This is a genomic window from Actinoplanes sandaracinus (assembly GCF_030009775.1).
In the GTDB taxonomy this organism is placed as follows: Bacteria; Actinomycetota; Actinomycetes; order Mycobacteriales; family Micromonosporaceae; genus Actinoplanes; species Actinoplanes sandaracinus.
Map to the genome: position 1 here is coordinate 113210 of NZ_JASCTH010000007.1, position 55376 is coordinate 168585.

Below are 55376 nucleotides of genomic sequence, written 5' to 3' on the forward strand. Positions count from 1 at the left end.
AGCTGTTGTACGTTGAACCACGACAGCCATAGTGGTTCTGTTCTCATCCTGTCGCCCTCGTCCCGTCGCCCTCTTCTCCTCACCCTCGTCCCGTCGCCAGGAGGCCTCCATGCGAAAGCTCGTCTACTACGTCGCCAGCACCCTCGACGGCTACATCGCCGCGCCGGACGGCTCGTGGGACTTCTTCCTCATGCCCGCCGACCTCACCGCGCTCATGAACGCGCGCTATCCGGAGACGGTGCCCACCCACATCCGCGGGATGTTCGGCGTCGACGGCCCCAACCAGGAGTTCGACACCGTCCTGATGGGGCGCAACACCTACGAGCCCGCCCTCAAAGAGGGTTTCACCAGCCCTTACTCCCATCTGACCCAGATCGTCTTCTCGCGCACGATCACCACCTCGCCCGACCCGGCCGTGCGGGTCGTCGCGGAGGATCCACGCGACTTCGTCGACAAGCTCAAACAGCAGCCCGGCAAGGACATCTGGCTCGCCGGCGGCGGCAGCCTCGCCGGGCACCTCATGCCGGCCGTCGACGAGTTGGTCATCAAACTCAACCCGACGATCGCCGGTGACGGCATCAAGCTCGCCGCGACCGGGTTCGACCCGCACCGGTTCACCCTGATCGAGGCCACCCCGCTGGAAAGCGGCGTCGTCGTGCTGCGCTACCGCGCGGCCCGATCATCGTCCCGGGGTTAGCGGACCGGCGGGCAGGGCATACGGAAGACGACCATCGCGAGAACCGAGCGCGAAGTCCGCAGTGGAAAGGCTTTCTCATGACCATGTACGACACCAGCACCGATGCCCGCACCAGCACGATGGGCGCTGACATCGACGCCACCCGTGACCGGCTGCTCGACACCGACGGCCCGGCGTCCGGCTCGCGGGTCCGGCAGGCTCTCAGTGCCGCACCGGTCAAGGCCCGCCAGGCCGGCCAGGCCGTCCGCAACCGCCCCCGCACGACGGCGGTGACCACCCTGCTGCTCGTCGTCACCGCGGTCGCCGGCACGGTGGGCGCCCGCAAGATCACTGAGGCCCGGCGACCGCGCAGCCGGTGGCAGGCGCTGCTGCGCCGCTGATCCGTGACCGGGCTGCCGCCGGCGTTCCGACGTGTCGGGACGCCGGCGGCAGCTCCGGCTCCATACCGGCGGGACGCCGGTGCCAGCCCCCGTTCCATGCCGGCCGCGATGCCGACGGGCGCTCCGCCTCCATGTCGGCCAGACCGCCGACACCAGCCCCCGCCCATTGCCGGCCGGACCGCCGACGGGGGCTCCCACTCATTGCCGGCCAGACCGCCCACGGCGGCTCCCCGCTCAGTACCAGCCAAACCGCCGACGGCGGCTCCGGCTCAGTGCCAGTCGCTGATCGGGACGTCGCGGGGCGAGGGGGCGCCCTCACCGGTCTCCACCAGCGACTTCAAGCTCAGCAGGTAGGAAGCCCACTTGGTGCTGCAGTGGTGCATGAACTCCACCGGCGCCGCCCAGCCCTGATGCCGGAACAGCACGATCGTGTAATCGCCGTCCTGCCGCAGGTTCCAGTCGACCGTGGTGCCGATCCATTCCTCCGGCCCGTCGACGACCCGCCACGACACCCGCTCCCGCGGCCGTAGCTCGACGACCTCCATGTCGAAACCGCCCGGCAGGAAGCGGAACTCCAGAACACCACCCTCGGCGGCGCTGCCCTTCGTATCCTCGGTCCACCAGCCGGCGAGGCCTTCGATCGTCGTCAGCGCGTCGTACACCTTCTCCGGCTGCGGGGTCTTGACGCCCACGCGGTGCAGGATGTCCACCATCTCGTCCTCCTGATTTGGTCGATCTCGTCGTCATTCCTGCCGATTGCGCTGGATCGCCTCGGCGATCCGCTTGATCCGCTGCAGCCGGGCGTCCCACGCCGCGCCGACCGACGACAGCTGGGCCACGGCTCGCGCGAGCTGGGCGTCGTCGACCCGGTACAACTTCTCCCGGCCGGCCGTGGTCGCCCGGACCAGGCCGGCGCGGTCGAGGACACCGAGGTGCTTGGCCACCCCTTGCCGGGTGACCGACATCTGCTGGCTCAGCGTGGTCGCCGTGCCGTGGCCGTCGACCAGCAGCAGGTCGAGCATCCGGCGCCGGGTCGGGTCGCCGATCGCGGACCACAGATCATCGTCGACCGGGTCGGCCACCGGGACGCTCACGGCCGCACCGCGAGCTTCGCGGCGTACGACACCAGCCGCGGAAGGTAGAAGTCCCAGCCACTGACGTGGTCCCGGTACTGCTCCTCCAGGACGGCGACCTCCCAGCCCATCTCGCGGAAGCCGGTCTCGGTCATCTTCAGCAGCGTGCCGGCGCCGGACGGCGCCAGATCGAAGGTCACCAGCAACGAGTTGCCCTCGGCCGCCGTCTCGCCGGCCGGGTGCGTCCACCGGAACGAGAACATCACCGGCGGCCGCGTCTCGACGACGGTGAGCGCCACCACCGTTCCGCCGGCATCGCGGTCACCGAAGACGATCTCCCCGGACGAACCCGGCTCCGTGCCGTAGCGAGCGTCGTCCGGCCACCACTGCTTGAGGTGCTCGGGGCTGCTCACCACCTCGAACACGACCTCGGGCGACGCCTCGACGTAGATCTCCCGCTCGATCGAACCTGTCTCCATGACAACCTCCCGCAACCTTTGGTTGCGCATCACGGTAGCCCTGGCGCGGGTCATGCGCAACCATTAGTTGCGTTTCAGGCGTCGCCAACCTGCCGGCGCCCATCAGCCGCGCCGACAGGCGGGCGACCGAACCTAGCGGCCGGACGCGGCGGGCTCAGAGATGATCGTGAGGTCCCGGATCACCTGGCGACCGCGGCGAGCGGCGAGCGGCGAGCGGCGAGCGGCGACAAAACTGTGCGCACGCCGGTGAATCCCGCCGGCCACCGGGGCCCGCCGCGTGCCGCGCTGTCACGACCCCGGAACACGAGGGCACGGCGATGACGGCCGATGTCGGCATCGTGTGACCGCCGCTCACGGCTGGTGGAAGACGACCTCCGGATGGTCGGCGGCCGGCCCGTCCAGCAGCGGCTGGGCGACACCGCGCAGGTGCAGGTCGAAGAACGCGTTCACGTAGTCACGGACGATCCGCGCGGTCCGGTCGCCGGGCAGCGGCGAGCCGTTGTCCGGCAGCCCCGCCTGCTCGGAGAGCACCGAGGTGTCGCTGAAATCGAGATGCCCGGTGCCGGTGACGGTGAACCAGCGCTTCCAGCCGTCGAGCCGTGCCCAGTCCCGGTCCCAGGTGGTGTCCCTGGGGTTCACGCCCGGACTGTGGCCGGGCGCGCCGAACAGCATGAACGGCCGCCCGGCCAGCCCGTCGGCGGGCAGCGGCGCGAACTGGGTGCCGTCCATGTTGATCCCGGCCCGGACCCGCCGGTCGGCCGCCATCGTCGCCGCCGCCGCATTGCCGCCGATCGAGTGCCCCGCCATGCCGATCCGGCGGCGGTCGATCAGGCCGGCGTGCCGCCAGGCCGGGCGGACCCCGGTCAGCCGGTCGAGCAGGAACGACACATCCGCCGCCCGGCCCTCGGCGACCCGCGCGAGGTCGTCGTTCTCCTGCTGCTCGAACACGTCGCAGGCGGTGCAGGCGATCAGCCGCCCACCCGGGAACGCGGTCCCGGCCGACTCGTGGGCGTGGTCCACCAGGGCGACGACATATCCTCGGCTGGCGAGTTCCTCGGCCAGGTGGGTGAGGGTGTGTCGGTGCAGGGTGAAGCCGGGCGAGAGCACCACCAGCGGGTAACGGCCCCGGCGCGGCTGCGCCGACCTGCGGGCGGCCGTGCGAGTCGCACTGAGCTCCTCCGGCTCGACGAGGCCGGACACCTTGCGGTCCTCGACGAACCGGCGTGCCTCGTCCACGGTCAGGTAGGTCGCCGCCGGCCCGGGGCGGGCCGCCGCCGGGTAGTACATCGACACCATCAGCTCACGTGGGCTCGCCGGCACCCACGGGTCCCGCCGGCTCCGGTCGACCAGATGCAGCACCTCTCGCCCCACGGCGTGGGCCCCCGACGGGACCGGCAACACGAACCGCGACGCGGCCGTCTCATAGCCGGCGGCGACCGTCGCGGCGGCCGGTGAGACCGACAGAGCCGGCGGTACGAAGGCGGTGGCCGCCACCACGAACGCAGCGGCGGCCTTCTTGGCGATATCCATCCGTGTCGTCATGCGTCCAGCCAACCGCACCGGCCCGCCCAGCACAGTCACCCACCGTGGACATCCGGGGGTAGACCCAGCACTACCTCCGCCGGCGTCGCGCAGAAGAAGTCCCGTCGTGCGCTCAGGTCCGGCCGGACGGGTCACCGAAGCCGGGACCGCGCGGACCGTCACGCCGCCCTCAACCGCGTCGGTGACCGGAGAGGAGACGATGTCCGCTCGCCATGAATTCCTCGCTTCCCTTCGTCAGGCGGAATCGAGGGTGGCGGCGAGCCAGCGGAGTTGGTCTCGGGTGTGGAAGGCCTCCCCGCCCTCATGGCCGTTGTACGGATAGACCCGCATGGTCCGAGACGGCGGGGCGGAGCGGCCGTTGGCCGAGCCGTACTGGTCATAGGCGGCGAAGCCGGTGTCCGGCGGGCACACGGTGTCGCGCAGACCGATACCGAAGTGGACGGGCGCGACGGCCCGGCGGGCGAAGGTGACGGCGTCCACATACGCCAGGGTGTTCCAGACCGCGGGGGCGGCGTCGCGGTGGACGGCCAGGTAGGCGGCGATGAGGTTGTACGGTTCGGTGCCGGCCAGGTCGACGGCGCGCTGGATCTGGCAGAGGAACGGCGCCGAGGTGAGCACCGCGGCCACGTCGGGGACCAGACCGGCGACGGCGAGGGCCAGCCCGCCGCCCTGGCTGTTGCCGGCCACGGCGACGCGATGCGGGTCGACGCCGGGCAGGGCTCTCAGCGCGTGGACGGCCCGGGCCGCGTCGGTGATGAGCCGGCGGTAGTAGTAGTCGTACGGCGAGAGGATGCCCCGGGCGAGCAGGCCCGCCGCGGTGCCCTGCGGGTCGGGGGTGTCGCCGCCGGAACCGTACTGGTCGCCCTGGGCCCGATTGTCCATCAGCAGATGGGCGTATCCGGCGGCCGGCCAGGTGAGCCGTTCGTGCGGCAACCCGCGCCCACGGCCGTAACCGGCGTATTCCACGACGGCGGGCAGTGGGCCGCGCTGACCGGCGGGCCGGGTGTACCAGGCGCGGATCGGGTCGCCGTCGAATCCGGCGAACGTGACGTCCCAGCAGTCGAACAGGGGAAGGCCGTTCGGCTCGGGATGGACGTCCAGGATGGGCGGGCCGTCGGCCGCGGCGAGGGTCGCCTTCCAGAAGGCGTCGAAGTCGTCGGGTTCGGGTTGTGTCTGAATAGCGTGCCCCCAGAGGAGCCGAAAAATGACGTGCCGATGTCGGTAGTTGCGACCCCGGTGCCAGCAACCATACTTTCCTCCCATCGACGAAGTCCACTGTTGACATGCCTTCCGTACCGGGCTTACGTTCGCCGCCAGACATCTCGTTACATCGATGAAATCTCCGAAAGTTTCGGCGGGAGGTGACATGAGAAAGCCAGCGGACGGCGACCTGAAAACGCCTGTGGCCGGCGGCCTGAGCGAGGCGCCGCGCGGTGACCTGAGAGAACCCGCGGCCGGGGACAGGACGGGCACGGTGGGCGGCGGCGCGAGACGAGCGCCGGGTCGCACCTGGAGGCAGGCGCTGCGCCGGGATTGGCAGTTGTACTCGCTGGCCGTACTCCCGCTGATGTTCTTCCTGGTCTTTCGCTATCTGCCGATGCTGGGCAACGTCATCGCGTTCCGCCGGTACGAGCCGGGCGGTGACCTGTTCGGCGAGCGGTGGGTCGGGCTGCGCTATTTCGAGATGTTCCTGGCCGACCCCACGTTCTGGCAGGTGTTCACCAACACCGTGGTGCTCGGCGGGCTCACTCTGCTGTTCTGCTTCCCGTTGCCGATCGTGCTGGCCCTGCTGCTCAACGAGGTGCGCACCCGGTGGCTCAAGGGCCTGGTGCAGACCGTGTCGTACCTGCCGCACTTCCTGTCGATCGTGGTCGTCGCCGGCCTGGTGCTGCAGACGGTGTCGGTGGACGGGGTGATCAATCAGGGGTTGCGGGCGGCCGGGGAGGATCCGGTCGCGTTCATCCAGGAGGCCGGCTGGTTCCGCACCATCTACGTCTCGTCGGAGGTGTGGCAGACCGTCGGCTGGGGCACGATCCTCTACCTCGCGGCGCTGACCACGATCGACCACGACCTGTACGACCAGGCGAAGGTGGACGGCGCGAACCGGTGGCGGCAGACGTGGCACGTGACGCTGCCCGGGATCCGGCCGACGATGATCACGCTGCTGATCCTCAACATCGGCACGTTCCTGGCGGTCGGTTTCGAGAAGGTGCTGCTGCTCTACAACCCGCTGACCTTCACGACGGCGGACGTCGTCTCCACCTATCTGTACCGGGTCGGCATCGTCTCCGGCAGCTTCAGTTACGCCACCGCGATCGGCCTGTTCGAGGCGCTGATCGGGCTGGCGCTGGTGCTGGGCGCGAACACGCTGTCGCGGCGGACCACCGGGACGAGCCTGTGGTGACCGTGACCCGGGGGTACCGGGCGTTCCAGGCGGTCAACGCGGTGGCGCTGGCCGGCGTGGTGCTCGTGACGTTGTTCCCGTTCGTCAACATCGTGGCCCGCTCGTTCAGCGGCGAGCAGGAGATCCGGGCGGGTCAGGTCACGTTCTGGCCGAAAGGGTTCAACCTCACCACGTACGAGCGGGTGATGTCCGACGCTCTGTTCTGGACGAACTATCGCAACACCGTCGTCTACACGGTGGTGGCCACGGCCATCGCGCTGGTGCTGACGACCTGTTACGCGTACGTGCTGTCGAAGAAGAACCTGAAGGGCCGCGGCCTGCTGGTCGGGATCGCGGTGTTCACCATGTTCTTCAACGGCGGGCTGATCCCCAACTATGTGCTGGTCAGCACGCTCGGCCTGCGCAACTCGCTGTGGGCGATCGTGCTGCCGAACGCGATCAGCGTGTTCAACCTGCTGGTGATGAAGGCGTTCTTCGAGAGCCTGCCGTCCGAGCTGGAGGAGGCCGCGGCGGTCGACGGCTCGGGCACCTACGGCACGCTGCTGCGGATCGTGCTGCCGCTCTCGAAGGCGGTACTCGCGACGATGCTGCTGTTCTACGCGGTGTCGTTCTGGAATTCGTGGTTCGCCGGGTTCCTCTACATGGACCGGCAGGAGTTGTTCCCGGTCACCGTCTATCTGCGCAATCTGATCGCCGGCGCCACCGCCGGCACCGACAACACCGCGAGCAGTGAGGCCGCGCTGCAGATCGCCGCGAGCATCCAGGCCGTCACGATCGTGCTGACCATGCTGCCGATCATGCTCGTCTATCCGTTCATCCAGAGGTTCTTCGTCTCCGGCGTCACGCTCGGAGCCGTCAAAGGCTAGGAGCCCTCCCATGATCCCACTGACCAGACGTCATCTCCTGACCGCTGCCGGCGCCGCGGCTGTCGCCGGTCTGGCCGGCTGCGGCGACGACGAGCCGGACGCGAAGGAGGGCCTCGACGGCAAACGGGCCGGAGCCATGGACGCGTTCAAGGTCGGTGACCAGTTCAAGGCCACCGAGCCGCTCACGTTCTCGATCATGATGCTCAGCAACCAGACCTATCCGTACAAGGCGGATTGGCCGTTCCTCACCGAGTTGACCAGGCGGACCAACGTGTCGCTGGAGGCGACCGCCGTCCCGGGCAGCGACTACAACCAGAAGCGCAGCGTGATGGTGAGCGCCGGGAACGCCCCGTTCATCATCCCGAAGACCTACCACCCGGACGAGGAGGCGTTCATCGCCGGCGGGGCGATCCTGCCGGTGAGCGACTACGTCGACCTGATGCCGAACTACTCCGACAAGCTCGCCCGCTGGAACCTGCAGCCCAACGTGGACGGGTTCAAGGCCGAGAACGGCAAGTACTACCTGCTGCCCGGCCTGCACGAGAACGTCTGGCAGGACTACTCGCTCGCGGTGCGCACCGACATCATGGACAAACTCGGCCTCACCGCCCCGCAGACATGGGACGACCTGGCGAACGTGCTGCGCGAGATGAAGAAGGCGTACCCGGACCGCTATCCGCTGTCCGACCGGTGGAGCACTCCGCCGCAGCCCGGCGGCAACAACCTGATCAATCTGGTCGGCACCGCGTACGGCGCGCGCGCCGGCTGGGGCTGGACCCCGGCCGTCTGGGACGCCGCCGCCGGCAGGTTCGTCTACTCCGGAGCGATGGATCAGTACCGGCAGATGCTGGAGTACCTGAACAAGCTGGTCACCGAGGGCCTGGTCGACCCGGAGAGCTTCACCCAGACCGACGACAACGCCCGGCAGAAGTTCGCCGCCGGCAAGTCGTTCGTGATGAGCTGCAACGCCCAGACCCTGGTGAACGAGGCCCGCAAGGACATCGCGAAGATCCCCGGCGCGACGGTGGCCAAGATGATCCTGCCGACCGGGCCGATGGGCGCGACACTGCCCGGTTACAACCGCCTGGAGAACGGCATCATGATCTCCAAGAAGGCCGCCGAGAGCAAGAACTTCGTGGCCATGATGCAGTTCATCGACTGGGTCTGGTACTCCGACGCCGGCCAGTTGTTCAGCAAGTGGGGCATCGAGGGACAGACCTACAGCGGCAGCATCGAGGACGGCACCTTCAAGCTCGACCCGGGCGTCAAATGGGCCGGCCTGAACCCGGACGCGCCCAAGGGCCTGCAGGTCGACTACGGGTACTCCAACGGCGTCTTCTCCTACGGCGGCAGCACCAAGCTGCTCAGCACGCAGTTCTCCGACGAGGAGAAGGCCTTCCAGGCCGAGATGAACAAACGCAAGGCCCAGCCGGTCCCCCCGCCCGCCCCGTTGTCGGCCGAGGAACGCGAACAGGTCACGCTTTGGGACTCGGCGCTCAAGGACCACGTCTTCCAGAACACGCTGCGGTTCATCCTCGGCCAGCGGCCGCTGGGCGAATGGGACGCCTACGTCAAAGAACTGGAGGGCAAGAACTCCACGAAATACCTGGACATCGTCAACAAGGCGTACGAGCGCTACAAGAAGGCGCACGGCTGATGCGGTTCTCCGACGCCTGGCGCGCCTGTGTCGGCACCGGCCGGATGGACCTGGCGCTGCGCCGCGACTATCAGGATTCGCTGGCCCTGATCCAGCGCGAGATCGGTTTCCGGCATATCCGCGGGCACGGCCTGTTCAGCGACGGCATGGGCATCCACCGCCCGTTCCGGCACCTGGAGCAGGAGCACGTGCGGTATTCCTTCACCTATCTGGATCAGGTCGTCGACGCCTATCTCGAACTGGGGATCCGGCCCTTTCTGGAGCTGGGGTTCATGCCGTCCGGGCTCGCCTCCGGTGACCAGACGGTCTTCTGGTGGCGCGGCAACGTCACGCCCCCGCGCTCCTGGAGAGCGTGGGCCGATCTGGTGCGGGCGACCGTCACCCACCTGGTCGACCGGTACGGGCTCGACGAGGTCCGCGGCTGGCCGATCGAGGTGTGGAACGAGCCGAACCTGACCCAGTTCTGGCAGGGCGCGGACGCCGACGCCTACTACCGGCTCTACCAGGTGAGCGCCGAGGCGATCAAGGAGGTGGACGCGCAGTTGCGGGTCGGCGGCCCGGCCATCTCCCCCGGCGCGGACGAGTGGCTGGAGAGGTTCGCCGACTTCGTGATCGGTCACGACGTGCCGATCGACTTCGTGAGCCGGCACGCCTACACCTCGGGCCCCGCCCGGCACGTGCCGTTCGGCAGCCGTCAGAGGCTGGCCCCGGCGTCGCGCCTGCTCGACCAGTTCGCCCTGCCCCGCAAACAACTGGCCGGCACCCCGCTCGCGGATCTGCCGGTGCACATCACCGAGTTCAACTCCTCCTACTGTCCCGACAACCCGATCCACGACACCGCGTTCCAGGCCGCCTATCTGGCGCCCGTGGTCGCCGCCGGCGGCGACCCCGCCGACTCCTTCTCGTACTGGACCTTCAGCGACGTGTTCGAGGAGGCGGACGTCCCCACCGAACTGTTCCACGGCGGCTTCGGCCTCCTCACCCACCGCCAGATCAAGAAACCGGCCTTCCATCTGTACGCCTTCGTCGCGCGCATGGGCGACCGGTTCCTCTCCCGCGGCCCCGATCACCTGATCACCACCGACGCGGACGGCCGGGTGACCGTGCTCGCCTGGGCGCCGGTCGACCACACCGGCGCCGGCCGGTCCCCGCGCACGCACAACCTGCGGTTCTCGGTGCCGGTCGACGCGCCGGCGGCGTTCCTGCTGCGCTCGACCGTCGACGAGGAGCACGGCAACGCCTTCGCGGCCTGGCAGGAGATGGGCCGTCCCCCGTCCCCGCTCCCCCGCCAGTTCGACACGCTGCGGGAGGCCGCCGAACCGGCTCGCAGCCATCGCCGCCTGCCGGTGCGTGACGGCCGCGTCGACATGGAGATCGCCCTCGCCCGGCACGAGGTGACCCTGCTGGAGATCACCCCGGTGACCGGCTCGGCGCCGCCGTGGTGGGACGACGACGACCTGCTGGACGGACCGTCGTGAGCGCCGTCCAGGAGCGTTTCGGGACGGGCCTGCTCGCGCAGGCGGCGGCGCTCGCCTATCACCTGATCGTCGTCGAGTCGCTGCTGCTGGTCACCGCCGGGCCGGGACTGGCCGTCCTGGTGCTGCTCGACCGGGACCCGTCCAACCTGCCGCTGGCCGCGTTGTGCGCGCTGCCCGCCGGGCCGGCGCTGTCGGCGGCCCTCTACACGCTGCACCACCGGCGGCTCGACCTGACCGACCTGCGGCCGGCGAGCGTGTTCCTGCACGGCTACCGGCTCAACGCCCGCGGCGCGTTGCCGGTCTGGGCGATCTGGCTGACCGTTCTCACGCTGAACCTGGCTCACCTCGGCGCGACCGGTCTGGCCGGGCCGGTCCTGCTGATGGGCGTCACGCTGTGGATGCTGAACGCGCTCGTGATCACTTCGCTGTTCGAGTTCCGCACCCGTGATGTGGTGCGCCTGGCGGCGTACACCCTGGTCCGGACGCCTCCGGTGACCCTCGCCAACGTCTGCCTCGTCATCGTCGTCCTCGCCGGGATCCTGATCTTCTCGGAGGCCGTGCTGGCGCTGGCCGGCTCGGTGCTGGCGCTGGTGCTGCTCGCCAACAGCCGGAAGCTGATCGCCGTGATCCGGAGGGACTTCACCCGGTGACGATCCCCTACGGCGGCGACTACAACCCGGAGCAGTGGCCGGCCGAGGTGTGGGACACCGACCACCGGCTGTTCGACGCCGCACACATCGACACGCTCACCGTCGGAGTGTTCACCTGGGCACTGACGCAGCCGGCGCCGGACGTCTACGACTTCTCGACCCTGGACCGGATCGTGAGCAGGGCCGCCGCCGCGGGCAGGCGGATCTGCCTGGCCACCGGGACCGGCGCGCACCCTCCCTGGCTGGCGAAGGCGTACCCGTCGGTGACCCGCACCGACTTCGAAGGACGCAAGCACCGGTACGGCCAGCGGCACAACTCCTGTCCCAGCTCACCGGAGTTCCGGCGGCTCTCGGCCGAGACGGCCCGCCGGATCGCGCGGCGCTACGCCGGCCATCCCGCGATCATCGCGTGGCACGTCGGCAACGAATATGGCGGCGCCTGCTACTGCTCATACTGTGCGGCGGGTTTCCGGGGCTGGCTGCGCACCCGCTACTCCACTCTGGACGGCCTGAACGCGGCCTGGTACACCACTTTCTGGTCGCACACGTTCACCGACTGGGACGAGATCGAGCCGCCGTCGGCGCTCACCGAACACTGGCGCGGACCCGACCACACCGCCTTCCAGGGCATCACCCTGGACTATCTGCGGTTCATGTCGGACGCGATGCTCGCCAACTTCTCCGACGAGAAGGCGGCGATCCGCGAGTCCGACCCGGACACCCCGGTGACCACCAACTTCATGGGCCTGTACCGGCCGGTCGACTACCACCGGTGGGCGCCGCACCTCGACTTCGTCTCCTGGGACAACTACCCGCCCGACGACCGGTCCGCGGCCCGGATGGCGCTCGCCCACGACCTGATGCGCGGTCTCAAGGACGGGCAACCGTTCTGGCTGATGGAACAGACCCCGAGCGTGACCGCGTGCCGCGACGTCAACCCGCTCAAGCGGCCCGGCGTGATGCGACTGTGGAGCTGGCAGGCGGTGGCACACGGCGCCGACGCGGTCCTGTTCTTCCAGATGCGGGCCGGGCGCGGGGCCAGCGAGAAATACCACGGCGCCGTGATCGGTCACGCCGGCCGCGCCGACACCCGGGTGTTCCGCGAGGTCGCCGCGCTGGGCGCCGAACTCCGGCGGATCGGTCCGGCCACCCTGGGCGGCCGGACCCCGGCACGGGTGGCGCTGCTGTTCGACTGGGACAGCTGGTGGGCGCTGGAGATCTCGGACGGCCCGTCCCGGCTGGTCCGCTACCTCGACGTGGTGCAGGCCTATCACCGGGCGCTGTGGGACGCGGGCGCCGGCCTCGACGTGGTCCCGGTGACCGCCGACCTGACCGGCTACGACGTGGTGGTGGCGCCCGTCCTGCACATGGTCAAGGGCGACCTGGCGGCGCGGCTGTCCGAGGTCGCCGCACGCGGTGGTTCGGTGGTGACGACGTTCCTGTCCGGACGGGTCGACGAGAACGACAACGCGTTCCTCACCGACGTGCCGGGGCCGCTCGGCCCGCTGATGGGCGTGCGCGTCGACGAGTGGGACGCCCGGGAGAGCGACCACGTGAACCCGGTGGCGATCGGCCCGGCGGCGGTCGCGGCGCGCCTGCTGTTCGAGTTGGTCATCCCCCAGGGCGCCGAGGTCGTCGGGAGATACCGGAGCGACTTCTACGCGGGTACGGCGGCGGTCACCCGCAACACCTACGGCGACCTGCTCTCCGGCGACCGCGTCACCCGCGGTCAGGTGGTGACGCTGGACGCCCACGACGTCATGGTGATCGTCACCGATCGATGAGAGCCGCCGGGGCACGCCCCCTCAGTGGATGCGGCGGCCGTGCGCGTCGGGGACTCCGGACTTCCGGTGAAAGTACGTGTTGATCTGGTCGCGCCACTCCCCGGCGCTGCGCACCTGTTCGTCGAGGCGGTCGGCGACCCGGGCGTACAGCGCGGGATCGACCAGGCCCTCGGCCCGCCGCCACCGCTGCCGCATGGCCGTCACCCGTTCCGCGCCGGCGAAGTGGGTGTCGTAGATGTGCTGGATCACCGTGACGCCGCTGTGCAGGACATGGCCGTACGGCACATGGTGGAAGAAGAGCAGCAGCTCGTCGGGGCAGGTGGCGACCGACTCGTAGCGATCGTGCGGGTACTGGCCGGCGAACCCGGTCCCGGTGGTCCGGGTGCGGTCCACGCCGACCCCGTCACGGTCGGCGAAGTGGTAGGTGCCCCACGGCGTGTACTCGTAGCCGTCGACGTCGGGCCCGTAGTGGTGGCCGGGCCGGACCATGAAGCCGACCCCGAGCGGGGCGGTGTACTGCTCGTACGTCCGCCAGGACTCGTCCATCAGGTCGTGCAGGATGCTCCGCAGCGGGCCGGGAGCGGACGGGAAGGTCAGGTCGATCCACTCGTCGAGGAGCGCCACCGGGCCCCGGTGCGGATCCCAGGCGAGACGGCCGGCGGCGTACAGGTTGGCCTGGGCGAGCGGGTGGCCGGTCCAGAACTCGTCGGAGCCCACGTTGGAGACCGCGGCCAGGGCGCCCACCTGGCCGGCGACCTCGGCCAGCACGCCGGACCACATCGGCGCCAGGTAGCAGACGTGCTTCTGCTGGCCGGTGTACTCCTGGGTGACCTGCAGCTCGACCGCCAGCCGGGTGGCGGGCATCGCCGACAGCACCGGGGACACCGGCTCCCGCGTCTGGAAGTCCATCGGGCCGTGCTTGACCTGCACGATCACGTTGTCGTGGAACCGGCCGTCGAGCGGGGCGAAATGGTCGTGGGCCGCCCGCGCCCGGTCGGTGGACCGGTCACGCCAGTCCTGCCGGTGGTCGTAGACGAACGCCCGCCAGCGGACCACCGCGTCGTGCGGCGCGAGTGCCGCGGCGAGCATGTTCGCCCCGTCGTCGTGGCCGCGCCCGTAGGTGAACGGGCCGGGCTGCCCTTCCGAGTCGGCCTTGACCAGGTAGCCGCCGAAGTCGGGGATCGCCTCGAACACTCGCTCTGTCGTCTGCGCCCACCACTGCCGGACCGTGTCTTCGAGCGGGTCGGCGGTCGGCAGGTCACCGAGGATCACCGGGGCGGCGAAGTTGACCGAGAGATGGACGCGTACGCCATACGCCCGCATGATTCCGGCGATGGCCGCGACCTCGTCGAGTCGGCTGGTCAGCAGGCGGGTCTCGGAGAGGTGGACGTTGACGTTGTTGACCGTGATCGCGTTGATGCCGCAGGCGGCGAGCAGCCGGGCGTAGGACCGCACCCGGGTGAGGTCGTCGTGCGGCCGCCCCTGGTGCCAGAAGATCGAGCCGCCGGAGTAGCCGCGTTCGACCTGGCCCATCACCGGGTGCACGTCGACGTTGTCCCAGTGGTCGAGCACGCGCAGGAGCAGCGCCGGGTCGTGGCGTTCGTCGGCGAGGCCCGGATCGAAGGCGGACTCGCCGCGGCGGGCGATCTCGAACAGGCCGTACAGCATTCCGGCCGCCCCGTCGGCCAGCACCGTCGTGCTCTCCGCGCGCCGGCCCAGCACGAATCCCTCCGTGGGTGAGGCGGCCGGTCCCTCCGTGGGTGAGGCGGCCGAGGCGGAGCCGGCGCCCGGGCACCGGCCCGCCGTGCTGAGCACGAGATCGAGATGGGCGGGCACCTCGGCCGACAGCCCCGAACGATATGCCGCCCCGCCGAACCGGTCACAGGCCCGTGTCACCTCGTCCCACACGGTCTCGACGATCGGCCCGGCCCCCGCGACCAGGACCCGCCTGGCGCCGAGCGCCCGGAAGGCCTCGGACGGCAGCCATGCCGCATGGATCCCCACTGATGAATGCTCGGTCACGGCGGCTCCGGCGGGTCAGGGGTCGGCGCCGGCCGGAAGTCGCACGTGGAGCGGCCGCCGCGTCGATCGGTTGCCGGATCACCATACGATCCGGAGGCCGCACCGTCGACCGGACGGCCGGCGCGCGGAGGAGCCGGGACAGCGGTGGCAGCGGTCCGGGAATCCTTTGTCAAGAGAATCCCTCTCGCATTGGCCGGCGGCTCGCCAGGCAATCAACGAGGGCACTAAAATATGTCGAGACAGCGACAAATCAGCGATTATGAATGTTGCCGCGATGCGGCCCGGCGCCAACCCGATTCGATCTCACGTTCACGATAGCCGTCAACACAGAATGATAGGCTGGCGAGCAGAACTGGGGACATTATCGGCTTAAGGCTATGAGGAGCCCGCCACGGGTCCGGATGCGTCACAATCCGTTACCCCGGCCTGGCCCGGGCGATGTATGCTCTCGGTTGTTTCCACCTCTTGGCAATGGTTCTCGGCGAGGGGGCGCAAGTGGATAACTAGAGCTCGGCGCAAAGATGGACAGGGCTCGACGCACTGACGGCGGCACCCGGAGTCGACCCGGGTGCCGCCGTCGTGTGAAGCCGGCCCTCTTGGCAAAGTTATCCGGCGATGTTTGCATTAGAACTGATTTCGACAGCCCTTGCATCGTCCAATCGGACCCCGCGCGAGCCCCGTCGGCCACGCCATCCTTCCGAACGGGCGACCTGCGGCGAAAGAGTCCGGGCATGGCCACACCACTCGAACGCTTCCCGCAGATCCATCCTCACGTTCAGTGAGCACCTGTATCGCCGCTCGAGCACGGAGACTCATGCTGGTCCGACCTTCGGCTGCCAGCCTAGTTCTCCACGTGCACCTCCCGCGAAACGACGACGCCGCCAAGCATATCAAGATCAGGATAGCTTTCCCGCCGGTTCCGGACAGTCCTAGCGGGGATAATTAGCGCCGTCCCAGACCACCTGATACCGAGCCCCGATCTTGGGCCTCTTCATCTCGTAGACTGCCTCGCCGGTATTGGAATCAATGGGCACCGGCCATTCATCCGCGATCTCCCATTCGGTGCCGCCGCCGCGGGACCGGATGAATTCGATGGCCCGGGCCTCGGCGGGCCGCATGGCCTGCGGAAAGATGACGCGCAGCTTCAAGGAGCCGATCGGCTCGACAATAATCTTGGCCAGCATGGGCTCGAACGTCCGGCCCACGTCATTCAATTCCTGGAATATCTCTATCTCGGTCTTGGCACCCTTCCGCAGCGGCCTGTCGAAGACGACATAATATTCTCGCCAGGAACGGTCCCGGGAGATCTCCGTCATCAGCGTGTGCCCCGGGCTGCGCACCGCCGGCCGAGTGATGTCACCGACTCCTGTCCAGCGGTACCGGTTCTTGAACATCTCCACGTTGTGCTTGTTGGCCCGGATCGTGATCCGGACGGTCTGCCGATGCCTCAATATGTCGGCCGGATCGAATTCGTACAGGTATTCCGCGCTCTCCCAGGAGTATTCAGCGGTCTTGCTCATCCGCCGCTGCATGGTGAGAGTGCCGACGAGAAGGCCCGCGCCGAAAGCGACCAGACCGAGCGCGATGGACGATACGGACGAGGGTACGGATTCATTGGACCCGGCATATTTCGCGCCCACATAGATGGCCCCCGCCACCACCATCGCGAGCCAACCCAGATTACGGACAATCCCCACCCACGTACCGACGCTCTTGATGCCGCCGAAGAACTTCATCGCTGGCATCGCTCCCCCTGCGAAAATGCTCGACGAATACCCGGATCTCATGTTCGCGACGCATACCTGAAAGCAGCGATACAAACAATCCGAACAGTACCCGGAAGCACGGGAGGCCGCTGTCACGCGATAGGAGGAGCCACTTCCACGACCAGAGCCGGCAAACCCATTCGGCCGGACAGGGAGTGCACCAATTCCCGGATGTAGGGATGGGCGATCTCGATCAACCCGACAGCGCCGAACGCTTTCAGTTCACTCTCCGTCAACGGTGGATCGTCGGGCACTCGCACCACCGCGTTGAGCACGATCTTCAGGCTCAGGAACGTCTCTTGAGTGCCGTCCCGGCCCTCCAGCTCGTAAGAGCACGCGTAGACCATATGCCCGGGTATCGACGACATCTCGCGGGTGAGGTCGAGCAGCACCACCCGAAGGGGTGGTTTGACCACCGGCAGGAGCAACTCGGCGTCCAGTTTGCGCAGCCGCAGGTCGACCAGCGAGGCACGGCGGATCACGCGTTCTGAGCGTTGACGCAGGTCGGTCCGCGCCCTCACGCCGCCGCTACTAGCTCGTCCAGCGCTTTGACGAAACAATCGTCGCCGGGTGGGCTCACCCGCACGTCGTTGTCACGAGGACGGAGCCGCACGGGCACGCCGGCCCCGGCGACCACGTCAGCGCCGCCCACGAATCCCCAGGCGGACGCGTCGCCCCTCAGCACCTTCGTCCGGGAGTTCGCCTTGTAGGGAAGCGTCCGCTCCTCCCAGGAGGTGAAGTGCCGGGTCGCCCCCTCGCGCAGGATCAGTTCGAGGCTGCAGCCGAGCACCCTCGAGTACCGCTGGAGCGTGGACAGCCTGGCGTCGGTGACACCGTTCTCCAGCTCGGAGACGGCCGACTGTGTCGTCGACATCCGTCTGGCGGCTTCCCCCTGGGTCAAGCCCCTCCGGCGGCGCATTCGCACCAGAGCCTGGACCAGCCCGTCGCGAGCCCGGACATCGTAGTCCGCCGCGACTCCCTGCGGGGTGGACAGCAGCCGGGCCAGGAGGCCGGCACGGGTGCCGACGGCCGGTGGAGTGTCGTGCGACGGCATCAGAACTCCCATGTCTCGAGGTTCCGCGTCCACCCGGTGACGGCAGGCGTCACGGCGGGACCGAGCCCGCCCTGCGCGCCGCACCAGCCGTCGGCGACCGTCGCCCGGATCATTGCGCCTTCTGTTTCCGCCACAGACTCCACCTCCGCTCGGCCACCTCCACGGCTTCCTCCGGTAATGCCCCGGAACCCCCGATGACGAACGAGAGAACCACCAGGAATCTCCCATCGACGCCGTAGACCAACCAAAATCTATTATCGCCTAGCTCAAACCAAAAGGTCCTAAGTCGGACATTTAGCGCCTTGTCGTGTCGTACGTCGCGGCGGCCGGACTCCCGGTGCTCCAGCTCGAGCTGAACCTTGGCGCAGGCCTCCGGCCCCGTCGCCTCGACCTCGGCCATGGCATCGACACGTCGGCCGTCCGAGCCGGTCCCCGCAAGGAACCACCAGACCCGGGCCGCCTTCCGCCTGTTCGGTCCCGCATTCGCCGCAGCCGCGGTAGCACCTCTCCCCCCACAGTTGCGGCCAACCGGGCGCATTCTGCGTACGAGCGATGAACGCGCTGGCGCCGAGAATGGCTCGACCACACCTCCCGCCAACGGACAATGTGTGCGATTAAGTCCATAGGGATCGATCGAACGGCAGGGAATGCGGACACTCCACGACGCATCGTCGTCACCGCGTCACGCAGAGGCGGACCGTGCCGCATCGCGAGGCCGACCGAGATATCGATGTCCGTAATAGTGCAAGCTCTTGATTCGCGCATCCTTCGCCGCTTAGCTGTCTGGCGGGGAAGCACGCCGCCGGAAGGACACACATGTCCACGACCTCCTTCACACCGCGAGAGATCGACGCCCTGCGGGAGAAGTACCGGGCGGAGCGGGACCGGCGGATCCGCCCGGACGGCGGCGGCCAGTACCGGAAGGTGACCGGCGAGTTCGGCTACTACGCCACGGACCCGTACACCGAGCGGACCGAGCGGGAACCGGTGCGCGACCGCGTCGAGGCGGTCGTCGTGGGCGGCGGCTTCGGCGGGCTGCTCACCGCCGCCCGGCTGCGCCAGGCCGGCGTCGAGGATCTGCGGATGATCGACGAGGCCGGTGACTTCGGCGGCACGTGGTACTGGAACCGCTACCCCGGCATCCACTGCGACATCGAAGCCACGGTCTACATGCCGCTGCTGGAGGAGGTCGGGTACGTCCCGCGGTGGCGGTACGCCCCGGGCGAGGAGATCCGGCGGCACGCGGTCGCCGTCGCGACGACGTTCGACCTCTACCGCGGCGCTCTGTTCCACACCAGGGTCACCGATCTGACCTGGGACGACGACACCTGCGAGTGGACCGTGCGCACCGACCGCGGCGACGAGACGAGGTCCCGTTACGTCGTGCTCTCCTCGGGCCTGCTGACGCAGGCGAAACTGCCGGGCATCCCCGGCATCGAGGAGTTCCGCGGCCACACCTTCCACACCAGCCGGTGGGACTACGGCTACACCGGCGGCGACCAGACCGGCGGCCTGCACGGGCTCGCCGACAAGCGGGTGGCCGTCATCGGCACCGGCGCCACCGCCATCCAGGCCGTGCCCCACCTCGGCCGCGACGCCCGGCGCCTGTACGTCTTCCAGCGCACCCCGTCGTCGGTCGACGTCCGCGACAACCGGCCCACCGACCCGGCCTGGGCGGCGGCGCTGAGACCGGGCTGGCAGCGCGAGCGGATGGACAACTTCCTGACCGTCGTCACCGGCGGCCACGCCGAGCGTGACCTGATCGACGACGCCTGGACCGGCACCGCCCGGTTGCAGCGCGCCTTCCTGGGCGGCGTCCGCGACGAACTCACCGACGACGAGCTGGAGCTGGCGGACTTCGCCAAGATGAACCAGATCCGCGCCCGGGTCGACCGGGTGGTGGACGACCCGGCCACCGCGGAGCTGCTCAAGCCCTGGTACCGGTACATGTGCAAGCGGCCCACGTTCAGCGACGAGTACCTGCAGACCTTCAACCGGCCCAACGTCACCCTGGTCGACACCGCCGACCACGGCGGCGTCACCCGGATGACCCCGGCCGGCGTCGTCGTCGGCGACACCGAGTACCCGGTGGACTGCGTCATCTTCGCCACCGGCTTCGAGGTCGGCATCTCCGGCGTCCTCTCCGGCAGCCTCCAGGTCTACGGGCGCGGTGGCCGCCACCTGTTCGCACACTGGGCCGACGGGTTCCGCACCCTGCACGGCTTCTACAGCCACGGCTTCCCCAACTTCTTCAACCTCGGGCCGGTGCACAACGCCAACGCCGTCAACTTCGTGCACATCCTCCAGGAACAGGCCAACCACATCGGGGCCGTGGTCGCCGAGGCGAACAAACGCGGCGCCCGCCGGATCGAGCCGACCCTCGAAGCCGAGGACGCCTGGTCCGCCACCATCGACCGGACCGCGAAGAACAGCTTCCGGTTCCAGGCCGACTGCACCCCGGGTTACTACAACAACGAGGGCAATCCGATGCGGGCCGGTCTCTCCTTCGGCCCCGGCCCGATCGCCTTCCACGACCTCCTGCGCGCCTGGCGCGCCGACAGCATGGAGCAGGTCCTATGGAACGGCTGATCAACCCCACGCCGCTGCGCGGATCGAACGGCATCGCCTTCGGCCCGGACGGCCGTCTCCACGTCGCCGAATATCTCCCCGGCCGGATCAGCGCCGTCGACGTCACCACCGGCGACGTCGAGGTGGTGGTCGCGCCGGACGGGCCGATCGCATCACCCGACGACCTGGCCTTCGACGCCGACGGCGCGATGTACGTGACCGATCTGGCTCCCGGAAGAGTCTGGCGGCGTACCCCGGCCGGTGGTTTCGATCTCGTCGCCGACGGCATCCGTAACCCGAACGGCGTCGCCTGCGTGGGGAACCGGGTGTTCGTCAACGAGATGGTCCCCGGCGGCCGCCTGCTGGAGGTCGGCGCCGGCGAGCCGGTGGTCCTCGCCGAGGGCCTGATGATGGGCAACGCGATGCAGGCCGGCCCGGACGGCCTGCTCTACTACCCGCACATGTTCCCCGGCGAGGTCTACCGGATCAGCCCCGACGGCGGCACGCCGGAGCTCGTCGCCGGCGACGTGCCGCAGACGGTCGCGGTCCGCTTCGACCGCGACGGCGTCCTGATCGTCCTCTCGCTGGACGAGGCCGGAACGATCTGGCGCATCGACGGCGACCGCCGCACCACGGTCACCACCGGCATTGCCGGGCTGGACAACGCCGCCTTCGACGCCCGGAACCGGATGTTCGTCTCCAGCTTCTCGGCCGGCGGCATCACCGAGGTGCTGCCGGACGGCGGTCTCCGTGACGTGGTGCCGCGCGGGCTGGCCGGCCCCTACGGCCTCGCCGTCGACGCCGCCGGCGCCCTGCACGTCGCCGACCACTACCGGCTGGACGGCGTGTTCCTGCCGTTCGCCCACGCGCTCGCCGCCGGCGACGGCGCGTTGCACTTCACCTCCCAGTACGGGCAGGCGGTGACGTTCGACCCCGGCTCCCGGTCCACCCGCACCCGCGCCGAGGACCTCGATCAACCCCAGGGCATCGCGGTACGGGCGGACGGCGCGCTGGTGATCGCCGAGGCGGGCACGGGTCGCGTGCTGGCCGTCGGCCCCGGCGGCACGACGGACGTGCTCGCCGAGGGTCTGGGCCGGCCGGTCGACGTCGCCCTCGACGCCGGGGGCCGCTGCTACGTCAGCGACGAGCAGCACGGCACGGTCTACCGCCTCGACAGCGGCAAACCGGTCGCCCTGGCCGAGGGCCTCGACACGCCGCAGGGTCTGGTGGTCGCCGACGGCCGGCCGATCGTCGTGGAGGCCGGCCGCAGGCGGCTCGTGGAGGTCGGCCCACCGCTCCGGGTGCTGGCCGCGGACCTGCCGATCGCCGCGCCCCGGCACGCCCGCCCAGCGCTGTTCGCGCAGAGCATGCCCGGTGTGCCGCGGCAGTTCACGGCGCTGGCCGCCGGTCCCGATGGCTCCCTTTACCTCGCCGGCACCGCGGACGGCAGTGTGATGCGCCTGTCGTACCCGTTCTGATTACCGCCCGATCGTCACCGAATGCCGGTGCGCGGCGTTGAGCCTGACAGACATGAGACCTATAGCACTGTATGGTCGCAATGTCCGTTTCCGGTTCCCCCCGGTTCCCCGCGCTCGCTGCAGTTTCGGAGACTCAGATGTCGTACCCCAGCACGATCTTCCATCGCGTCGTCGCCGTCTGCGCGGCCGTCGCCCTCACCGCGACCGGCTGGGCGGCCCCCGCCACCGCCGTCGCCGTGTCTGTCGCACCCGCGCCACTGCAGTACGTCGCCCTCGGCGACTCCTACGCCGCCGGCTTCGGCGCCGAGCCGACCCGCGACGCCTGCGGCCGTACCTCGGCCGCCTACCCGGCCCTGCTGGCCCGCGAGACTCACGGCGGCGTCGCCCTGCGCAACGCGTCCTGCGTCGGCGCGACCACCGCCGACGTCACCCACCGGCAGGTGTCCTCGCTGAGCCCGCGCACCGGCCTGGTCACCATCACCGCGGGCGCCAACGACCTGCAGGTCGCCCGGGTGCTGCGGTCCTGCGCCAACCCGGCCACCGCGATCGACTGCCGCACCGCGAACGCCGCCGTCGACCGCAAGCTGGCGGCCACCATGCCCCGCGACCTCGGCCGCATGATCCGCGCGGTGACCACCGCCGCCCCGGACGCCCGCGTCGTCGTGACCGGCTACCCGCTGCCGTTCGCCCGCGCCCGGCAGTGCGCGACCGTGCCCGTCCCGGCGAAGCTGCGTGCCCGCGCCAACCAGGTCGTCCAGCGCCTCAACCGGGTCCTGGCCACGGCGGCCGCCCGGGAGCAGGTGCGCTTCGTCGACGTCGAGCAGACCTTCGCCGGGCACGCGCTCTGCAACGCCCGGCCGTGGCTCGTCGGCGCGGAGGGCATGCGCGACAACACCGCCCTCCACCCGACCGCCACCGGCCACGCCCGCGGCTACCTGCCCGCCGTGGCGAACACCGGCCTCGCCGACCGATTCTGACCAGCGTCGCGCCCCGGCTGGTTCTCCGTGCCGTCTCGATCGACCTCCAGACGCACGGAGAACCAGCCGATCAAAATCCATGCGGGGTACGGGCGAACAACGCGTTGAGATCCCCGTAGCCGAGCGCCGGGTCGAGCACGTCACCGGCGCCGGATTCCAGCAGCTCGCGGGCGGCACGCTCGACCAGCCCGTACGCCGCCTGAGCGATCGATGTCCCGACGCTGACCCGGCGGACCCCCACGGCGGCCAGGTCGGCGACCGACGGGCCACCCGGACCGGTCATCGCGTTCACCGGCAGCGGCGAGCCGGCAACCAGTTCCCGCAGCGCCCCGAGGTCGGTCAGACCCGGCACGAACAGGCAGTCGGCGCCGGCCTCGGCATAGGCGACGGCGCGGGCCAGGACCTCGGCCGGCCCACCGGCCCCCGACAGATACACGTCGGTACGGGCGTTGATCACCAACTCCGGCAGCCCGGCGGCGTCCGCGGCGTCGCGGGCCGCCCGCAGACGCCGCTCCTGTTCCCGGACGGTCAACAGCGCGCCGTTGCGGGCGTCCTCGATGTTGACGCCCACCGCGCCGGCCTCCACCACCGCCCGCACGGTGGCCGCCACATCCTCCGGCGACGGCCCGTAACCGGCCTCCACGTCCGCGGTCACCGGAACGTCGACGGCCGCACAGATGCGCCGCACCGCCGACATCATCTCGTCCCGCGTCAGCCCTTCCCCGTCGGGCCGCCCCAGCGACCAGGCCACCGCGCCGCTCGTGGTCGCGACGGCCGCCGCACCCGCACGGACCACCAGTCCCGCGCTGGCCGCGTCCCACGCGTTCGGCAGCACCAGCACGCCCTGCCCGTGCCATGCCCGCAGCGCCCGCGCCCTGCCGGTGTTCAGTGCGTCAACCATCGAATCCATCCTCGTTCGGCGACATCGGACCGGCTCGAAGTCTCGCCGCTCGCGCTCGTCCTGGCTGGCGGGTTTCGGCCCTGAACATCAGCGCCGGCCACTGCCCGCGCGGACGCCGCGGACCCGGCCGATGCCGCCACGGATCCGTCGGATTCGCTCATGCGACGTCAGCCGGGCGACGCCGTTCCCCTGCCTCGACCGACGGTCATGGGACGATCGCCACGCCGCCGCGGACGCCGCCTCGGGCCAGCCGGTCGTGAGCGGCCGCGGCGTCGGCGAAGGGGTACACGCCGGCGACCCGGAGCGGGATGTCGCCGCTGATGACCAGTTTGACCAGTTCACCCAGCCGCGATCCGTCCGGCAGCACCTCCAGTGCGTAGGTCCGGATCTCCCGCACCGGTTCCGGGCGAAGCGGCGGCGACGCGGCCACGTAGCCCCCGCCGTCGCGGACGAGGTCCAGCAGCGAGGGGCCGATCACCGCCAGGTCGATGACCGCGTCGAACATCCCCGTCGGGCCGTCGGAACGCGACAGGAACGCCGCGCCCAGCGACTCCACGAACGCACGGTCACCGGCCCCGGCCAGGCCCGTGGCGTGCAGGCCGGTCACGCGGGCCAGCGCCAGGACGAACCCGCCGACCTGCCCGGCGGCGCCGGTGACGAGCACGGTCGAACCCGCCGGCAGCGCGAGCAGGTCGAGGGCTTGGGCGGCGGCGAGGCCGTTGGTCGGCAGGGTCGCCGCATCGGTTGCGGGCACGCCGGCGGGCGCGGGGGCCAGCCAGGCGGCGTCGAGCACCACGTACTCCGCGTGGGCACCGGCCGTGGTCCGCAGCCATGGCGAGAAGCCGATGACCTCGTCACCGATGGTGACCTGCTCGACCGCCGGGCCGACGACGTCGACGGTGCCGGCCACATCCCAGCCGGGCGTGTACGGCAGGCCGGTCGGCAGTGGGGCCGGGAACCGACCCGAGCGGATCATCAGGTCGACGGGATGGACGACGGACGCGGCGACCCGCACCCGCACCTGCCCCGGACCCGGCACGGGCACCGGCACGTCGGCCACGTGCAGAACTTCCGGCCCGCCGAACTGTGCATAGCTTACTGCGCGCATCGCCGTCTCCTTGATGGACTCTCGTGATCACCAAGACCGTACGAATCGACGGGCACCATGAGAAAGTAGGTACCTGGAAGTGCCTAGGACACCGGTGGAGGGCAAGATGGCGACGACGACCGCGGCACAACGCCGCGAACAGGCAAAACGCGACTACGACGCGTTCCTGGACCGGTGCCCCACCCGTGAGCTGCTGAGCAGGCTCACCGACAAGTGGGTCGCACTGGTGATCCCGGCCCTCGCCGACGGCCCGCGGCGGCACAGCGAACTCGCCGGCCGCATCGCCGGCGTCAGCCAGAAGATGCTCACCCAGACACTGCGCACACTGGAGCGCGACGGCCTGGTCACCCGCACGGTCACCGCCTCGGTGCCGGTCCGCGTCGACTACGAACTCACTCCGCTCGGCCACGAACTGTTTCCGGTCATGATCGCGATCAAGAACTGGGCGGAGACGCACATGGACCAGGTCTTCCAAGCCCGCGCCCAATTCGACGCACGCCCCTGACCCTCCCCAGCCGACCGTCTGCCGGAGTGGCTATGACGTTGCTTGCCGGGGCACTTCCCGTCAGGCGAGGTTCGTGGTGAAGAAGTCGTCGAGCCGGTCGAAGGGGATCAGGTCCTTGCGGTCGTACAGGTCGACGTGGTCCGCGCCCGAGACGATGACGAGGTCGACGGTGCCGGGGGCCATCGCCCGGACGTCCTCGGAGTAGTAGCGAGAGTGCGCGTCGGCGCCGGCAACCAGCAGGGCCTTGCGGGGCGCCAGCATGTCGAGGTTCGTCATCAGCGGGAAGGCGAAGAACGACATCGGCGTGGTCGCGGTCCACGCGGTGGTGGAGTTGATCGAGCGCGGGTGGTAGCCGCGCTCGGTGCGGTAGTAGTCGGAGAAGCTCGCCGTGATCGGGTCGGCGTCCGCCGGGAGCGTCTGGGGCAGGACGCCCGTCCGAGCGCTCAATGCCGTCAACGACAGGTTCGAGGGTGCCGCCTTCGAAACCGATGAACGGGAATTGCTCTGCGAGTACATCGACGGTGTTCTCGCAGCAGCGGAATCCAGGCCGACGACCTTGCCCGCCGCAACGGCATCCGCAGCGGCGACATCACCGGTCCGTGGCGCGACCGGTAGGCACCGTACCGGCCACAACGAGTACCTGACCGATGATGATCAGCGCCGATTGACGGGGTGCGCTGGATTCCGTCGCGCGACGTGTTGATCCTGCCGGTTCTCCGGAAAGGGGACGGCAGCACCTGTCATGAGGCCCGCCTCCACTGGGTTGCCCGGATAGCGAAACGCACCGACGTCGCCCCTGAGCCGCGCAGCTCTTGGCCGCTCGGCCAATCGGCCTCCTTGAATCCGGTCCTTCTGAGAATGCGGATGGAACGCTGATGGGATTCGAAGGCTTCGGCCCTGGTCTCGTCGAGCCCCAGATCGACAAATCCGTAGCGAAGCCCGGCGGCGGCGCTGAGCCCGAAGCCACGCCCCACCGACCGCGGTCGCCTATCAGGAAGCCGATTTCCGGTATCCCGGGTCGTCGCCGTAGAAGTCGACATAGCCGACCAGATCCTTTCCGTGGAAGACGCCGAGGCGTGCCAGTCCTGGTGGCGGGTTCTGGATCAGTTGTCGGTGGTGTCCCGCGCTGGGCGGCGAGGCTCGTGCGGCGACTGCGCGCCGTTTCGGACGAACGTGAGCCGTACCCCGTTGGCCTGCACGTTCAGGTGTTCGCGGTCCGCTGACAGGACGGTGACGTGCAGAGGCTGAACGTCGGCGCTCACGGTCACCGCGTTGATCCCGGTCATGGCGGCCCTTTGGGCGAGGTCGCCGACGGCGTACAAGACGGCGGTAGTGGTCGTTTCGGTGACGTCGAAGCCGGCGCTGGTGGTGGCGAAGCGCCCGCTGATCCCGTTGACGTCGTCGGAGGCGAGGAGCTCGCCGTCGGCGGCCAGGTGGAGCCACGCGTCGACGGACGAGGGGATCTCGGTGGTCCCGCGGCGGTCCGTCACGGCGGTAAGGCGCCAGCGGATGCCCCGATAGTCGGCGGTGACGGTGCCGGGTGACGCGGGCGGCAGCGACGCGACGTCCGGCGGACCGGGTGAGGCGAGCTGGTCCGGAGAGGGGCGGGTCAGAAGGATGCCGAGAGTGAGGAGCGCGAAGGCGCCGGCAGCGGCCAGGATGAGCGCGTTCTGGTGGGTCCGCCAGGCGGGGGTGGGAACGTTGGTCACATCAGGTGAACCGGCGGGCGGCGGCCGAAGTTGCGCCGGTGCGACCGGGCGCGCGTCATCTGCGGCTGGATGCGCGCGGAAGGTGATCGTGCGCCATCCCGGTACTGCTACCTGCGCCGGCCTGCTCTGATGAAGACCGCCGTCACTCCGACGATCATCAGCACGACGATGAGACAGACGAGCAGGTGCCACGGCTTGATCGCGCCCATGTCGGAAGACCATACCCGGGAACGGTCGACGCCGGAGCCCGGCTTCTCCAGCGCGCCGCTCCGCGGGCCTCATTCGTCGGCGTCGTCGTCCGCCCGGGCCTCGGCGGGGCGGGGAGACCGGCCCGCGGCACGCAGAGCGGCACGTAGTGCGTACTCGATCTGGGAGTTGATGCTGCGCAGGTCGTCCGCGGCCCACCGCGCGATCGCGTCGTAGACATGCGGGTCCAGGCGCAGCAGGAGCTTCTTGCGTTCAGACATGAGGCACCGCGACTCAGTACAGGGTTCCCGTGTTGACCACCGGCTGAGCGGCACGGTCGCCGCAGAGGACCACGAGGAGGTTGGCCACCATCTGCGCTTTGCGCTCCTCGTCGAGTTCGACGACGTGCTCGGCGCGGAGCTGCTCCAAGGCGCCGGAGACCATGCCGACCGCGCCCTCGACGATCTTCGAGCGTGCGGCGACGACCGCGGCCGCCTGCTGCCGGGCCAACATCGCCTGCGCGATCTCCGGCGCGTAGGCGAGGTGGGTGATCCGGGACTCGACGATCTCGACGCCGGCGAGAGCGACGCGCTCACTGAGCTCGGTCGTCAGCTCGTCGCTGACCACGGCCGAGTCCCGCAGGCTGGGCCGCCCGGTGTCGTGGGAGTCGTACGGGTGGCTGGTGGCCAGATGCCGCACCGCCGTCTCCGCCTGCACCGCCACGTAGGCCAGGTGATCGTCCACCGCGAAGCTCGCCTTGGCGGTGTCGATGACGCGGCAGACGACCACGGCCGCGATCTCCACGGGGTTGCCGTCGGCGTCGGAGACCTTCAGCCGGTCGGTCTCGAAGTTGCGCACGCGCAGGGTGACCCGGTGCTTCGTGGTCAGCGGAACGGTCCAGTGAAAGCCGGGCTCGCGGATGCTGCCGAGATAGCGGCCGAAGAACTGGACGACCTGGGACTCATTGGGGTCGATGACGATCAGGCCGGTGAACACGGCGATCGTGCCGACCAGCCACACCGTGCCCACGGCGCCGAGGACGGCGGGATGCTGATCCGCGGCGGCGGCGCCCAGGCCGCCGATCGTGAGAAGCAACCATCCCGCCAATGCCACGAACCCCGATGTCCGGAACACCGAACGCTCCACAACGCCTCCCCGTAACTATCAAAGTGATATCACCACGATAGCTACGCACCGCAACACCCGCAACCGCGCGGTGAACGGGGCTGGCGTCACCGGTCCTTGAAGTAGGCGAACAGATGTCTCTCGCGAATGCGGAACGTCGCCAGCACCGCCCCGATCAGGGCGGACGCGGCCGCGGCGGCGGGGCCCCGGATGTCGATGAGGTAGATGTCGACGGCGTCGGCGGCGTTCATCCACCGGACCGCCGCGAACAGGGCCCCGGCGGACAGCAGGAACGCGAGCACACCCCAGGCGGCCGTCTCCAGGGCCAGGGTGGCCAGCAGCGCCCGGCGGGACTGGCCCAGATGCAGAGCGCCGGCGATCTCCAGGCGGCGCAGGCGGATCGCGGCGTAGCCCAGCAGCAGGCCGGCCAGGGCACAGCCAGGCACCACGAACCGGGTCGGGCGGGTGTCGAACTGTCCGAGCGAGTCGAACACCGTACCCAGCCTGGTGTTGAGCTGGCCGGTCTCGACCGGGTCGGTGGAGGCGGTGTCGACCTTGAGGGCCGCGTGCAGCAGGGCCTTGCGGGAGTCCGACAGTGGCCAGACGTCGGCCCAGCACTCGTCGAAGTCGCCGGCGGCGGGTTCCGGCAGGAGCACGGCGTACGCCAGCCGGCTGTCCCGCCCGTCGTCCGGATAGTCGAAGACACCGGCCACGGTCAGCGACCCCACCGTGGTCGCCATCGAGTGGCCCGGTTGTACGGCGAGCGTCCCCGCCAGCTCCGTGGAGATCCACACCCCGGCGGGCGCGTCGGCCGTACCGCCGAGGATGTGAAGGAACCCGGGGGAGACCGCATAGGCCGGGATGGCGCTGGATCGCATCGTGCTCAGCACGATCGCGTCCGTCTCCCGCAGCGCGCCCGCCGACCGGATGCCCTGAACCTCGCCGAGCCGTTCGCAGGCGGCCGGGTCGGTGGACTGTTTCGCGACCATCTTGCGGACCGAGGCGCCCGCGGCGACGAACCCGGCGGCGCGTTGTTCGATGTCGACGATGGACCGTGTGTCGGCGATCGCCAGGCCGGCGTTGATTGCGGCGAGCAGGACCCCGAACGACAGGGCCCGGGTGGTGCCGGTACGGAGGTTGCGTCCGGCTTCGGAGAGGATCGAGCGAAGTCTCACAGCCGGCTCCCGGGGTGGGCCAGGGCGAGGTCGATGACATGGGTGCACGCGGCCCGGGTGTGCGGGTCGTGGGTGGCGATCACGACGATGGTGCCGTCCTGGGCGACGGCGCCGAGGGTCTCGTTGACCGTCGCCGCGGTGCGGGTGTCGAGCTGCGCGGTCGGTTCGTCGACCAGCAGCAGATCGGGGCCGGAGCAGACGGCGCGGGCCAGCATGAGCCGCTGCGCCTCGCCGCCGGACAGCTCACGGAACGGCTGGTCCGCCGCGTGTTCCAGCCGGAATCCGGCCAGCACCCGGTGGGCGCGGTCCTCGGCGTCGCGACGGGACCGGCCCTGGGCGAGCAGGGGCAGGGTGACATGGTCGATGGCGGTGCGGCGCGGGACGCCGTACGGATTCTGGAAGACCCAGCCGGTGCGTTCGACGCCGATCGTCTCGACGCGGCCGAGGCTGGGAACGACCCAGGTCGCGAGGATGGACAACAGCGTCGACTTGCCGGACCCGGACGGTCCGCACAAGCCGACGATCTGTCCGGGCAGCAGTTCGAAGTCGAGGTTCTCGAACAGGTAGTGCGTACCGGTGAACCGGTGCGCGAGCCCGATGCCGCGGACCGCCTTCGCGCTCACCGGCAGTCCTCCAGGGTGATCGCGGAGCCGACGTGGACCTGCGCCGGCACGTCGCCTTTCATGGTCACCAGGGTGGCGCCGAGCCGGGAGCCGACGACGGTGACCGGGTGCCCGGTGTCGCCGGACTGGACGCAGCCCTGGTCGCCGTCGAGGGCGAAGACCGAACCGGGCGGCACCTTCACCGTCGGGATCGCCGTCTTCAGCCGGATGATCGCGGACAGGTCGGGTTTCTCACCGCTTGCCAGCAGCAGTTTGTACTCCTGCCCGGCGGCCAGCTCGCTCAGGAAACGGCCGTCGGTGGCGGCTCCCTGCGCGTTCAGCGGACCGGTCACGCCGAGTACCTCGATGGTGCGCTCACCGGGCACGATGCCGGACGGCAGCGAGTTCACCACGACCGACGTCAGCCGCGGCGGCACCTTGGCGAAGGTCTGTCCGGCCGACACGAACGCCCCGAGGGTCAGCTCGCAGGAGTTCGGCACCACCCTCGGCGCCGGCAGCCACAGAACCTCCCGGATGGTCACGGTTCCTTCGGGGTCGGCGATACCGGCCTTCTTCTGTACGGCGCGCATCGCCGCCCGGGTACGGCGGTCGTACCGTCCGGTCGCCTCGACCCGCTTGTGCCCCAGTCGGTGCAGTTCGCGTTGCAGCGCGCGTACGTCGTCGCCCTTGTCGCCGGAACCGAGGTCCCGGTAGAGCGGTGTCCGGGTGGCGAGCGCGATCACCGGTTTCCCGTCGATCCGGGCGACCGCCTGCCCGGACCGCAACGCCTCACCCGCCTTGCAGGCGGTACGGGTGACGCGCCCGCCGATCCCGACGATCAGTGGTGGGGTCGGCAGGTCGGTGAGGGAGATCTTCACGGTCCGCTCGTCGGTCAGGTTCTCCCGGCCGGTCGGCGCCGAGGTGACGTCGACGGCGGTGCGCAGCCCGGCCGGTGCGGCGGCGGGCCGGAGCAGGACGGCGGTCGCACCGCCCGCACCGAGCAACGTGAGTCCGGCCAGCAGGGCGGTACCCAGAAAGCGGCCGCGCGCCAACTCAGGCCCCGCCCTTCGGCTCGGCGGCCACGTTGACCGCCATGCCGCCGGCGGTGAAGCACTTCTGCGCCTCGGGGTCGCGGGCGTCGAAGTCGTTGTTCTTGAAGCCGCCCTGGATGAAGGCCATCAGTTGCTCCGGGGTGTAGTCGGCGCCGACCAGGCCGGCCTTGACCAGGCAGCGGACGACGAGCTCGCGCGGGTCGGCGAGCAGCCCGGGGTTGTCGACCTGGGTGCGGTAGAGGGCTTCGATGCTCATCAGCCCGGCGTTCTTCGCGCAGATGCCGGTGTCGTTCAGGTACTTGTCGATGTCGGCGAGACCGGCCGGCGGGTCGATCCGGTAGAAGCCGTTGGCCTCCTTGGTGTAGGTCTCGGTGACGCCGGAGTCCTTGGCGCACTGCCGGTACCGGCTGAACGCCTCCTCGTAGTCCGTCGCGGTGATCTTCCCGTTGGCGATGGCCCGGTCGAGAGTGGCCTTCTCGAAGTCGGACGAGGCCCGCGATCGCGCTTCCTTGAACTGGTCGATGAGTGGCTTGAGCCGTTCCCCGCTCTGCGGCGGCTCGCCTTTCTGCCCGACCTGCGTCTGGGACTGCCCGTCCGGTTGCTGGCGGTTTCCCGGCGCCGTTTCATTGTTCGCCTTTTCGGCGCCGCATGCCGTCACCCCGAAAAGGGTGATCAGGGCAAGCGCCGACCCGAGACCGATTCGTCTCATCCTGTGCTCCTGACAATGAAAGGGGCCATGGCCACGCGGGAAAGCGTGGCCATGGCCGCTAATGGAGTGCGGCGTCTACCGGAAGTCGGCGCGCGCCGACCAGGTGCTCGCGGTGCCCGCGTCCGCGAACGCCCACGAGTTCTCGGTGTACCACCCGGACAGCGCCGAAACGCCGCCGTGCTGGGCGTACGACCTGCTCTGACGCGGGTCGCCCTCGGTGTGCGCCTCGGTGTAGGAGTACGCCGGCCCGATGTCGTAGTACCACGACACCGCTGCCTGCGCCGGGCTCGCCACCGTCAGAGCGGCGATCGACGTGGCAGCCACAACACCCGCGGCCGCCAGCATCGAGGTGATCTTGTTGCGCATTCCTGCTCCTCTCGAGCGGGCTCGATCCGGTTTCATCAACCGGTCGTAGCACCGTGTGAGAGACCCCGGTGAACCGATTCTGCGATCGATCCCCATCGCTCCCCGAGAAGTAGCATCCGGGACGGTCATAATCGCCTGCGTAATCACGCAATAACGTGTCCCACATCGGTGTCCGATCAGTCACCGGAACCACCGCCGGTGCTGCCGGGAACCGATTGCTGAGGGTCCGCGGAACCGGGAACCCGGTAGTCCTCCCCCGGTTGCGCGGCCCGGCCGATGGTCTGCCGGACCGTGCCGTCGCCGTCGGCGGAGACTCTGATCTCCAGGGAACACGGCTCGGGGTCGCCGGCGCAGACGAGCCGGCTGGTGACCCGCATGCCGCCGTCGCCGCCGGCTTCGAGCAGCATGCCCACCATCGACGGCGGGACCGGCACGAGGACGATCTCGACATCCCGGCCGACCGCCTGGAATCCCTGCTCGTAGAGGGCGCTGTCGGCCAGCGGGTCCTTGATCCGGGCGACGAACTCGCCGCCCTCCTTCTCGATCTCGATGGCCGCGTTGGCGTACGAGGTCGCGGTCCCCGCTCCGTCCGGAAGCAGGCTGGGCCCGACCACGACAGCGAACGTCATGGCCGCGGCCACGGCGAACCGCCTGATCCGCCGGCCCACCGGCGATCGGCTAGATCTCTCCTCCTCGGCGGGGGTGAACCGGCCGTCGACGATCGCGGCCATCAGGTCGCGAGCGGGGCCGGACCGGTCGTGACCGGTGAGTTCGTCGTCGGTGACCCGGGCCAGCCGTGCCACCTGCCGGTCCACGTCCTTCGCCGGGCTCATCGAACACCTCCTCCTGACAGACTGTGCAGATCGGACACGATGCCGGCGGAGGCCAACTCCTTGGCCAGACGCCTGCGGGCCCGGTGCAACCGGATCCGCACCGCGTTGCGGGAACAGCCGAGGACCGTGGCGATCTGCCCCGGGTCGAGCCCTTCCCAGGCGACCAGCGACAGCAGTTCCCGGTCGCTGTCGGGCAGGCCGCGGAAGATCGCCGCGACAGTGCCGAGGTCGGCGCTGTCCTCGGCGCTCGGTTCGTAGAGGGTGGCGACCTCCGAGGCGAGGACCTTCGGGAGCAGCCGCTGACGGGTCGCCCCGCGACGCTGGTTGGCCAGGACGTTGCGGGCCACCCCGTACAGCCAGAGCCGGGCCTGTTCGCCCGGCGGGATCCGGTCGAGATGGCGCCAGGCGACAGCGAAGATCTCCGCCACCACGTCCGCGGCGTCCTCCGGAGTGTCGCAACGCCGCGTGGCATAGCCGAGCAGATGGTGGAACATGCCGGTGTAGAGCGTCTCGAAGGCGGCCGCCCGCTCATCGCTCATCGGACGTGCCCTCCTCGCTGCCGCTTCATGTCCCGACACCCCATACATGTCGGGAAGGCCGCCTGCATTTCAGCTTCGGTGCCACTCTCTCGGGCGCCGCCTGATCAGAGCGACCAGTTCCGGGCCCTCGGCCCCGCGCAGCAGGGCCGTGTGCATGCTGGCGAGCATCGGAGCGTCCAGGCCGGTGCTCTCCACGAGGTGGTGCTGAGCCCGCCGGAATGTTTCGACGGACGCTTCGATCCGCCGGCCGATCAGGGTCTCCGCGGCCATCAGCTGCAGCCACGGCATCTCCCGCGTCGGGTGCGCGGCGGTCATCACCCGCAGCAGCGGCAGCGCGTCGCCGGGCCGGTCCAGGGCCAGGTATCCCTCGACGATCGCCTCCTCAGCCTGGAACCGCAGATCCTCCAGGTCGACGGCCTCGATCTCCAGGCTGGGGATGTCCCGGACGCCGGACAGCGCCTCGGGCCCGCGCCACAGGTACAGTCCACGCTGGACGGTGTGCACGGCCTCCAGGATCCGGTTGTCGGCGAGCTGCCGCCGGCCCTGCTGCACGAGCGCGCGGAAGACCTCGGCATCGATCTCGACGTCCCGGTCCGCGAGCCGGTAGCCGGGCAGGTCGCTCTCCAGCGCGGTCCGGCCGATCAGCAGCCGCAGCGCCCGGATCTGGTTGCGGACCATCTGCACCGCGCTGTCCGGTGGCGCGTCGTCCCAGATCCGCCGAACCAGTTGCTCGGCCGCGAGTGGCGTCTCGCGGCCCACGGCCAGCAGGGCCAGCACCTTTCGCAGCTGGGCGGGCAGGCTGCGGTGGTGCTGACCGCCCGCCGTGATGGATACCGGCCCGAGTAGGTGGACTGTGAACGTTTTTCCTGCCTGAGCATGCATTTCGTCCCCCGCCCCTTGAGGTGCGTAGATCACTTTGCAGCGGATTCGTGAATCAACGATTCCGCCGGAACTCCAGCGCCCTTGATGTCTATACGCCCTGGTCCGAGGCCCTACGCTCCCCGCGTTCACCGCGGGCGCGAGCCGACATGGATTTACGGGCGTCGAACTCATAATGGTTCGCACGGCGGACCGAAGGGAAGGAGCCCCACACACCGAAGCAGCATATGTGAGTTCTATTACAACTCATCGGCAGACCAGAATCGATCTCGTATTGGCGCCGGTAAGGCGTACAAGTATTGCGATTATTAATCGGCGACCGGTCCCGGCGACCGCGGCGGGCAGGACCGCCCGGATCACGGCGGGAGCGTCGCCCCGGCGAGACCGGGCACCATGGCAGCGAGCAGGGATGACGGGGCACCCGACGACCGAATTTGAACAGGACCGTGGCGGACTGTCCGCGGGCGGTCAGAGGGGCAGACGGACGCGGACGGTGGTCCCGGTCGGCTGGTTGTCCTCCAGCGCGATCGTTCCACTGTGCAATCGCGCGATCGTACGCGCGAAGCTGAGTCCCAGGCCGTTGCCGGGGATGCCGTGATGCCGGACGTTGCCGGCCCGGAAGAACCGGTCGAAGACCCGCCCCTGCTCGCTGGTGGGCGTGCCGATGCCGCGGTCGCTGATGTGCAGTTCGGCGTGGTGGCCGTCACCGTGCAGACCTACACGGATCTCGGCGCCCGCCGGGCTGTACTTGACGGCGTTGGACAGCAGCTCGTCGAGGACCTGCCGCAGGCGGCGGGGGTCGCCGGGCACCCACAGGGCGTCGGGCAGGAGCGAGTGGAGGCGGACTCCCGCGTCGGCGGCGGCCAGCCGGATGCCCGCGACGGCGTCGGCCACCACCGTGACCAGGTCGACGCGCTCGATCGTCAGCTGATGGTGGCCGCTCTCCAGGGCGGCCAGGTCGAGCAGGGCTTCGACGATCCCCCGCAGCACCTCGGTGTTGCGCACGACGGTGTGCAGCATCTGCTGTTCGTCCTCGCCGCGACCGGGGGCGTCCTCGGCGAGCATGGTGACGTTGGCGGCGATCGAGGTCAGCGGGGTCCGCATCTCGTGACCGACCAGGTCGAGGAAGTCGTCCTGGGCGCGGGTCAGCTGCCGGGCCAGCTCCCCGGCCCGGCGGAGCGCGACGTAGACCCCGACCTGCGTGGCGACCCCCTCGACGAGCAGGGTGAGCAGGTCCTCGTGCACCTCGACGAACCCGGCGTAACAGGTGAGCACGCCGAGCAGCGTGCCGCCGTCACGGACCGGGACGGCCAGGACGGTGCGGATGCCATGACGGACGCAGAGGGCGGCACGGCGCTTCTCGTACTCGCCGGTCAGCTCGCGGCACCGGCTGATGTCGGGCACCCACATCGGCTTGCCGGTCTGCCACACCCGGCCGGTCACGCCGCAGCCCTTGACCGGGAGGTGACCGAAAAAGCCGTCCGGCTCGGCGCCGGACGAGCTGTGATGCCCGGCCGCCCGCAGGTCGCCGGTGCCCTCGTCGACGATGAACAACTCGGCGAACGGCCACCCGAGGGCCGCCGTCACCGCGCTCAGCACGCCCGGTGCGGCCTCGACGATCGAGTCCGACGATGTCAGAGCCCGCTCCACCTCGGCATGGCAGGCGGGGAACCGTTCCATCCGGCGCAGGAGGGTGACCTCGTGGACGACGGCGACCGCGCCGAGCCGGCGGCCGTCACGGCCGGTGATCGGCTGCGCCGTCGCGGCGAACGCCCGGGTCCGCCGGCCCGGCGGCTTGACGAGCACCTCGAGGGCGGCGACGTGTTCGCCGTGCCAGGCGCGCATCAGTGGTGTCCGGTCCCCGGACAACGGCCGCATCTGCGAGTCGTACAGGTCGGTGGGCGGCAGGTCACCGGGCACCGGCGCACCCTCGGGGTGATCGTGGACGCGGCGCAGCGCACGGTTGATCACCTTGATGTGACCCGTGTCGTCGCACGCGATCACGCCGACCGACAGGCTGTCCAGCAGGGCGGTCAGGAAGCCGGCGTGCCGTTCCGCGGTGTCCTCGGCGGCGGCCTGCGCGGACAGGTCGGTCAGGAAGACCGCCGCCAGCGGGCCGGCGGCGCCGACCGTCACGGTCCATGCGGCCCGCGTCCGGATGGCGTGCCCGTCGCGGTGCCGCACGGTGAGGTCGCGCCGGGCCGCCGGCCCGGGCCCGGCGGCGAACAGCCGCCCCAGCGCCTCCTCGATCGGCTCCCCGCCGCACTCGGGCCGCAGCGTGTCCGCCAGCGGCAGGCCGCACGCCTGAGCGGCCGGAAACCCCAGGAGCTCCTCGGCCGCACGGTTGAAGTCCCGGATCCGCCCCGCCGGGTCCACCGCGATGAACGCCTCCTGAACGGTGTCGAGCAGCGCGGCGCTGTCGAGCGCCTGCGCCTGGGCCGGGCCGCCGCCGTGCGTGTGCGGGGCGGTGAAGAGCGCGGCGACCTCGGTCAGGGTGGTGGTGTCCTCGTCGGTCCACGTGCGCGGCCGGGTGTCGAAGACCATGAGGGCGGCGGGGGGCCGCTCCCCGCGGCCACCGGCCGGCACCGCCAGCAGGGCCTTGATCCCGTAGCCGGTGATCGCGGGCTCTCCCGGCGCGCCGTCGTGGAACAGGTCGGCGGGCTGGACGCCGGTCCCGTGGACCACCACCGGATCCGACGGCGCACGGAGATCGTCGCCGGTCGGGACCGGCGGGAATCCGTACGACCCCAGCCGCCGCTGCCCCGACTCACCGGCCAGGGAGATGGCCGCCATCGGCGCTTTCAGCAGGCAGGCGGCCAGCCTGCACAGGCTGTCCACCGGCACCGTCACGCCGGGGCGGAGCGCATCGTCCAGCATGCTGGTCATCACGGCAGCATCGCCAATCATTACTATTCAAAGCATTAAACCTTTTTAACAAGGTACGCCACATAAGTACCAAATCGAAGAGCGGTGGGACGGCTGTCGAGCGCCCCCGGCCCCCCGTCTCCCCATGTGGGAACCCGTCTCCCTATGCGGGAATCGGTGAGGCGGGCGGCGGCCGTGCCCGGAGAGAATCAACCTCATGATCAGTGCTCCGATGAGCCATCGACGCAACGTGGCGGCGCTGGGCGCGCTGATGCTGGCGGCGTTCTGCTACCTGACCGTGGAGACCCTGCCCGTCGGGCTGCTGCCGGTCATCGCCACCGACCTCGGCGTGTCCCTGCCGTCGGTGGGGCTGCTGGTCACCGGCTACGGCCTGACCGTCGCGATCTTCTCCCTGCCGCTGACCAGGCTGGTTCGCCGGGTGCCGCGCCGCCGCCTGATCAGCGGACTGCTCGCCGTGTTCGTGGCCGCCACCGCCGCGACCGTGACCGGCGGCTATCCGGTGCTGCTCGGCGGGCGGGTGGTGACCGCCCTCTCGCAGGCGGTCTTCTGGTCGGTGGCCGCGCCCGCCGCCGCGGCGCTGTTCCCCGCGCGGATGCGCGGGCGGGCCGTCGCCGCGGTCTTCGGTGGCGCGTCGATCGCGCCGGTCCTGGGCGTGCCCGCCGCCACCTGGCTCGGCCAGCAGGCCGGCTGGCGGGTGGCGTTCCTGGCCGTCGCCGGGCTGGCCCTGGTCGCGATGGCCGGAGTGGCGGTGCTGCTGCCCGCCGGCGAGCCCGGTGACGGGCACGCCGCCGCCGGGTCCGCACCCGACCCCCGCCGGTTCCGGCTGCTGCTGGTGGCCACCACCCTGACCATCACCGGCGTGTTCACGGCGTACACCTATCTGACGCCGTACCTCACCGACGTGGCCGGGTTCCCGTCCGGCTCGGTGAGCCTGCTGCTGCTCGTCTACGGGGCGGCGGGGCTCGGCGGGGTGGTGCTGACCGGCTTCCTCGCCGACCGGGCCGCGCGGCTGTCCGTACTGCTGCCGGTGGGTCTGCTCGTGGTGGTCCTGCTCGGCATGTTCCTGCTCGCCGCCTGGCAGGCGGCGGTGGTGGCGCTGGTGGCGCTTTGGGGTTTCGCCATGCCGCAGGTGCCGTCGGCGATGCAGAACCGGGTTCTGGTGGTCGCGCCCGGCGGCACCGATCTGGCCTCGGCGATGCTGTCGTCGGCGTTCAACGCGGGGATCGCCGGTGGCGCCCTGCTGGGTGGGGTGCTGCTGCCGCACACCGGGGTCCGCGGTGACTACCTGGCCGGTGGGCTGCTGGTGGCCGCCGCGTTCGCCGTGCTGGCCGCCGAACCCGTCCTGGCCCGCTCCCGGCCCGCCGGTGCGGCCGCCGCCCGCCCGCAGCTCAGTCCGCGAGGCCGGTGAAGGCGACCACCTTCTCGATGTGCAGGCGGACCAGCAGCTCGCCCTCCACGGCGTTCCGGGCCCCGTAGCGTTCGGCCAGGTCGGCCCCCATGTAGCGGTGCGCGATGCGGGTGGACCAGATCAGCATCTCGTCGAGGTCGGTGCTGAGCGTGGCCTCGCCACGGACGGTGACGAACGCGTACGGCGGGTGCTCCTCATCGACGCTCAGTGCCGCCCGCGGGTCGCGGGCCAGGTTGCGTCCCTTGACCGAGGCCGCGTCGGTGTTGAACACCAGGTCGTCGCCGTCGAGCACGAACCACACCGGCACGACGTGCGGCGAGCCGTCGGCCCGGACGGTCGCCAGCTTTCCGGTCCGGGTTCCGGCGCCGAGGAACGTCTGCCATTGCGCCTTGCTCATCGCTTCCGCCATGCCCGCCATTGTGCCCGTCGCCCGAGGTTCGCCTCCGAAAGCGCCGATCTTGCACCGCCACGGGTGGCGGGTCAGCCGACGGCGAGGCGGCCGATCATGGAGTGCGCGGCGGCGGTGACCAGGGCGCGGTCGTAGCTGACGACGAACTCGAACTGCCGTTCCCGGTCGGGCCCGGCGTCGCCGAGATCGCGGGCCATCAGCGCCGCCGAGGTGTGCGCCCCGAGCACCACGACGGTCCATTCGGTGGCCATCGGGTCCTGGACGGCGAGGGCGGCGCCGCGGACCCCGGGCGCCGGCGACACCGGCATGTCCACCCCGAGCGCGGCGACGAACGGGAGGTGGGCGGCGAGTTCGGTGAACCGGAGCATGGTGGACGGCCGGAAGAACTGGACGTGCTCGAAGGCGGCGAGCAGGATCGGCGGCACCGCCGCCTGCAGCGCCATCATCTCCAGCGTCTTGGACACCGGCACGAGCAGGTCTTTCGGCGCGTAGCGGACCCGGCGGCCGGCTCCGATCAGTTCGTACGGCGTGGCCTGCAGGGCCGCGCCGATCGGCTGGGCGGTGAACCGTTCGGGCCGGAACGTCGCCGGCGGAAACCACCGCTCGCCGCGGCTCCACAGCCAGCCCTGCCCGAGGGTGGCGCCGAGCACGAGCGCCCGGGTCAGGTCCTCGGCGCTCTCGATCCCCTCGGCGACCACCTCGGCGCCGGCCTGTTCGGCGTAGGCACGCACCGCCCCGGCGACGGCGACGGTGGCCGGGTCCTTGACCGTGCGCAGCAGCCCGAGGTCGAGCTTCACCACCTCGGGGCGCAGCAGCGGGATGAAGGCCAGGGATTCGGGGCGCACGCCCACGTCGTCGAGGGCGATGGCGCAGCCCGCGGCGCGCAGCCGCTCGGCGCCGGCCAGCACTCCGGCCACGTCCTCGGCGAGGGCCCGCTCGGTGATCTCGACGACCACCTGGACGTGGGGGGCGCGGGTGGCGAGGACGTCGAGCACGACGTCGGTCCGGCTGGTGAGCGTGCTCGGTTCGAGGTTGACGAACAACGTGACCGGGCGGCCTTCGGACAGGTGCGCCGCGTCGGCGAGCGACGCCCGCAGCGACGCTCGTTCGAGGTCGGCGAGCCGCCCGGCGGCCCGGGCGGCGTGGATCATCTCCATCGGCGACTGCCAGCCGGACTCGGCGGGCGCCCGCAGCAGCGCCTCGAAGGCGACCACCGCGCCGGTGTCCACGTCGACGAACGGCTGGTAGACGCAGTACACGCCGCCGTCGCGCAGCAGGGTGTCGAGGCTGACCTTCGTCTGGATGGCGCTCACCTGTGAATTATCGGCATCCTGGCCGTGGATCTTCCGGTGATCGGCGGGACAATCATCAGGTGGACACGCAATGGCTGACACCGGGGGAACTGGCGGCCTGGGTGCGCTTCATCGGTGTGGTCGAACTGCTGCCGGGTGTGCTCGACGGCCAGTTGCGCCGTGACGCTCAGCTCACGCACTTCGACTACTATGTGTTGTCGCAACTGTCCGAGGCCCCGGCGCACACGCTGCGGATGACGGCGCTGGCCGAGCGCACCACCGCCTCGCTGGCCCGGCTGTCGCATGTCGTGCAGCGGCTGGAGTCGCGGGGGTTGCTGGAGCGGTTCCCGTGCCCGCAGGACCGGCGGGCGACCAACGCCCGGCTGACGGCGGACGGCTGGCGCAAGGTTCAGGAGAGCGCGCCGGGCCACGTGGCGACGGTCCGGGAGCACGTGATCGACGCGCTGACGCCGGAACAGGTCGTCCAGTTGTCGGAGATCAGCGATGCCATCCTGCGGCGGCTGGAGCCGGGAGACGACCGGACGGCGACGTACCGGCGCTATGACCCGCCCGCCGTGTGACCCTCCGCATAGCTTGAAACTTCAATAGTTGTTGCTTCAAGTTCCGTGTGGTGCCATGGTTGTAGCTACAACCAATTGCTTCGGAGGTCGTCATGACACACGTCAGCATCATCGGCGCCGGGAACATGGGCCAGGCCCTCGCCGGCCTGATCACCAAGGGCGGGCACACCGTCGAGTCGGTGAACAGCTCCGACACCGCCAAGCCGGTCACCGGCGACATCATCGTGCTGGCCGTCCCCTACGGCGCGGTCGGCGACGTCATCGCCCGGCGCGGCGAGCAGCTCGCCGGCAAGATCGTCGTCGACATCACCAACCCCGTCGACTTCGCCACCTTCGACGGCCTCACCGTCCCGGCCGACAGCTCCGCCGCCACCGAGATCGCCGCCGCCCTCCCCCGGTCGGTCGTGCTCAAGGCCTTCAACACCAACTTCGGGGGTACGCTCGTCGCCGGCACCATCGGCGGCCAGCCCACCACCGTCCTGATCGCCGGCGACGACGCCGACGCCAAGGCCCTGCTCACCGGCGTGATCACCGATGCCGGCCTCAAGACGGTCGACGCCGGCGGCCTCAAGCGCGCCCGCGAGCTCGAAGCCCTCGCCTTCCTCCAGATCACCCTCGCGGCCGGCGAGAAAATCTCCTGGGCCGGCGGCTTCGCCGTCACGAACTGAAGGGCCGGCTCCGTGAACAACACCATGCTGCGTGACCTGACCCTGCTCGTCACCCGGGTCGCCCTCGGCGTCGTCTTCATCGCCCACGGCTGGCAGAAATTCGACGAGTGGGGCCTCGACGGCACCGCCGCGGCGTTCGGCCAGATGGGCGTCCCGCTGCCGACGGCGAGCGCCTGGTTCGCCGCGATCATCGAACTGGCCGGCGGGGTCGCCCTGATCGCCGGGCTCGCGGTGCCCCTGGTGGCGCTGCTGCTGGCCGTCGACATGATCGGCGCCCTGCTCATCGTGCACGCCGGCAACGGCGTCTTCGTCAGCGCCGGCGGTTTCGAGCTGGTCCTGACCCTGGCGGCGGCCGCGCTGCTGCTGGGCGTCTCCGGCGCGGGCCGGTTCAGTGTGGACCGGCTGGTCGCGCCCCGGCTGCCCGGCAACCTCACCCGGCGGACTACCGGGGCCCGGGCCGCCCGCTGAGAAGCAGGCCCAGGGTGGAGCGGCGCAACCCACGCGGGATGCGCCGGGCGGTCCGGCGGCTCGGGTCCACCTCGTCGAGGTGGGCGTGCAGCCGCGGGTCCACCCACGGCCCGCCGGTGTAGAGGAGGCCACCCGCGATCGATTCGCCGTCGATCCCACGCCGCACCAGCCGGGCGTACGCCGGGCCGAGCCAGCACCAGGCCGGCGGCCGCGGCGGCAGTCCCAGCCAGTCGCCCATCGGCGCGAGGTACGGCTCTCCGGGCCGCCGTGAAGGACGCCGCGGTCGAGGATCCAGCCGCCGGACACGGCCTGGCCGTAGGCGCGACGAAACCCGTCCTCACCCGCCTTGTCGAACCGGCCACGCAACGGTTCCACGTCACCGAACCGGCGGGGCACCGCCTCGGGCAGATGCCGCCGGGCGGCGGGTCACGATGTCGGGGGCGTGACCGGCACGCTCGCACCACCGCACCGTCACGACGTCGACCTCACGTTCCGCCACGGGCCCGTCGTATCAGCCGGCCGGCGATAGACACCGGCGGCCGTGGGGTAGGGATGGGCGGTGACGATCGACGCGCCCGCCGCCCGGACCACCCCACCGTCGGCCTGGGCGCCGCTGCGCGTCGCGGCCTTCCGCGTTCACCGCGGCGATGCAGGCGGTGCGCCGCGGCCGGATGCGGACATCTGACCTGGCTGCCAGGCCGGGCGGACGCGCCGCCGCAACGGCGTCACGGTCTCGTAAAGCCCGGGCGCCGGTCCCGTAAAGGACCGGCTCCGCATGGAGGAACACGAATACGATCCCGGCCATGGGGGATGCATGGACGACGATGCGGCGCGGGTGGGCCGCGGCCGTCGCCGCGCTGGCCGCGCTAGCGCTGACCGGATGCCAGCCGAGCGATGCCGCGCGGCGTCGATTCCTGCCGGGTATCGCGAAGATCGGCGACTCCTACCAGGTCTTCGCACCGGTGTGCCCCGGCGAGAAGATGGTCGAGATCAGGGTTTACCGCGAGAAGTCCGCAAGGGACGAATCCCTGGACCCGGACGTCTGGTGGCAGGCGGCCGGGCCGAGGTCCGCGGACGGGCCGGGTGAGGTGGTCGTCCTGGGCGAGGACGGCCCGTTCACCGACATCGCCGTGCCGGCGGGCGGCGACCCGTCGACCCCGGACCTGCCCGCCACGTTCAGCGTCCTCATGACATTCACCGATCTGCTCGGCAATGGCGGGAGCGGCGGCTTCGAGCCCGTGCCGGCCGGCATTCCGCAGTACCCGGCCGGGACCGATCCCCGGCAGGTGCGGTACCTCACGCGGCAGGAGGGTGGCCTGGTCAGCCCGGAGGAACTGCGCAGCGGCTCCGACTGCCGGACCAGGCGCGGCACGATCCCGGCCGCCCCGACGGCAGCGCCCGGACAGCAGCCGCCCGGGTCGTTCCGGCCCGGCGCCGCCGAGCGCGTGCAGCGGGCGACGCTCGGCCCGGGCGCCGGTGGCCGGCTGCCGTCGGCCGAGCGCGATCCGAGGTACATGGAGGACGTCGCCTCGCACGTCTGCGGCAATGGCCCGCGGTCCGGCGCGCTCGGCACGGCCTTCGGGCGGGAACGGCTCTGGCGGGACGAGGGCGTCGAGGTGCGGCAGTTCACCGGGGCGTACGGCACGATCACCGCCGCCGAGGCGATCGGCCAGGTGGACGGCGTGCTCCGCGGCTAGTCACCGGCGCGGCATCACGTCGGCCAGAGGGCCGAACCGATATGCCGCATCAATCGGCAAACATCGATAGAAAGGAGGTCTCCCGTATCCCCCATCCCCGGAGGAAGCAATGCTGCTCCGCAAATTCGCGGCGGCCGTCTTCGCCGTCCTGGCCGTCGGCGGCGTCCAGGCGGCGACCGCCGCGCCCGCCGCCGCGGCACCCCGAATCCTCTACTACGACGCCAGCCAGGCCCAGGAGTTCCGGTCCGTCGTCGACCAGGGCGCCCAGATCTGGAACAGCCGGGTCGCCAACGTCCGCCTGATGCCGGTCACCGCCGGCCGGACCCCCAACATCCGGGTGTACGCCGACAACGGCTGGCCCCGCGCCCAGACCACCTCACTGGGCAACGGCCGCTGGTACATGGGCCGCCAGGCCGTCAACCAGGGTTACCACCCGCCGCGGATCGCCGCGCACGAGTTCGGTCACCTGCTCGGGCTGCCCGACCGGCGAACCGGCCTGTGCGCCGACCTGATGTCCGGCAGCAGCGCACCGGTCAGCTGCACCAACCCCAACCCGAACACCCGTGAGGCGGCCACCGTCAACGCGAACTTCGCCACCGCGGCCGCTGTGCCCGCGCAGGCGTTCGCCTGGAGCGGCAGCGAGCGCTAGCCGGGCGGAACACCGAGTTCGCGGGCCAGGGCGGCCGGTGGGAGCCCGGCCAACTGGACGGTCTCTCGGCTGAGATGCGCCTGGTCCGCGTACCCGGCACGCAGCGCCAGCTCACCGAGGCCACCCGGCGCGGCCCTTTCCAGCAGGCCGAGGAACCGGCGGAACCGCAGCACCCGGTGCAGGGTCTTCGGGCCGTAACCGACCGCCGCGGTGAACCGGCGCCGCAACTGCCGGTCGCCGAGGCCGACGTGCGAACCGAGCTCGTGGACCCGCACCCGCGGGTCGTGGAGCAGCCGCACCGACTCCAGCGTCGCCGGGTCGGGTGGCCGCTCCCCCGCCAGAGCGCCGGTCAGCGTGACGAGCCGGTCCAGCGCCTCGGCCGGCGACAGCATGCCGGGCAGGCGGCGGGCGGCGGCGGGACGCAGATCCACCAGGTCGACGCGGCGGTCGCGGACCTCGTCGAGCGGCAGCCCCAGCAGGGGGCCGCCGGCTCCGGGCCGCAACCGCACGCCCACCAGGGTCCGCCCGGCCGTCATCACCGCCGGCATCGGCCCGGTGTCCGGCCCGGCCAGGAACGCGCCGCGGTCACTCTCCCAGATCAGGTCGACACAGCCGTCCGGCAGGACCAGCGCCGCGCGCCGGGTCTCGGTGGCCCGGCGCCGCCACAGGCACACCACGGCACCGCGCAGCGGCGCCGGCGGCGGCCACTCCGCATAGGTCGTCACCACGGCATTATCGCGCGTGTCCGTTTCCTTCAAGACGGGCGCCGGACGGGCCGCCTAGGGTCGCCACATGACCGAAGACGACCCCTTCCTGGCCGCTGACCGGTTCCTTCAGCGTGAGGGCCGCCTGCTGGAGCGCCGCCTGTTCGCCACCCTCTATCAGGGCGCGTCACCGGACGGCGTGGTGGACGTGCTGCGCGGCTACCGCAACGACGACGGCGGTTTCGGCCACGGGCTGGAACCGGACAAGCGCTGCCCGGCCAGCCTGCCCATCGATGTCGAGGTGGCCCTGCAGGCGCTGGCCACGGCCGGCGCGGCCGACCCGGGCCTGCTGGCGCCGGCATGTGACTATCTGAGCCGGGTCGCGGCCGAGGCCGGCGCCGGAGGTGCGGTGCCCCTGGCGTTTCCGATCATCGAGCGGTTCCCGCGGGCCGCCCACTGGACGGACTGGACGTACGCGCCGAGCGTCAATCCGACCGCGGGCCTGGCCGGCCACCTGCATCAGCTCGGTTTCGACCACCCGTGGCGGGAGGACGCCACCGGCTGGTGCTGGCGGCAGATCGAGGCCGGGACGCTGCCCGGCGAAGTGCACGGGCTCGGCGAGGTGCTGGTGTTCCTCGGCCACGTCCCCGACCGCGAGCGGGCCGGCCGGCACGCCCCCGAGGTGCTGAAGCAGATGGCCGCCACCACGATGTTCCACGCGATGCCCCGGCCCGGCGAGTACGGCCTGACCCCGCTGCACGTGGCTCCCACCGCCGACGCGCCCTGGCGGGGGCTGTTCGACGACACCCAGATCGAGGCGCACCTGGACCACCTGGCCGGGGCGCAGCTGCCCGACGGCGGCTGGCCGGTCACCTGGGAGCCGCCGGGCCAGGCGTCCCTGATGGACTGGCGTGGGATCGTCACCCTGCAGGCGCTGCGCACCCTCACCTCGTACGGCCGCCTGTCCCCCACCGCGGCGGCGTGAATCAGTCCAGAGTGTCGATCAGCAGCACCGAGGCGTCGTCCTCCCGTTCACCGAGCGGGGTGATCTCCATCAGCAGGTCGGCGAGCTCGTCCAGGCCGGCACCGGGATTGTCGGTCAGCACCCGGTGCAGGCAGTCGATGCCGTCGTCGATCGGGCAGGTCCGGGTCTCGATCAGGCCGTCGGTGTAGAGCACCAGCCGGCTCCCGGCGGGCAGCCGCCGGGTGTGGGTGCGCCGGGTCACCCCGCGCAACGCGCCGAGCAGCGGCCCGCCGAGGGCCAGCTGGGTCACCGTGCCGTCCGGCAGCACCACGGTCGGCGGCAGGTGGCCGGCGCTGGCCCAGGTGAGGGTGTGGCCGCCGTCGGGTTCGGCGGTGAGGTAGGCGACCAGCGCGGTGGCGATGCCCTCGACACCGAGCGCCTTCACGGCCCGTTCGAACCGCTGCAGCAGCGCCGACGGGTAGTCGTAGCGGTCCACCAGCAGGGTCCGCAGCATGCTGCGGTAGTGGCCCATGGTCGCGGCCGCGGTGACGCCGTGCCCGGCCACGTCCCCGATGACCACGGCCATCCGGGTGTCGTCGATGCGGACCGCGTCGTACCAGTCGCCACCGACCAGGTCGCTGCGGCCGGCCGGCACGTACCGCGCGGTCATCCGCACGTGGTCGAGTTCGGGCAACGGGCTCAGCAGAGCCTTCTGCATCGTCTCGGCGGCCGTGCGCCGGTCGTCGTACTCGGTGGCCCGCAGCAGCGCCTGCGCGACGTAACCGGAGAGGGCGGTCAGCACCGCCTGCTCGGCCTCGTCCGGCGAGTAGGGCTGCCGCCAGCAGAAGGTCAGCGACCCGATCGGCCCGTGCACGCCCGGCAGCGGGACGCTGACGGCCGCCTGCCACTTCATCTCGGCGAAGGTGTCCAGCGCGTCCGGCGTCTGCTCCGCGACCGCCGCGAGATCACGCAGGATGACGGTACGGCCGGTGCGGGCCGCCAGTCCCGAGGGGGTTCGCACGTCGCCGCCGTAGTGGGCCCACCGGTCGGCGAGGTGCCCCGGCAGCAGCCGGCCCGAGGCGAGCTGGATCGTCCCGCCGGCCTCCAGCCACGACACCCCGACGTAAGCCGGGTCGAGACTGCCGATGACCAGGTTGCGGACGGTCTCGACGACGTCGTCGGAGCTGGCGGCGGCGCCGAGCGCGGCGCTGGCCCGCAGCAGCAGCCGGCTGCGTTCGGCCACCAGGTGGGCCCGGCCCTGGCCCTCCGACGCCACCTGGCGCTGCTGTTCGGCGTGGTAAGACGCGATCCGGAGCTGAAGGCTGTCCGAGCAGGCCGCCGCCAGATCGGCGAGCAGCGCCGTCTGCTGCTCCGTCCACTGCCGCGGCTCGTGGTCGATGGCGCACAGTGAGCCGAGGACCCGCCCGTCCGCGTCCAGGACCGGCATGCCCGCGTAACCGACCACACCGAGATCCTCGATGGCGAGGTTGCCACGCACCCGCGGGTCCTCACGCGCGTCGGTGACGATCAGCGGCTTCGCGGTCTCGACGACATGCTTGCAGAACGAGTGGCTCAGCGGCGTCTGCCGGCGACGCTGCCACGGCTCGCCCAGGCCGTAGGCGCCCGGGAAGAACTGCCGCTCGGCGTCGACCAGCGAGACCAGGGCCACCGGCACGCCCAGCACGGTCCGCACCAGGGCGGCGAACCGGTCGAACATCGGATCGGGGATCGCGCCGAGGCCGGTGCGCAGCAGTGCGGCCAGGCGTTGCCCCTCCGCGTCACCGACCGTCATCATCGCCCTCCGCACTCATCCCGGCGACAATGCCATACCCACTGAGCCGGTAGTACATCGGTCGAGCGGGCGACGGGTCTAGACGACGGTGGACACCTGCGTCGAGGCACGGCCCCGGCCGTGGCGTTTGGCGTGGTAGAGGCTGCGGTCGGCGTCGTTGAGCAGGGCCGGCAGCTCGTGGCGGCCACCGTGATGGACGCCGATGCTGACCGAGATGGTGAGCCCGTCCGCCACCTCGTCCCACGGGTGGGTGCGCACCGCGTCGAGGATGTGCTGCGCCCGCGCGCCGGGCACCTCCGGCTGCACGTCGGCGAGGATGACCACGAACTCGTCACCGCCCAGCCGCGCCGCCAGGTCGGTCGGCCGGACGTGGGCGGACAGGATGTGACCGAGGCGGGCGAGGACCACGTCGCCGACGTCGTGGCCGAAGTTGTCGTTGACCGCTTTGAAACGGTCGACGTCGATCATCATCACGGCGTACGACGTCCCGTCGACAGCGGCGAGGTAGGCCTGGTAGCCGCGCCGGTTGGCCAGGCCGGTCAGTTCGTCGACCACGAGATCGCGGCGCAACTGTTCGTGGTCGCGGCGGCGCCGCTCGACGGCGATGGCGTCGCGCATGCCGGACATCCGGTCGACCCGGTCGTTCCAGCGCAGCCGGGCGAGCTCGTCGCCGTACCGGATGGCGGTGGGGTTGGTCCCCGGCCGTTTGGCGATGAGGCTGAGCCGCAGCAACTGGGTGCAGGTGGGCAGGGGCATGCCGGGATCGTCGGTGGCGGCTTCGGCGAGCCGGGCGGCGCGGTCGGCGTCGCCGGCCCGGGCGGCCGAGATGGCGGCGCCGAGGGACGCGATCCGCTCCTCGGTGGGCGTCGCGGCGCGGCCGGCGAGGGCGGTCAGCAGGTGCCGGCTGCCGTGGAGCTGGGTGACCCAGACCGGCGGCCAGGCGTCGTCGGTCGGATCGCCCACCGCCGACAGCAGCTCGCCGGCGCGGGCCGCCGCGGCGTCCCACTCGCCGATGGCGGCGAGGCAGGAGGCCCAGTCGAGAGCGAGGTCGAACGAGTTGATGGCGACGACGCGCCACTGCCGGCGGACGGTCTCGGCCCATCTGCCGCCACCCTCGCCGGCCAGGGCCTGTGCGGTGAGCTCGTAGTAATCCAGGGCGAGTTCCCAGAACCCCAGCTCGTGGGCCACGCAGGCGACCTCGATCAGGGCGCCGGCGCGGTGCACCACCGGCGTGGCCGGGTCGTCGTCGTCGAGCATCACGACGGCCTGCACGAGCAGAGCCGCCGCCGATTCGCCGGCCGTGGAGGTGCGCCGCCGGGTGGCGCGGCGGGCCGCTTTGACCGCGATCGCGAGGGCGAGCAGCGCCGTGTCGCCGAGGAGCACCGCCGTGTCCAGCATCGCGTCGGTGTGCGCGGTGCCGTCGCGGCCGTCCTCCAGACAGGCCAGGGAACGGGCGAAGTGCAACAGCAGGCGTACGTCGTCCCAGCCTCGTGCCCTGGCCCGCCGGTCGGCGGCCTCGACCCGCGCGGCGTCGTTGTGGCCCTGTGCGGCCTCGACCAGCAGGTACGCCTGCTCGATCGCCGCCTCGTGGTCGGCCACCTCAGCTTCGTCGGCGGGCACGCACCGAATCTAGCCCGCCCGGGCCAATGACGCGTGCGCCATCCCAGGCTCGTGGACCGGCGAAGGCGCGCGATGATCAGCGGACCGCGCCGGCCTCGGCTCGCCGGTGCTGCCGTCCGCGGCCCCCGGCCGACGTTTGCGGTGATCGGCCTCGGGGCAACCGCGCCCCCATGCCAGGCTGGGTGCAAGCGGGAGCGTGGGGACTGCTGGCCGGATCGGCGCTGCTGATCGGCGCGGCGGTGGGCTTTCTGGCGCCGGTGCCGCGCCGGGTGATCGCGTCGGTGATGGCGTTCGGCGCCGGGGTGCTGCTGTCGGCGGTCGCGTTCGAGCTGATCGGCGAGGCTCACGAGCAGGCGGGCCTGCCGCCCACCGTGCTCGGCGCGCTGGGTGGGGCGGTCGTCTACACCGGATGCAACGTGCTGCTGGCCCGCCGCGGCGCGCGTCACCGTAAGCGGTCCGGCGAGCAGCAGCCGTCCGAGAACGAACAGGGCGGCTCCGGTACGGCCCTCGCGCTCGGCGCCCTCCTCGACGGCGTCCCGGAGTCGATCGTCATCGGGACGAGCCTGCTGAGCGGGGGTCCGGTCAGCGTCGTCACGGTGGCGGCGGTGTTCGTCAGCAATGTGCCCGAGGGCCTGTCCAGCGCGGCCGGGATGCGCCGGGCCGGCCGCTCGAAGGCGTACGTCCTCGGCCTGTGGTCGGGCATCGCGCTGGTCAGCGGGATCGCCGCGGTCGCCGGGTTCACCCTGCTCGGCGGGTTGTCCGCGGCGGTGCTGGCCGCGATCACCGCGTTCGCCGGCGGGGCGATCCTGGCGATGGTCGCGGACACCATGATCCCGGAGGCGTTCGAGGAGGCCCACCTGCTGACCGGGCTGATCACCGTGGCGGGCTTCCTCGTGGCGTTCGCCCTGTCCCAGACCGGCTGAGCCGCTGTCGCCGAGCGGCCGGGCCGGAGACGTCGCTACCGGGCGGCGCCGATGCGGCCGCCCACGGCGCCGAGGCCGATCACGGCGCCGTCCGGGCCGGGCGCGGTCGCGGTGATCACGACCTCGTCGCCGTCCTCCAGGAAGGTGCGGACCGAGCCGTCCGGCAGTTTGACCGGCTCCTCACCGCCCCAGCAGAGTTCGATCAGCGAACCCCGCTGGTCGGGCGAGGCGCCGCTGACGGTGCCGGAGGCGTAGAGGTCGCCGGTGCGCAGCGACGCCCCGTTGGCGGTCATGTGGGCGAGCATCTGCGCGCCGGTCCAGTACATGCCGGCGAACTCCGGCCGGGACACGACGTGACCGTTGAGCCGGACCTCCAGGCGCAGATCGAGACCCCACGGCGGGGCACCGGCGTCGTCCAGGTAGGGCAGCAACGGCACGGTCCGTGCCGGCGGCACCACCCGGGCGTGATCCAGAGCGGTCAGCGGGACGATCCACGGCGAGATCGAGGTGGCGAACGACTTGCCGAGGAACGGGCCGAGCGGAACGTACTCCCACGCCTGGATGTCGCGGGCGGACCAGTCGTTGACCAGGCACACCCCAAAGACGTGCTCGGGGAATCGGCTCATGTCGACGGGCCGGCCCAACGTCGATCCGGCGCCGACGACGAAGCCGAGCTCGGCCTCGATGTCGAGACGCCGGGACGGCCCGAAGGTGATCTCACCGTCGGGGCCGCGCCGCTGGCCGGACGGGCGGACGACCTCGGTGCCGGAGACGACGACGGTGCCGGCCCGGCCGTGGTAGCCGATCGGCAGGTGCTTCCAGTTCGGGGTCAGCGGGTCCTGGCCGGGACGGAACATCCGTCCCAGGTTGGTCGCGTGCTGCTCGGAGGCGTAGAAGTCGACGTAGTCGGCGACCGTGAACGGCAGGTGCATGATCGCGTCGCGGGCCGGCACCAGGGCGTGCGCGAGCAGGTCACGGTAGACCTCCTCGGTCAGCCAGGTGGTCAGCCGGGCGCGCACCTCGGCCCAGACCCGCGGGCCGGCGGCGAGCAGGGCGTCGAGCGACGGCCCCGCGACGGCGCCGGCCAGCTCCGGGGCCAGGCGGCGGGCGGCCGCCGGAAGGTCGATGATCCACTCGCCGACGGCGACGCCGGCGCGCGGGTGCGGGTCGCCGGGCGTGCCGAACACCCCGTAGGGCAGGGTGGCGACGCCGAACGGGTGGTCTGCCGGGATGCCGAGCCAGGTCAACGCAGATCCTTTGAGAGAAGTCCGTATCGCAGCAGGCCGTCGACCGGCTCGCTGATGCTGCACGTGCCGAAACTGATGAAATGGTGCCGGACCGCCTTGGCCACGACCTCGTCGATCGCGGCGACCGCGGCCGCCACCCGTGCGCCGTCCTGGTCGGCCAGCGCCCGCTCGATCGCGTAACCCTGCAGGGCCCGGGTGGTCGCCAGGAGGACGTTCAGATAGCCGTGATGTTCAAAACCGGTCACCGGGTCGCGATGGCGGATCGGATCGTGCAGCCCGGCGGTCAACTTGAACGCGAGCCCGCCGCGCACCGCGTACCAGATGGCCTGCGCCAGCTCCTCCTCGGACGGGAACGCCTCCGCCCGTACCCCACCGGTCCTGATCTTGAGGCGGAGGCCGGCGTCGCGCAAGGCCGCGACGCGCGTCGCGGTGATCTCCGCGCAGGGGATCTCCTGGTACGCCGGAAGCGTCCCGACGAGGCCGGTCCTCGTGCTCTCCACCGCGACGATCTCCACAGCCGGGTGTGCGGGCAGCTCGGCCCCGCCGTCCGGAAGGACGAGCGAGACCGGCAGCGCCGGGCCGCCGTCCGCCGCGGACCTTTCGGCCGCGGCGGTCAGCTCGCCCCAGCGTGCCAGTGAGCAGACGAACGGCCCGAGCAGCGGCGCCAGCGGCGACGCCCGCCGTTCCCGGTGCGCGGTGACGGCGGCGGGCATCGGCAGATTGCCGGGCGGAAAGATGGCCGCGTCGTCGAACAGGCCCGTGAACAGCGGGTTCACGATTTCCGCGCCCAGGTCCAGGCGTAGACGCCGTCGTCACAGACCCGGCCCGCCTCGCCGAGGCCGAGCGGCCGGAACGTGTCGACCATGACGGCCAGCTCGTCGAATCGTTCCGCGCCGAGGCTGGCCTCGATCGCGCTCGGCTGGGGGCCGTGCGAGTGCCCGCCCGGATGCAGGGAGACCGAGCCGACGTTGATGCCGGAACCCTTGCGGGCCTCGTAGTCGCCGCCCACGTAGAACATGACCTCGTCGCTGTCGACGTTCGCGTGGTAGTACGGCACCGGCACGGCCAGCGGGTGGTAGTCGACCTTGCGCGGCACGAAGTTGCAGATCACGAAGTTGGCGCCCTCGAAGACCTGGTGCACCGGCGGCGGCTGGTGGACCCGGCCGGTGATCGGCTCGAAGTCGGCGATGTTGAACGCGTACGGGTACAGGCACCCGTCCCAGCCGACCACGTCGAACGGGTGGTGCGGCACCACGTACACGGTCCCGGCGAGCCCGGCCGGGCCGTCGCCGCGATGCTTGATGTAGACCTCGACGTTCTCCCCCTCCACCGACTGCGGAGCGTTCGGGGTGCGCAGGTCGCGTTCGCAGTACGGCGCGTGTTCCAGGAACTGCCCGTACCGCGACAGGTAGCGCTTCGGCGGGGCGATGTGACTGTTCGCCTCGATCGCGTACAGGCGCAGCGGCCCGTCCCCCGCCGGCACCCAGCGGTGCGTGGTGGCCCGCGGGATGATCACGTAGTCGCCGGGCCCGACCTCCAGGTCACCGAAGACCGTCTCGACGGCGCCCGTGCCGGCCTCGACGTAGACGCACTCGTCACCGGTGGCGTTGCGGTACAGCGGCGAGGCCGTGCCCGCGACCACGTAGTTGATCCGCACGTCGGCGTTGCCCAGGACCAGCCGCCGGTCCCGGACCGCGTCGCAGCTCTTCCACTCCTCGCCCTCGAAGAGCGCGTGCAGCTTGAGATGGCGGGGCAACAGCGGCTGGTTGGCCTCGGTCGCCTGGTCGGGCAGCTGCCAGATCCGGGCGCCGACGACCGCCGACGGGACGTGCCGGTGATAGAGCAGCGACGAGTCGGAGGAGAAGCCCTCCTCCCCCATCAGCTCCTCGTAGTAGAGCTTGCCGTCCGCGTCACGATGCTGGGTGTGCCGTTTGGCCGGGATGCTGCCCGCCCGCTGATAGTGCGCCATGAGACCTCTCCGTTGAGATCTGACTCAGAAGTTGCCGCGCTTCGCCTGTTCCCGCTCGATCGCCTCGAACAGGGCCTTGAAGTTGCCCTTGCCGAAGCCGAGCGAGCCGTGCCGTTCGATCAGCTCGAAGAAGACGGTGGGCCGGTCACCGATCGGCTTCGTGAAGATCTGCAGCAGATAGCCGTCCTCGTCCCGGTCTACCAGAATTCCGCGCTTCTGCAGTTCTTCGATCGGAACCCGGACTTCACCGATACGCGCGCGCAGTTCCGGGTCCGAGTAGTACGAGTCGGGCGTGGCGAGGAACTCGACGCCCTCCTCGACCAGGGCGTCCACCGCGCGCAGGATGTCGTTGGTGGCCAGCGCCAGGTGCTGCGCGCCGGGGCCGCCGTAGAACTCCAGGTACTCGTCGATCTGCGACTTCTTCTTGCCGATCGCCGGCTCGTTGAGCGGGAACTTCACCCGGTGGTTACCGGACGCGACGACCTTGCTCATCAGCGCCGAGTAGTCGGTGGCGATGTCGTCGCCGATGAACTCGGCCATGTTGGTGAAACCCATGACCCGGTTGTAGAAGTCCACCCACTGGTCCATGGCGCCGAGCTCGACGTTGCCGACGATATGGTCCAGCGCCTGGAAGATCCGCTTCGGGGCGCCGGGACGCTTGCGGTACGCCGAGGTCCGGGCGACATAGCCGGGCAGGTACGGGCCGGTGTAGTGGGTGCGGTTGACCAGGGTGTGCCGGGTCTCGCCGTACGCCGCGATCGCCGCGATCCGGACGGTGCCGAACTCGTCGGAGACGTCGTGCGGCTCCTCCAGCACGGTGGCGCCCTGGGCACGGGCGTGCTCGACGCACTTGTCGACGTCCGGCACCGACAGGGCGATGTCGGTGATGCCGTCGCCGTGCCGGGCGTGGTGGGCGATGACCGGGCTGTCCGGGTGCACCCCGCCGTTGATCACGAAGCGGATGGCGCCGCTCTTCAGCACGTACGACATGTGGTCGCGGTTGCCGGTCTCCGGCCCCGAGTAGGCGATCAGCTCCATGCCGAACGCGGACTGGAAGAAGTGCGCGGTCTGGGTGGCGTTGCCGACGGCCCAGACGATCGCGTCCCAGCCGGTCACCGGGAAGGGGTCGCCGGCCGAGTCGTACTCGACCAGTCCGACGAGCTGCTTGAGCGTGTCGAGGTCGAGCTCGGCGAGACGCTCCTCGCTGGTCAGCGTGTCATTGACAGACATCCTGCTCCCTTTCCGCGTGCCTTGCTGATGCCCACAGAATGGTGAGACGCCGCTCACTGCACAACAAGTACATTCACGGCCGAGCAGATTGCCCAGAACGGATCACCAAGGCCGCCGCTAGCTGAGCAGTCTGCTCAGTCTTCGGTCGCTGGGCAGACGCCCACGCCCTTCAGACAATTGTCAACCCGGCGGCGTCTATCCGACGGAGGATGGCGGCAACCCGGTCGAAACACGTCCTATTGGTGGATGACTGAAGAAGAGCGACCGGCCTCCCCACTGCGGACGGCCGTCCATCCGGCGTCACC

The 55376-nt window shown here is 70.8% G+C and carries 57 protein-coding genes (1 of these 57 cut by a window edge); 22 read left to right on the forward strand and 35 right to left on the reverse strand.

Annotated features, from left to right (window positions below; all coding sequences use genetic code 11):
* Window positions 1–109: 109 nt before the first annotated feature.
* Window positions 110–697, forward strand: coding sequence for a dihydrofolate reductase family protein (locus tag QLQ12_RS12430; protein ID WP_282759564.1), 588 nt, complete (start codon window positions 110–112; stop codon window positions 695–697).
* Window positions 698–774: 77 nt separating this feature from the next.
* Complete coding sequence (locus QLQ12_RS12435) at window positions 775–1077, forward strand: hypothetical protein (RefSeq protein ID WP_282759565.1); 303 nt, start codon at window positions 775–777, stop codon at window positions 1075–1077.
* 269 nt (window positions 1078–1346) lie between these two features.
* On the opposite strand, the gene QLQ12_RS12440 is transcribed toward QLQ12_RS12435, so the two are convergent.
* The 5 genes from QLQ12_RS12440 to QLQ12_RS12460 all read right to left on the reverse strand — a co-directional run bounded on the left by QLQ12_RS12440 (window position 1347) and on the right by QLQ12_RS12460 (window position 5434).
* Entirely contained in the window at window positions 1347–1790 is a 444-nt protein-coding gene (locus QLQ12_RS12440; protein WP_282759566.1) for an SRPBCC family protein, read from the reverse strand.
* A gap of 30 nt (window positions 1791–1820) precedes the next feature.
* A complete protein-coding gene (locus tag QLQ12_RS12445; protein ID WP_282759567.1) occupies window positions 1821–2171 on the reverse strand; it encodes an ArsR/SmtB family transcription factor in 351 nt (116 codons plus the stop codon).
* Window positions 2168–2629 carry an SRPBCC family protein gene (locus tag QLQ12_RS12450; protein WP_282759569.1) on the reverse strand — a complete coding sequence of 154 codons (462 nt, stop codon included), beginning with the start codon at window positions 2627–2629 and terminating at the stop codon, window positions 2168–2170. The genes QLQ12_RS12445 and QLQ12_RS12450 overlap by 4 nt, the downstream gene beginning before the upstream one ends.
* A gap of 351 nt (window positions 2630–2980) precedes the next feature.
* Window positions 2981–4171 (reverse strand): alpha/beta hydrolase family protein, encoded by a 1191-nt coding sequence (locus tag QLQ12_RS12455; RefSeq protein ID WP_282759570.1) that lies wholly within the window; start codon window positions 4169–4171, stop codon window positions 2981–2983.
* A 234-nt stretch (window positions 4172–4405) separates the two neighbouring features.
* Window positions 4406–5434: an acetylxylan esterase gene (locus QLQ12_RS12460; protein WP_282759571.1), complete on the reverse strand. Its 1029-nt coding sequence runs from the start codon at window positions 5432–5434 to the stop codon at window positions 4406–4408.
* A gap of 103 nt (window positions 5435–5537) precedes the next feature.
* Here QLQ12_RS12460 and QLQ12_RS12465 point away from each other — a divergent pair, with 103 nt between their 5' ends.
* The 6 genes from QLQ12_RS12465 to QLQ12_RS12490 are packed head-to-tail and all read left to right on the forward strand — an operon-like array spanning window position 5538 to window position 13010.
* Entirely contained in the window at window positions 5538–6575 is a 1038-nt protein-coding gene (locus QLQ12_RS12465; RefSeq protein ID WP_282759573.1) for an ABC transporter permease, read from the forward strand.
* The gene (locus QLQ12_RS12470; RefSeq protein ID WP_282759574.1) at window positions 6572–7441 is read left to right on the forward strand and encodes a carbohydrate ABC transporter permease; all 870 of its coding nucleotides are present in this window, start codon (window positions 6572–6574) and stop codon (window positions 7439–7441) included. Before QLQ12_RS12465 ends, QLQ12_RS12470 begins: the two co-directional genes overlap by 4 nt.
* A gap of 10 nt (window positions 7442–7451) precedes the next feature.
* Window positions 7452–9098, forward strand: coding sequence for an ABC transporter substrate-binding protein (locus QLQ12_RS12475; RefSeq protein ID WP_282759576.1), 1647 nt, complete (start codon window positions 7452–7454; stop codon window positions 9096–9098).
* The gene (locus QLQ12_RS12480; RefSeq protein WP_282759577.1) at window positions 9098–10576 is read left to right on the forward strand and encodes a GH39 family glycosyl hydrolase; all 1479 of its coding nucleotides are present in this window, start codon (window positions 9098–9100) and stop codon (window positions 10574–10576) included. The genes QLQ12_RS12475 and QLQ12_RS12480 overlap by 1 nt, the downstream gene beginning before the upstream one ends.
* A complete protein-coding gene (locus tag QLQ12_RS12485) occupies window positions 10573–11226 on the forward strand; it encodes a hypothetical protein (RefSeq protein WP_282759578.1) in 654 nt (217 codons plus the stop codon). Before QLQ12_RS12480 ends, QLQ12_RS12485 begins: the two co-directional genes overlap by 4 nt.
* A complete protein-coding gene (locus tag QLQ12_RS12490; RefSeq protein WP_282759579.1) occupies window positions 11223–13010 on the forward strand; it encodes a beta-galactosidase in 1788 nt (595 codons plus the stop codon). Before QLQ12_RS12485 ends, QLQ12_RS12490 begins: the two co-directional genes overlap by 4 nt.
* Before the next feature lie 21 nt (window positions 13011–13031).
* On the opposite strand, the gene QLQ12_RS12495 is transcribed toward QLQ12_RS12490, so the two are convergent.
* The 5 genes from QLQ12_RS12495 to QLQ12_RS12515 all read right to left on the reverse strand — a co-directional run bounded on the left by QLQ12_RS12495 (window position 13032) and on the right by QLQ12_RS12515 (window position 18252).
* The gene (locus QLQ12_RS12495) at window positions 13032–15014 is read right to left on the reverse strand and encodes an alpha-glucuronidase (RefSeq protein WP_282759581.1); all 1983 of its coding nucleotides are present in this window, start codon (window positions 15012–15014) and stop codon (window positions 13032–13034) included.
* Window positions 15015–15961: 947 nt separating this feature from the next.
* Entirely contained in the window at window positions 15962–16768 is an 807-nt protein-coding gene (locus tag QLQ12_RS12500; RefSeq protein ID WP_282759582.1) for a hypothetical protein, read from the reverse strand.
* Between the two features lie 122 nt (window positions 16769–16890).
* On the reverse strand, window positions 16891–17280 hold the full coding sequence (locus tag QLQ12_RS12505) for a hypothetical protein (RefSeq protein ID WP_282759584.1): 390 nt from the start codon (window positions 17278–17280) through the stop codon (window positions 16891–16893).
* 35 nt (window positions 17281–17315) lie between these two features.
* Complete coding sequence (locus tag QLQ12_RS12510; protein WP_282759585.1) at window positions 17316–17864, reverse strand: helix-turn-helix domain-containing protein; 549 nt, start codon at window positions 17862–17864, stop codon at window positions 17316–17318.
* 97 nt (window positions 17865–17961) lie between these two features.
* Window positions 17962–18252 carry a hypothetical protein gene (locus tag QLQ12_RS12515; RefSeq protein ID WP_282759586.1) on the reverse strand — a complete coding sequence of 97 codons (291 nt, stop codon included), beginning with the start codon at window positions 18250–18252 and terminating at the stop codon, window positions 17962–17964.
* A gap of 416 nt (window positions 18253–18668) precedes the next feature.
* Here QLQ12_RS12515 and QLQ12_RS12520 point away from each other — a divergent pair, with 416 nt between their 5' ends.
* From QLQ12_RS12520 to QLQ12_RS12530, 3 genes are all read left to right on the forward strand, one after another.
* A complete protein-coding gene (locus QLQ12_RS12520; protein WP_282759587.1) occupies window positions 18669–20441 on the forward strand; it encodes a flavin-containing monooxygenase in 1773 nt (590 codons plus the stop codon).
* Window positions 20429–21898 (forward strand): hypothetical protein, encoded by a 1470-nt coding sequence (locus QLQ12_RS12525; RefSeq protein ID WP_282759589.1) that lies wholly within the window; start codon window positions 20429–20431, stop codon window positions 21896–21898. The genes QLQ12_RS12520 and QLQ12_RS12525 overlap by 13 nt, the downstream gene beginning before the upstream one ends.
* Window positions 21899–22035: 137 nt before the next feature.
* A complete protein-coding gene (locus tag QLQ12_RS12530) occupies window positions 22036–22875 on the forward strand; it encodes an SGNH/GDSL hydrolase family protein (RefSeq protein WP_282759591.1) in 840 nt (279 codons plus the stop codon).
* A 70-nt stretch (window positions 22876–22945) separates the two neighbouring features.
* On the opposite strand, the gene QLQ12_RS12535 is transcribed toward QLQ12_RS12530, so the two are convergent.
* Window positions 22946–23776, reverse strand: coding sequence for an isocitrate lyase/PEP mutase family protein (locus QLQ12_RS12535; RefSeq protein ID WP_282759592.1), 831 nt, complete (start codon window positions 23774–23776; stop codon window positions 22946–22948).
* Window positions 23777–23981: 205 nt separating this feature from the next.
* On the reverse strand, window positions 23982–24884 hold the full coding sequence (locus QLQ12_RS12540) for an NADP-dependent oxidoreductase (RefSeq protein WP_282759594.1): 903 nt from the start codon (window positions 24882–24884) through the stop codon (window positions 23982–23984).
* A gap of 106 nt (window positions 24885–24990) precedes the next feature.
* On the opposite strand from QLQ12_RS12540, the gene QLQ12_RS12545 reads away from it, so the two are divergent.
* On the forward strand, window positions 24991–25389 hold the full coding sequence (locus QLQ12_RS12545) for a winged helix-turn-helix transcriptional regulator (RefSeq protein ID WP_282759595.1): 399 nt from the start codon (window positions 24991–24993) through the stop codon (window positions 25387–25389).
* 60 nt (window positions 25390–25449) lie between these two features.
* Here the strand turns inward: QLQ12_RS12545 and QLQ12_RS12550 are convergent, their stop codons facing one another.
* From QLQ12_RS12550 to QLQ12_RS12610, 13 genes are all read right to left on the reverse strand, one after another.
* On the reverse strand, window positions 25450–25836 hold the full coding sequence (locus tag QLQ12_RS12550; RefSeq protein ID WP_282759597.1) for an alpha/beta hydrolase family protein: 387 nt from the start codon (window positions 25834–25836) through the stop codon (window positions 25450–25452).
* Window positions 25837–26492: 656 nt separating this feature from the next.
* Window positions 26493–27098: a hypothetical protein gene (locus QLQ12_RS12555; protein WP_282759598.1), complete on the reverse strand. Its 606-nt coding sequence runs from the start codon at window positions 27096–27098 to the stop codon at window positions 26493–26495.
* Window positions 27099–27376: 278 nt separating this feature from the next.
* Window positions 27377–27565: a hypothetical protein gene (locus QLQ12_RS12560; protein WP_282759599.1), complete on the reverse strand. Its 189-nt coding sequence runs from the start codon at window positions 27563–27565 to the stop codon at window positions 27377–27379.
* A 13-nt stretch (window positions 27566–27578) separates the two neighbouring features.
* Window positions 27579–28418 (reverse strand): SPFH domain-containing protein, encoded by an 840-nt coding sequence (locus QLQ12_RS12565; RefSeq protein WP_282759601.1) that lies wholly within the window; start codon window positions 28416–28418, stop codon window positions 27579–27581.
* Between the two features lie 98 nt (window positions 28419–28516).
* On the reverse strand, window positions 28517–29584 hold the full coding sequence (locus QLQ12_RS12570; RefSeq protein ID WP_282759603.1) for a hypothetical protein: 1068 nt from the start codon (window positions 29582–29584) through the stop codon (window positions 28517–28519).
* Entirely contained in the window at window positions 29581–30207 is a 627-nt protein-coding gene (locus QLQ12_RS12575; protein WP_282759605.1) for an ATP-binding cassette domain-containing protein, read from the reverse strand. The genes QLQ12_RS12570 and QLQ12_RS12575 overlap by 4 nt, the downstream gene beginning before the upstream one ends.
* The gene (locus QLQ12_RS12580; RefSeq protein WP_282759606.1) at window positions 30204–31238 is read right to left on the reverse strand and encodes a peptidoglycan-binding domain-containing protein; all 1035 of its coding nucleotides are present in this window, start codon (window positions 31236–31238) and stop codon (window positions 30204–30206) included. Before QLQ12_RS12580 ends, QLQ12_RS12575 begins: the two co-directional genes overlap by 4 nt.
* A 1-nt stretch (window position 31239) precedes the next feature.
* Complete coding sequence (locus QLQ12_RS12585; RefSeq protein WP_282759608.1) at window positions 31240–31947, reverse strand: hypothetical protein; 708 nt, start codon at window positions 31945–31947, stop codon at window positions 31240–31242.
* Between the two features lie 75 nt (window positions 31948–32022).
* A complete protein-coding gene (locus QLQ12_RS12590; protein WP_282759610.1) occupies window positions 32023–32313 on the reverse strand; it encodes a hypothetical protein in 291 nt (96 codons plus the stop codon).
* A 176-nt stretch (window positions 32314–32489) separates the two neighbouring features.
* The gene (locus QLQ12_RS12595; protein WP_282759611.1) at window positions 32490–33146 is read right to left on the reverse strand and encodes a hypothetical protein; all 657 of its coding nucleotides are present in this window, start codon (window positions 33144–33146) and stop codon (window positions 32490–32492) included.
* On the reverse strand, window positions 33143–33685 hold the full coding sequence (locus tag QLQ12_RS12600; protein ID WP_282759612.1) for an RNA polymerase sigma factor: 543 nt from the start codon (window positions 33683–33685) through the stop codon (window positions 33143–33145). The genes QLQ12_RS12595 and QLQ12_RS12600 overlap by 4 nt, the downstream gene beginning before the upstream one ends.
* 69 nt (window positions 33686–33754) lie before the next feature.
* On the reverse strand, window positions 33755–34462 hold the full coding sequence (locus QLQ12_RS12605; protein WP_282759614.1) for an AfsR/SARP family transcriptional regulator: 708 nt from the start codon (window positions 34460–34462) through the stop codon (window positions 33755–33757).
* A 570-nt stretch (window positions 34463–35032) separates the two neighbouring features.
* Complete coding sequence (locus tag QLQ12_RS12610) at window positions 35033–37450, reverse strand: sensor histidine kinase (RefSeq protein WP_282759616.1); 2418 nt, start codon at window positions 37448–37450, stop codon at window positions 35033–35035.
* A gap of 211 nt (window positions 37451–37661) precedes the next feature.
* Here QLQ12_RS12610 and QLQ12_RS12615 point away from each other — a divergent pair, with 211 nt between their 5' ends.
* Window positions 37662–38858, forward strand: a complete 1197-nt coding sequence (locus tag QLQ12_RS12615; RefSeq protein ID WP_282759617.1) for an MFS transporter — start codon at window positions 37662–37664, stop codon at window positions 38856–38858.
* Here the strand turns inward: QLQ12_RS12615 and QLQ12_RS12620 are convergent.
* Window positions 38839–39267 carry a PPOX class F420-dependent oxidoreductase gene (locus QLQ12_RS12620; RefSeq protein ID WP_282759619.1) on the reverse strand — a complete coding sequence of 143 codons (429 nt, stop codon included), beginning with the start codon at window positions 39265–39267 and terminating at the stop codon, window positions 38839–38841. The genes QLQ12_RS12615 and QLQ12_RS12620 overlap by 20 nt on opposite strands.
* Before the next feature lie 71 nt (window positions 39268–39338).
* A complete protein-coding gene (locus QLQ12_RS12625; protein ID WP_282759620.1) occupies window positions 39339–40580 on the reverse strand; it encodes a sensor domain-containing phosphodiesterase in 1242 nt (413 codons plus the stop codon).
* A gap of 59 nt (window positions 40581–40639) precedes the next feature.
* On the opposite strand from QLQ12_RS12625, the gene QLQ12_RS12630 reads away from it, so the two are divergent.
* The 3 genes from QLQ12_RS12630 to QLQ12_RS12640 all read left to right on the forward strand — a co-directional run bounded on the left by QLQ12_RS12630 (window position 40640) and on the right by QLQ12_RS12640 (window position 42276).
* Window positions 40640–41140: a MarR family winged helix-turn-helix transcriptional regulator gene (locus QLQ12_RS12630; protein ID WP_282759621.1), complete on the forward strand. Its 501-nt coding sequence runs from the start codon at window positions 40640–40642 to the stop codon at window positions 41138–41140.
* A 92-nt stretch (window positions 41141–41232) separates the two neighbouring features.
* Window positions 41233–41808, forward strand: coding sequence for an NADPH-dependent F420 reductase (locus QLQ12_RS12635; protein ID WP_282759622.1), 576 nt, complete (start codon window positions 41233–41235; stop codon window positions 41806–41808).
* Window positions 41809–41820: 12 nt separating this feature from the next.
* Complete coding sequence (locus tag QLQ12_RS12640; RefSeq protein ID WP_282759624.1) at window positions 41821–42276, forward strand: DoxX family protein; 456 nt, start codon at window positions 41821–41823, stop codon at window positions 42274–42276.
* Here the strand turns inward: QLQ12_RS12640 and QLQ12_RS12645 are convergent.
* The gene (locus tag QLQ12_RS12645) at window positions 42251–42514 is read right to left on the reverse strand and encodes a hypothetical protein (protein WP_282759626.1); all 264 of its coding nucleotides are present in this window, start codon (window positions 42512–42514) and stop codon (window positions 42251–42253) included. The genes QLQ12_RS12640 and QLQ12_RS12645 overlap by 26 nt on opposite strands.
* Before the next feature lie 321 nt (window positions 42515–42835).
* On the opposite strand from QLQ12_RS12645, the gene QLQ12_RS12650 reads away from it, so the two are divergent.
* From QLQ12_RS12650 to QLQ12_RS12660, 3 genes are all read left to right on the forward strand, one after another.
* Window positions 42836–42961 (forward strand): hypothetical protein, encoded by a 126-nt coding sequence (locus QLQ12_RS12650; RefSeq protein WP_282759627.1) that lies wholly within the window; start codon window positions 42836–42838, stop codon window positions 42959–42961.
* A 118-nt stretch (window positions 42962–43079) separates the two neighbouring features.
* Complete coding sequence (locus QLQ12_RS12655) at window positions 43080–43973, forward strand: hypothetical protein (protein ID WP_282759628.1); 894 nt, start codon at window positions 43080–43082, stop codon at window positions 43971–43973.
* A 109-nt stretch (window positions 43974–44082) separates the two neighbouring features.
* Entirely contained in the window at window positions 44083–44622 is a 540-nt protein-coding gene (locus QLQ12_RS12660) for a snapalysin family zinc-dependent metalloprotease (RefSeq protein WP_282759630.1), read from the forward strand.
* Here the strand turns inward: QLQ12_RS12660 and QLQ12_RS12665 are convergent.
* Window positions 44619–45347, reverse strand: a complete 729-nt coding sequence (locus QLQ12_RS12665) for a helix-turn-helix domain-containing protein (RefSeq protein ID WP_282759632.1) — start codon at window positions 45345–45347, stop codon at window positions 44619–44621. The two genes, QLQ12_RS12660 and QLQ12_RS12665, sit on opposite strands and share 4 nt — an antisense overlap.
* Before the next feature lie 67 nt (window positions 45348–45414).
* Between QLQ12_RS12665 and QLQ12_RS12670 the strand changes: the two genes are divergently transcribed.
* Window positions 45415–46311 (forward strand): hypothetical protein, encoded by an 897-nt coding sequence (locus tag QLQ12_RS12670; protein WP_282759633.1) that lies wholly within the window; start codon window positions 45415–45417, stop codon window positions 46309–46311.
* Between the two features lies 1 nt (window position 46312).
* On the opposite strand, the gene QLQ12_RS12675 is transcribed toward QLQ12_RS12670, so the two are convergent.
* Both QLQ12_RS12675 and QLQ12_RS12680 read right to left on the reverse strand, forming a co-directional pair.
* Window positions 46313–48085 (reverse strand): GAF domain-containing SpoIIE family protein phosphatase, encoded by a 1773-nt coding sequence (locus QLQ12_RS12675; RefSeq protein ID WP_282759634.1) that lies wholly within the window; start codon window positions 48083–48085, stop codon window positions 46313–46315.
* Between the two features lie 75 nt (window positions 48086–48160).
* The gene (locus QLQ12_RS12680; protein WP_282759636.1) at window positions 48161–49702 is read right to left on the reverse strand and encodes a GGDEF domain-containing protein; all 1542 of its coding nucleotides are present in this window, start codon (window positions 49700–49702) and stop codon (window positions 48161–48163) included.
* A 170-nt stretch (window positions 49703–49872) separates the two neighbouring features.
* Between QLQ12_RS12680 and QLQ12_RS12685 the strand changes: the two genes are divergently transcribed.
* Entirely contained in the window at window positions 49873–50625 is a 753-nt protein-coding gene (locus QLQ12_RS12685) for a ZIP family metal transporter (RefSeq protein WP_282759638.1), read from the forward strand.
* Between the two features lie 35 nt (window positions 50626–50660).
* Here QLQ12_RS12685 and fahA read toward each other — a convergent pair whose 3' ends face one another.
* Genes fahA through hppD form a run of 4 tightly spaced genes read right to left on the reverse strand, consistent with a single transcriptional unit; the run spans window position 50661 to window position 55071 of the window.
* Window positions 50661–51872 carry a fumarylacetoacetase gene (gene fahA / locus QLQ12_RS12690; protein ID WP_282759639.1) on the reverse strand — a complete coding sequence of 404 codons (1212 nt, stop codon included), beginning with the start codon at window positions 51870–51872 and terminating at the stop codon, window positions 50661–50663.
* Entirely contained in the window at window positions 51869–52648 is a 780-nt protein-coding gene (locus QLQ12_RS12695) for a hypothetical protein (protein ID WP_282759641.1), read from the reverse strand. Before QLQ12_RS12695 ends, fahA begins: the two co-directional genes overlap by 4 nt.
* Window positions 52645–53841 carry a homogentisate 1,2-dioxygenase gene (locus QLQ12_RS12700; RefSeq protein WP_282759643.1) on the reverse strand — a complete coding sequence of 399 codons (1197 nt, stop codon included), beginning with the start codon at window positions 53839–53841 and terminating at the stop codon, window positions 52645–52647. The genes QLQ12_RS12695 and QLQ12_RS12700 overlap by 4 nt, the downstream gene beginning before the upstream one ends.
* Window positions 53842–53865: 24 nt before the next feature.
* Entirely contained in the window at window positions 53866–55071 is a 1206-nt protein-coding gene (gene hppD / locus QLQ12_RS12705) for a 4-hydroxyphenylpyruvate dioxygenase (RefSeq protein WP_282759644.1), read from the reverse strand.
* A 246-nt stretch (window positions 55072–55317) separates the two neighbouring features.
* Between hppD and QLQ12_RS12710 the strand changes: the two genes are divergently transcribed.
* Window positions 55318–55376, forward strand: the start of a protein-coding gene (locus QLQ12_RS12710) for a hypothetical protein (RefSeq protein WP_282759645.1). 280 nt of this gene lie beyond the right edge of the window; the window shows 59 of its 339 coding nt (coding positions 1–59); it begins with the start codon at window positions 55318–55320; the stop codon falls past the right edge of the window.

What these genes read in the sequence shown, in the direction of transcription:
- QLQ12_RS12530 (WP_282759591.1), top strand. Translation starts at nt 22,036, where the DNA reads ATGTCGTACCCCAGCACGATCTTCCATCGCGTCGTCGCCGTCTGCGCG.
- QLQ12_RS12455 (WP_282759570.1), bottom strand. Translation starts at nt 4,171, where the DNA reads ATGACGACACGGATGGATATCGCCAAGAAGGCCGCCGCTGCGTTCGTG.
- QLQ12_RS12535 (WP_282759592.1), bottom strand. Translation starts at nt 23,776, where the DNA reads ATGGTTGACGCACTGAACACCGGCAGGGCGCGGGCGCTGCGGGCATGG.
- QLQ12_RS12595 (WP_282759611.1), bottom strand. Translation starts at nt 33,146, where the DNA reads ATGAGCCCGGCGAAGGACGTGGACCGGCAGGTGGCACGGCTGGCCCGG.
- hppD (WP_282759644.1), bottom strand. Translation starts at nt 55,071, where the DNA reads ATGTCTGTCAATGACACGCTGACCAGCGAGGAGCGTCTCGCCGAGCTC.
- QLQ12_RS12700 (WP_282759643.1), bottom strand. Translation starts at nt 53,841, where the DNA reads ATGGCGCACTATCAGCGGGCGGGCAGCATCCCGGCCAAACGGCACACC.
- QLQ12_RS12440 (WP_282759566.1), bottom strand. Translation starts at nt 1,790, where the DNA reads ATGGTGGACATCCTGCACCGCGTGGGCGTCAAGACCCCGCAGCCGGAG.
- QLQ12_RS12540 (WP_282759594.1), bottom strand. Translation starts at nt 24,884, where the DNA reads ATGCGCGCAGTAAGCTATGCACAGTTCGGCGGGCCGGAAGTTCTGCAC.
- QLQ12_RS12430 (WP_282759564.1), top strand. Translation starts at nt 110, where the DNA reads ATGCGAAAGCTCGTCTACTACGTCGCCAGCACCCTCGACGGCTACATC.
- QLQ12_RS12645 (WP_282759626.1), bottom strand. Translation starts at nt 42,514, where the DNA reads ATGGGCGACTGGCTGGGACTGCCGCCGCGGCCGCCGGCCTGGTGCTGG.
- QLQ12_RS12670 (WP_282759633.1), top strand. Translation starts at nt 45,415, where the DNA reads ATGACCGAAGACGACCCCTTCCTGGCCGCTGACCGGTTCCTTCAGCGT.
- QLQ12_RS12675 (WP_282759634.1), bottom strand. Translation starts at nt 48,085, where the DNA reads ATGATGACGGTCGGTGACGCGGAGGGGCAACGCCTGGCCGCACTGCTG.
- QLQ12_RS12585 (WP_282759608.1), bottom strand. Translation starts at nt 31,947, where the DNA reads ATGAGACGAATCGGTCTCGGGTCGGCGCTTGCCCTGATCACCCTTTTC.
- QLQ12_RS12615 (WP_282759617.1), top strand. Translation starts at nt 37,662, where the DNA reads ATGAGCCATCGACGCAACGTGGCGGCGCTGGGCGCGCTGATGCTGGCG.
- QLQ12_RS12515 (WP_282759586.1), bottom strand. Translation starts at nt 18,252, where the DNA reads ATGGCCGAGGTCGAGGCGACGGGGCCGGAGGCCTGCGCCAAGGTTCAG.
- QLQ12_RS12655 (WP_282759628.1), top strand. Translation starts at nt 43,080, where the DNA reads ATGGGGGATGCATGGACGACGATGCGGCGCGGGTGGGCCGCGGCCGTC.
- QLQ12_RS12685 (WP_282759638.1), top strand. Translation starts at nt 49,873, where the DNA reads ATGCCAGGCTGGGTGCAAGCGGGAGCGTGGGGACTGCTGGCCGGATCG.
- QLQ12_RS12480 (WP_282759577.1), top strand. Translation starts at nt 9,098, where the DNA reads ATGCGGTTCTCCGACGCCTGGCGCGCCTGTGTCGGCACCGGCCGGATG.
- QLQ12_RS12475 (WP_282759576.1), top strand. Translation starts at nt 7,452, where the DNA reads ATGATCCCACTGACCAGACGTCATCTCCTGACCGCTGCCGGCGCCGCG.
- QLQ12_RS12525 (WP_282759589.1), top strand. Translation starts at nt 20,429, where the DNA reads ATGGAACGGCTGATCAACCCCACGCCGCTGCGCGGATCGAACGGCATC.
- QLQ12_RS12600 (WP_282759612.1), bottom strand. Translation starts at nt 33,685, where the DNA reads ATGAGCGATGAGCGGGCGGCCGCCTTCGAGACGCTCTACACCGGCATG.
- QLQ12_RS12450 (WP_282759569.1), bottom strand. Translation starts at nt 2,629, where the DNA reads ATGGAGACAGGTTCGATCGAGCGGGAGATCTACGTCGAGGCGTCGCCC.
- QLQ12_RS12545 (WP_282759595.1), top strand. Translation starts at nt 24,991, where the DNA reads ATGGCGACGACGACCGCGGCACAACGCCGCGAACAGGCAAAACGCGAC.
- QLQ12_RS12610 (WP_282759616.1), bottom strand. Translation starts at nt 37,450, where the DNA reads ATGACCAGCATGCTGGACGATGCGCTCCGCCCCGGCGTGACGGTGCCG.
- QLQ12_RS12635 (WP_282759622.1), top strand. Translation starts at nt 41,233, where the DNA reads ATGACACACGTCAGCATCATCGGCGCCGGGAACATGGGCCAGGCCCTC.
- QLQ12_RS12500 (WP_282759582.1), bottom strand. Translation starts at nt 16,768, where the DNA reads ATGAAGTTCTTCGGCGGCATCAAGAGCGTCGGTACGTGGGTGGGGATT.
- QLQ12_RS12520 (WP_282759587.1), top strand. Translation starts at nt 18,669, where the DNA reads ATGTCCACGACCTCCTTCACACCGCGAGAGATCGACGCCCTGCGGGAG.
- QLQ12_RS12460 (WP_282759571.1), bottom strand. Translation starts at nt 5,434, where the DNA reads ATGGGAGGAAAGTATGGTTGCTGGCACCGGGGTCGCAACTACCGACAT.
- QLQ12_RS12660 (WP_282759630.1), top strand. Translation starts at nt 44,083, where the DNA reads ATGCTGCTCCGCAAATTCGCGGCGGCCGTCTTCGCCGTCCTGGCCGTC.
- QLQ12_RS12590 (WP_282759610.1), bottom strand. Translation starts at nt 32,313, where the DNA reads ATGCGCAACAAGATCACCTCGATGCTGGCGGCCGCGGGTGTTGTGGCT.
- QLQ12_RS12510 (WP_282759585.1), bottom strand. Translation starts at nt 17,864, where the DNA reads ATGGGAGTTCTGATGCCGTCGCACGACACTCCACCGGCCGTCGGCACC.
- QLQ12_RS12465 (WP_282759573.1), top strand. Translation starts at nt 5,538, where the DNA reads ATGAGAAAGCCAGCGGACGGCGACCTGAAAACGCCTGTGGCCGGCGGC.
- QLQ12_RS12560 (WP_282759599.1), bottom strand. Translation starts at nt 27,565, where the DNA reads ATGTCTGAACGCAAGAAGCTCCTGCTGCGCCTGGACCCGCATGTCTAC.
- QLQ12_RS12435 (WP_282759565.1), top strand. Translation starts at nt 775, where the DNA reads ATGACCATGTACGACACCAGCACCGATGCCCGCACCAGCACGATGGGC.
- QLQ12_RS12620 (WP_282759619.1), bottom strand. Translation starts at nt 39,267, where the DNA reads ATGGCGGAAGCGATGAGCAAGGCGCAATGGCAGACGTTCCTCGGCGCC.